The sequence below is a fragment of the Bifidobacterium sp. ESL0819 genome (assembly GCF_052606245.1).
Window position 1 is genome coordinate 1614803 of the sequence record NZ_CP199587.1, and the last position, 57671, is coordinate 1672473.

Below are 57671 nucleotides of genomic sequence, written 5' to 3' on the forward strand. Positions count from 1 at the left end.
GCGGACGGTCCCGTCAAAGAGCCAGGTGTCCTGCAGGACCATGCCGAAGTGGCTGCGCAGATCGTGGCGGGTCACCTTGGAGGTGTCCACGCCGTCGATGGTGATGCGTCCGCCCTGGATCTCGTAGAAACGCATGAGCAGGTTGACCAGGGTGGTCTTGCCTGCCCCGGTGGGACCGACAATGGCGATGGTCTGCCCGGGCTTGGCCTCGATGGACAGGTCCTTGATCAACGGCTCGGCCGGATCGTAGGAGAAGCGGACGTGGTCGAAGCGGACATGTCCCTCGACCTTGCCTTCGGTCTCCTGACCCAGATGGTCGGGATGTTCGATGTCCGGCACCTCCTCGGCCTCGTCCAGGAAGTCGAAGACCCTGCGGCAGGAGGCCAGGGAGGACTGGAGCATGGTGCCCATGGAAGCCAGCTGCCCGATTGGCTGTGAGGCCTGACGAGTGTACTGGGTGAAGGCCTGCAGGCCGCCCAGGCTCATGCTGCCGTTGAGCACGTGGATGCCGCCGATGATGACCACGATCACGAAGCTCAGGTTGCCGAAGAAGGTTGACATGGGCGTGACCAGGGCCGAGAAGAATGAGGCCTTGAAGCTGGCCTGGTAGAGCTCCTGGTTGCGCTCTTCGAACTCTTCCTCGGCCTTGCGTTGGTGTCCGAAGGCCCGGACCACCATATGGCCGGAGAACATCTCCTCCACATGGCTGTTGACCTGGCCGGTGCGGATCCACTGACGGGTGAACTGAGGCTGGGTCTTCTTGAGGATAATGCCCGCGCACAGGGCCATGACCGGGATGATGATGAAAGCGATCAGGGTCAGCAGAGGCGAGATGGTCAGCATCATGATGAAGGCGCCGATGATGGAGAAGACCGAGAAGAGCAGCTCGCCCAGGATCTGTTGCAGGGTGCCTGAGATGTTGTCGATGTCGTTGGTGGTCCGGCTCATGACCTCGCCGCGCGGGGTCCGGTCGAAGTACTGCAGGGGCAGCCGGTCCAGCTTGTCCTCGATCTGCCTGCGCATGGTGTAGACAGCGTCGGAGACCAGCCGGGTCATCAGGAAGTTCTGCACCAGCCTGACCAGGATAGAGATCAGGTAGATGCCGATGACGAACATGAGGATGGTGCCGAAGCGCCCCCAGTCGATGCCGACACCCACCTGGACGTTCATGGAGTCGATCATCCGGGCGAACTTGTCCTGCCCGCGGGATTGCAGATAGACGACCACAGCCTGCTTGGGAGTGCCTGGCTTGGCGCCCATCTTGACCAGCATGGACCCTAGCAGCCCCTCGAAGAGGACGTTGGTGGCCTCGCCCATGACCTTGGGGCCGATGACGATCATGGCCACGGCGGTCATGCCGGATAGGACCATGACGATGACCCTCCAGGGACTGGCCAGCAGATAATGGACCAGCCGGCCCACGGTGTGGCGACGGCCGCCCACGGCCTGCGAGCCTGTATTTGTGCTCAAGTTCTTAGCCATCTACTCGGCCCTCCCCTCGTCAATGCTGAGCTCTTCCACGTCGGGACCCTGCCCGCCCTGGGACTGGACGATCTCCTGATAAGTAGCGCAGTCCTCCATGAGCTGGTCGTGGGTGCCCCGGCCGACGATGCGGCCTCGGTCCAAAACAAGAATCTGGTCGGCCTGACGGATGGATGCCGCCCTCTGGGCCACGACGATTTGTGTGGCTTGGCGGGTGACTGGCACCAGGGCCTCATGCAGTGCGCGGTCGGTGGTCATATCCAGCGCGGAGAAGGAGTCGTCAAAGGTGTAGATGCGGGGGTTGCGCAGGATGGCCCTGGCCATGCAGAGCCGCTGCTTCTGCCCGCCGGAGAAGTTGGTGCCGCCCTCGGCCACACGAGCGTCCAGGCCCTCGGGAATCTCTCGCACGAAGTCCTCGGCCTGGGCGATGCGCAGGGCTTCCCAGATGCGGTCATCGCCGGCGTCGGGATCACCATAATGCATATTGTCGCGGATGGTGCCGGTGAAGAGTGTGGCTTTCTGCGGGACTGGCCCGAAGATCAGGGCCAGCTGGTCGGGGTCGTACTCGCGCACGTCATGGCCGTCCACGAGAACCTGGCCGTCGGTGACGTCGAACATGCGGTTGGCCAGTCGGATGATGGTGGACTTGCCTGATCCCGTTGCCCCGATGATGGCCGTAGTCGTCCCCGGACGTGCTGTGAAAGAGATATCCGAAAGGACCGGATCCTGGGCGCCCGGATAGCTGAAGTCCACATGCTTGAACTCCAGCAGGCCCTGAGGGTGTTCATTGCGGTAGGGATGCGCGGGAGCGGCGATCTCGCTAGTGGCCTCCAGGACCTCGTTGATCCTTCGAGCGGCCACAGCGGCCCTAGGCAGCATCACCGACATCATTGCAGCCATCATCAGGCCCGACAGGATGATCATCAGGTACTGAATGAAGGCCTGCAGGGCGCCTATCTGCATGGCTCCGGAGTCGATGCGGCGGCCGCCGAACCACATGATGGCCACGTTGGACATGTTCAGCAGGAACCACATGAGCGGCACCATCATGCTCATCAACCGACCGGTGGAGATCAGGACGCCGTATACGTCGCGGTTGGCCTTGTCGAAGCGAGACGCTTCGGTCTTCTCGCGGACGAAGGCACGGATGACACGCACCCCGGAGATCTGCTCACGGACCAGGCGGTTGACGGAATCCAGCATGTTCTGCAGTCGTGTGAACAGGGGTCCCATCCTGCCCATAAGCACCAATGCCACCAGGAGGATCAGTGGGACGATCACCGCTAGAGACCAGGTCAGGGGGCCATCCTGGCGCAAAGCGAGTATCAGTCCGCCGATCAGCATGACCGGAGCCTGCAGAATGATCATCAGGGTCTGCATGGTGGTCATCTGCATCTGCTGGACGTCGTTGGTGGTCCGGGTGATTAGGGAACCCGCCGAAAAGCGCTCAATCTCATTAAGGCTGAAACCTTCGACTGAGGCGAACAGATCCCGGCGCAGCTCGTAACCCATCCTCATGGCCAGCCGCGTGGCGCAGTATACAGCGACCACGTTGGCCACGATCTGGACGGCGGTGATCCCCATCATCTGCCAGCCGATCCTGTAGATGGCATCCTGGTCGCCTACAGCCACGCCCTTGTCGATGATGTCCGCCTGCAGGTTGGGCAGGTAAAGGTTCAAGGCCGTCTGCGCCACCTGAAAGAGCACCAGAACGGCCACCTGAACCCAGTACGGCCGCAAATAGCGGGTCCATATCTTGATCACGTCAACATCCTTCACGCATACGGGTCTGCCGCGGTCTCCGGACAGACAAACCACCACAGTCTATACCCGCGCCTTGGTAAACGAATTTGCTATTCCTTGAGCTGATACGGGCGTGTCAGAACGACGATGGCCAGTGGCGTTCAGACGGCGAAGGCACCCCAGCGTCCGTCGCGGTGAACCACAGTCAGGTCCAGACCGAAGAGCGCGCTCAAGCGTGGACCGGTCAGTCCTCCCTCCAGCGGACCCTGGTAGACGATAGTGCCAGGATCCGGATCGCCTGTATCTGCAGTGTCGACAGGACGTCGACCCATCATGGCTATCCGATCGAAGCCGAGGGGGATCTCCTCAAGCCGGTGGGTAACCAGGATGACCGTGCGGTCCCTGTCCTCCCTGCCGATGTCGCTTAAGGCTCTGAGCACCAGCTCCCGGCCGCCCAGGTCCAGACCGGTGGTCGGTTCGTCCAGGATAAGCAGGTCGGGATCGGCCATCAGGGCCCGGCATATCAGCACCCTGCCGCGCTCCCCCTCGGAGAGTCGGTACATGCGCTTGCCCTTGAGGTAGGCGATGCCGAACCGGTCCATCAGAGCCAGGGTGGCCTCCTCCTGATCAGGTGTGAAGGTCTCCCTCCAGCGTCCTGTGGTGTCGCTGAAGGCAGTGAGCACTACGTCGTAGGGATCCTCCTGGGGGCTGATGGTCTTGGCCAGGCCGGCCGATGCCAGCCCTATTCGATGCCGGTATGAGAAAACGTTCACCTTGCCCAGCCGATTGCCCAGGATCTCTACACTGCCAGTGCTGGGAAAGCCTCGTGTGCTCATCATGGCTACAAGGGTGGATTTGCCCACGCCGTTGGGCCCGAAAAGCACCCACTTCTGCCCGGAGCCCACCTCAAGGTTCACATCGTCGAGAATGACCCGGCCCTGCCTGCGGAATCCCACATGCTGCATGAGCACAGCCTGCTTTTCTGCCACGCTTTGGGTCATGCTCACAGAGCCGTTCCGTATGAGTCCAGACGGGAATTGTCCCGGTTGCCGCCGACTAGGAAGAGCCCCAGCACGCCCAGGCAGAAGACCGCCGCGATGGCGATGGTGGCCCAAATGGGAACATGGGGCAGCCACATGCAGACCAGGAAAGCCAGGCCGGAGCAGATGATCATGGCCCAGACCAGGATTCGCAGCCATTGACGCACGCCGCTAGGAGCTCTGAGCAGACGGGGATTGCGGTCGTTGGGGTCCACCGAGCCCTTCTGCACCAGGTTATCGGCGTGCCCAGTGGGCTTCCATTCAGCGCCCTGGCCGGCCTCCAGCCGACGGGAGCGCTCCTGCAAGGCCCGTTCGTCCATCACTCCGGCCCTGCCCTTGGCGGTCATCCTCCGGTCGTCGCTGCCGCCACGGCGGCTCCGCTTGGCCTGCGCCCTACGTTCAGCGCGGTTGGTCATATCCCACTGCCTCCATCCCTTCGATCGGCACCATACCTTTTCATATTAGCGTGGGCGCCGGTCGGCCGCTGGCAGGGTCATAGCGCGCTCATCGGCTCGGATGGGGGCGGGCAATTCGGTGGCGCCTGTCAGATACCGGTCAACTGCCGCAGCGCAGGAGCGACCCTCGGCCAGAGCCCAGACTACCAGGGACTGACCACGTCCGGCATCGCCGCACACGAAGATGCCGTCGCGGTCGGTCGCGTAGTCAGTATTCCGGGCCACATTGCCACGCCCGTCCAGCCCTACGCCGGTCTGTCCGGTCAGGGTGGCCGTCTCTGGATGCGCGAAGCCAATGCTGATCAGCACCAGGTCGGCAGGCAGGACCCGCTCGGTGTCAGGATGGAGAATGATTCGGTCTTGATCGTCACGACTGACGTCCACCACGCGAACGCCGCGCACCTGTCCTTCATGGTCCCGGTCGAAGCCGGTAGGGGCGCTGGTCTGGTTCAGGCTGATTCGGTCATCGACTTCGTCACCCAGATACTCCAGGCTGTCCACCCCATACTCGTAATGGCCGCCCTCCTCCATTGAGGAGGTGGGATTATAGAGCCGGGCGTAGGTTGGCCAGGGCCGGTTATCAGGCCTGGAAGAGGGTTCCCGGGGCCGGATCTGCAGGATGGTAACCGATTTGGCGCCCTCGCGAAGTGCCGTGCCCAGGCAGTCTGACCCAGTGTCGCCGCCGCCGATGATGATGACGTCCTTGCCAGCAGCATTGATGTTGTTGATGGGCTCACGGCCCATGAGCTTACGGGTGGGATCGGGCAGGAAGTCCATGGCGTAGTGGATCCCCTGCAAATCCCGTCCGGGCAGATCCACGCGCCGGGGTTCGGTGGAGCCGATGGCCACCACCAGGGCGTCATAACGGGACCGCAGCTGGTCCCATCCAAGGTCTCTGCCCACCTCGACACCCGTGCGGAATCGGGTCCCCTCGGCTTCCATCTGTTCCAGCCGGCGGTCCAACAGGGACTTCTCCAGCTTGAAGGCGGGAATGCCATAACGCAGGAGCCCACCTATGGCATCGGCGCGCTCGTAGACCACCACCGTGTGCCCAGCCCGGGTCAGCTGCTGGGCGCAGGCCAGCCCTGCAGGACCGGATCCGACCACAGCCACGGTCATGTCGGTCAGCCGTTGTGGCGGTCGAGGCTTGACCAGGCCCAGGGACCAGGCCTGGTCGATGATGGTCTGCTCGTCCAGCTTGATGGTAGTGGCCGGCTGATGGATGGAGAGCACGCAGGAGGACTCGCATGGAGCCGGGCAGATCCTTCCGGTGAACTCCGGAAAGTTGTTGGTCAGGCTCAGCCGTTCGTAGGCCTCCTCCCAGCGTCCCCGGGACAGCAGATCGTTGAACTCGGGGATCAGGTTGCCTAGAGGACAGCCGGTCATGCAGAAAGGGGTGCCGCAGTCCATGCAGCGGGCAGCCTGCTCGGCGGTCCAGGGCCCAGGGCCAGAGGACTGGTGTACGTCGCGCCAGTCCTTGAGACGTTCAGCGACCGGACGCTCGGCGAGTTCGTGCCTGGTGCGTACCTTGAGGAATCCCTTGGGATCGACCATGTCAGTGCGCTCCTTCCATGACCTGGGCGTAGGTGGTGTCCCAGACGCCGGGCTCGTTGAAGTCGACCTGCTCGCGTTCGGCCTCTTCCATGGCCTTCTTCATGGCCCGATAACGACGAGGGACCAGATGAGTGAACCGGGCAAGTGCGCTTGGCCAGTCCTCAAGCAGGGCAGCTGCCGCGGTTGAGCCGGTCAGTCGGACATGCTCGGCTACCAGTTCCTTAAGCATGGCCGCCTCGTCCTGATTGGGCTCCAGGGCCAGCAGAGAGCCGTCATTCCAGGCTTCAGGATTGAGTCGGGAGGTATCCATATCCAGCAGGTAGACGTCCCCTCCCGAGAAGCCTGCACCGAAGTTGCGCCCAGTGGGACCCAGAACAACCACCAGGCCGCCGGTCATATACTCGCAGCCGTGGTCGCCCAGGCCCTCTACCACGAAGCGGCCGCCCCCGTTGCGTACGGCAAAACGCTCCCCGGCCCGTCCAGCCACGAACATATCGCCCGAGGTGGCACCGAATCCTGCCACATTGCCGCAGATGACAGTCTTATGCGGGTCGAAGCGCACGCCTTGGGCAGCATGGAGAACCAGACGACCGCCGGATAATCCCTTGCCTGCATAGTCGTTGGCTTCGCCGACCACCTGAATGGTCTCGCCTTTGGGGATGAAGGCGCCCAGGGACTGTCCGGCAGAACCTGTCAGCGTGATGTCCACGGTGTTCGGCGGCAGGCCGGCTGCGCCGTATTTGCGAGTGATCCTGTAGCCCAGCATGGTGCCCACGCTCCGGTTGACGTTGCGCACGGTCGTCTTGATGGCTACCGGTCGGCCCTCATCCAAGGCATCAACAGCCTGATTGATCAGGTCCGCATCCAGGGACTTGTCTAGTTCGTGGTCCTGGTCTTGGGTATGGTGCAGTACGGTGCCGGGAGTGGGTCCCGGCTTGCGCAGGATGGCATCCAGGTCAATGCCCTGGCTCTTCCAGGTGTGCACGGAGGGGTCCCTGCGCAGGCACTCCACGTGGCCGACCGCTTCCTCCAGGCTGGCGAAGCCCAAGGATGCCAGGATCTCCCGCACCTGGCGGGCCATGAACATGAAGAAGTTGACCAGATCCTCGGGCCGACCGGTAAAGCGCGAGCGCAACTCCGGATCCTGGGTGGCTATGCCCTGAGGGCAAGTGTTCTTGTGGCAGGCCCGCATCATGACGCAGCCCTCAACCTGAAGTGCCGTAGTGGCGAAGCCGAACTCCTCAGCCCCCAAGAGGGCGGCTATGACCACGTCGCGGCCGGTCTTGAGCTCCCCGTCGCACTGGACGACGATTCGCGAGCGCAGGTCGTTCATGACCAAGGTCTGCTGGGTTTCAGCCAGGCCCAGTTCCCACGGGGTTCCTGCGTGCTTGATTGCATTGAGCGGGGCTGCTCCCGTTCCACCGTCCTGGCCGGAGATGAGGACCACGTCGGCATGGCATTTGGCCACGCCTGCGGCCACGGTTCCCACCCCGTGCTCGGAAACCAGCTTGACGTGGATGCGAGCCCGCGGGTTGGCCATCTTCAGGTCATGGATGAGCTGCTTCAGATCCTCGATGGAATAGATGTCATGGTGGGGCGGAGGCGATATGAGCTCGACTCCGGGTGTAGACCGTCTGACCTGGGCGATCCAGGGCGGGACCTTGGCGCCGGGAAGGTGCCCACCCTCGCCAGGCTTGGCTCCTTGAGCCAGCTTGATCTGTAGGTCGGTGGCCGAGACCAAGTAATCACTGGTCACCCCGAATCGGGCCGAGGCCACCTGCTTGATACGGCTGGTCCTGGCAGGATCTGCAATCCTATCCGGGGACTCGCCCCCCTCTCCCGAGTTGGACCTGGCTCCGAGCCGATTCATAGCCAAGGCCATGGTCTCATGGGCCTCCTGGGAGATGGACCCGTAACTCATGGCTCCGGTGGAGAAGCGAGTGACGATGGACTTGGCGGCCTCAACCTGATCCAGCGGAATAGGCGTCCTGTCGGAGTGCAGCTCCATAAGGCCTCGCAGGGTCATGCCGTTCTTGGCCGCTGCGTTCACATGGTCCGTATAGGCCCTGAAAAGTCCGTAGTCGCCACGCTTGGTGGACTGTTGGAGCAGAAAGATGGACTCGGGGTCATTAAGGTGATCCTCACCGGTGCGCCGCCAGTGATAGTTGCCTCCTGTCTCCAGATCATGCCCCGAGCCTGCGGTCCATTCAATGGGGTAAGCAACTCGATGGCGCTGGGCCACCTCGGCGGCGATCTCATCCAGTCCTATGCCGCCCACCAGGGAGGTGGTGCCGGTGAACCAGCGGTCGATGACCTCTTGGCTCAACCCTACGGCCTCGAAGAGCTGTGAGCCACGGTAGGACATAATCGTGCTGACGCCCATCTTGCTCATGATCTTCAGGACCCCGGTGCTCAGGGCCCGGACCAGATTGTCGGAGGCTTTCTGGGCATCGACGTGCAGGTCCCCGTGGTTAGCCAGATTCTCCACAGACTCAAGAGCCAGGTAGGGGTTAACGCAGGCTGCGCCGTAGGCAATCAGCAGGGCCACATGATGGACCTCACGCACGTCACCAGCTTCCACCGCCAGGGAAACCTGAGTGCGTGTGTGCCGACGCAGCAGGTGATGCTGGACGGCCCCGGTCAGTAGCAGGGAGGGTATGGGTCCCCAGATGTGGTTGGAGTCCCGGTCGGACAGAACAAGCACGTTGCAGCCCTCTTCGATGGCCTGATCCACCTCTCCTTCGATGGCTTCCAGACGCTCCTCAAGGGCCTTGCCCCCGCCGGCCACCTGGTAGAGGCCACGAATCAGACGGGGGCGGAAGCGGCCTTCCAGGATCGGAGCCCGGTCCAGACGCTTGATCTGAGCCATCTGGACGGAGTCCACCACAGGCAGGTCGATGTGAATCTTCCAAGCATGCTCCGGAATGTCCTCCAGAAGGTTGGGTTCAGGGCCGATGGCCGAGGCGATGCTGGTCACCAGTTCTTCGCGCTCCCAGTCCAAGGGCGGATTGGTGACCTGGGCGAATTTCTGGGTGAAGTAGTCGAAGAGCATGCGGGACCGGCGTGAGAGCACAGCGATGGGCGCATCATTGCCCATGGACCCGATCGGTTCACTGCCGGTTTCAGCCATGGGCCCCAGCAGCATGGTCAGATCCTCCCGTGTGTAGCCGAAGGCCTGCTGTCTGCGGTGAACCGAGATGCGCGAGTAGTTGACATGCTCGCGCTCGGGCAGGTCGTCCAGGCGGACGGTACGTTCGGAAACCCACTTCCTATAGGGGTGCAGACTGGCCAGCTGGTGCTTGATCTCGCTGTCAGGCACTATCCGTCCCTCTTCGGTGTCCGCCAGGAACATCCGTCCTGGCTCCAGTCTGCCCTTGGCGACGATGGACTCCTGGGGCGTATCCTCTAGAACGCCGGCCTCCGAGGCCAGGACCAGGTGGCCGTCATCGGTCAGCTGCCAGCGGCCTGGACGCAGGCCATTGCGGTCCAGCTGTGCGCCCACCAGGGTTCCGTCCGTGAAGACGATGGCCGCCGGACCGTCCCAAGGCTCGATCAGGGTGTCGTTGTACTGGTAGAAGGCCTTGAGGTCCGGGTCCATGTCCGGATCCTGCTGCCAGGCCGGAGGCATCATCATGGAGACGGCATGGGGCAAGGACCGTCCGGCCAGATGGAGCAGCTCCAGCGTCTCGTCGAAAGTGCCCGAGTCGGAAGCACCAGGGGTGTTGACCGGCAACAGCGGGGCCATGTCGCCGAGAAGCTCCGAGCTCAGCTTTCCCTCGCGAGCTGACATCCAGTTGCGGTTGCCCTCAATGGTGTTGATCTCCCCGTTGTGGGCGATCATCCTGAAGGGCTGGGCCAGGGGCCAGGAGGGGAAGGTGTTAGTCGAGAATCGTGAATGGACGATGGCCAGGCGGGCCTTCATGGCCGGATCGCTCAGATCAGGGAAGAAGCCCTGCAGCTGCTTGGTGGTCAGCATGCCCTTGTAGGTGATCGTACGGCAGGACAGGGATGCAAAGTAGACGCCCAATTCGTGCTCGGCCCGCTTGCGGACCCGGTAGCCCAGCCGCTCCAGCTTCAGCCCTCCGCGGCCATCCGGCCCGGCGTCGCACATGATGGGCATGAGGAACCGAGGCATAGAGGCCAGAGCCTGCAGACCCAGTCCGTCCGGGTTGGTGGGCACTGACCGCCAGGCCAGGACTCGCAGCCCCTCCTGACCCGCAATCGAGGCGATGGCCTCCTCCTGGCTGGCAGCCTGCGCCGGATCCCTATCAAGGAAGGCCATACCCGCCAGATAGCGACCGGCTTCTGGCAGATTCCGGCAGACACGGTTGCGCATGAACTCGTCAGGCATGGAGAGCATGATGCCGGCTCCGTCACCGGTATTCGGCTCTGCTCCCACAGCCCCGCGATGATCCAAATTGACCAGGACGCGGATGCCCTGCTCGACGATCAGTCTTTCATCTCGTCGATTGAGGGTGGCCACCATGCCAAAACCGCAGGCATCGTGTTCCGTGTCAGGGTCATAAAGCCCTTGGGGGCCATGGACATGCAGATCGAGAGGGGCTGTGAATGACACCGCAATCACCTCATTCGTGGACGCGGGCAGGGCCAACATGCTCCACCCTTGAAGAGCCTGGTCATTGGTGAATCAACAGAATAATCCATCCACAGGTGACATCTGTGTAACGTTCCGCAGTATTTAACGAATTCCGACAGCCTCCAGGACCTGATCGATGACCAGATCGTTGAGCAGACGGCCCCGGCGGGTCACTTGGATTCTGCTATCTACGGGCAGCAGGAGTCCCTGATCGGCCAGCTCTTTAAGAATTTTCTGGTCAGCCGGACGACCAGCCAGCCTGGTCAGCCTATCCAGCTGAAGACCTTCAGGAAGACGCAGGGCCAGCATGACCGTCTCCTCCAGGTCCTGCCTCCAACCCAGAAGCTCGGCATCCTGCCAGGGGACCCGTCCGGCATCCATGGCGGCGGCCCAGTCCCTAGGGTGGGCGATGTCCCAGGAACGAATAGCCCGGGCATGCCGCTCCCCCGGACCCGGTTCGGGCGAAAGCCACCAGCGCGCCCCAGGATCGACATCTTTCGCTGCTACTTTTCCTGTGGCCCTGAACCCAGGCGAAATGGACGGCATGGGCGTTTGCTCCCAGGCTTCTTCCACCTGTGCCATGCCTGTCTTCTGGGCCTCCAGACTCCGATAATGGGAATGGGCGCCGGGCCCTATGCCAGCCCAGTCCACGTTGTGCCAGTAACCCAGGTTGTGGCGGCTCTCCTGGCCGGGACGGGCCCAGTTGGAGATCTCATACCAGTACAGGCCCGCCTGGGAGAGCATGTCGTCGGCCATCTCGTATTTGGCAGCCTCGTCATCGTCATCGGGGGCGGGCAGTTGACCCTGGCGTACGGCGCGGCCCATCTTGGTGGCGGGTTCAAGGGTCAGGGCATAGGCGGAGACATGGTCCACCCCAAGGTCCAGGGCCGCCTGCAGGCTGGCTCGCCAATCCTCAAGCCTCTCCCCTGGCGTACCGTAAATCAGATCCACGCTGGCTCTGAGACCCAAGTCCTTGGCAGCGGCCACATTAGTAGTCACATTAGCCGGGGTATGGGTGCGGTCCAAGGTGGACAGGACGCTGGGCACCGCTGACTGCATGCCGAAGGAGACGCGGTTGATGCCACCTTGGAGCAATTGCTCCAGGTAGGCCCGATCCACGGTGTCGGGGTTGGCTTCGGTGGTGACCTCGGCCTCGGGGGAAAGCCCCCAGAGATCGGCTACAGCCTCGACCATGCGCACCAGATCCTGGGCGGGCAGAATAGTCGGGGTGCCTCCGCCGAAGAAGATAGTGGACACGGGCGGCTCTATCAGCCCTCGGGAGGTCTGCCAGTCCCGAACCATACGCATCTCCTGGATGGCCAGGTCGGCGTAGTGCTCCCGGCTGGCGCCCCCGCCCAGGTCGCTGGCCGTATAGGTGTTGAAGTCGCAGTAGCCGCAGCGGCGCATGCAGAAGGGTACATGGATGTAGACCTGGTAGGATCCCACCCGTTCAGCCCTCCTTCCTGGCGGCGGCCCGGATCTTGTCCTTGGTGTCCCGATCCTGGGCCTGGCCCGTGCTCAGGGCAGCGATGAAGGCCTCCTGTGGCACTTCGACGCGACCCAGCATCTTCATGCGCTTCTTGCCGGCCTTCTGCTTCTCCAGCAGCTTGCGCTTGCGGGTGATGTCGCCCCCGTAGCACTTGGCCAGCACGTCCTTGCGCAAGGCGCTGATGGTCTCCCGGGCGATGATCCGGGACCCTATGGCCGCCTGGATGGGGATCTCGAACTGCTGGCGCGGAATCAGCTTGCGCAGCTTCTTGGTCATCATCACCCCGTAGGCATAGGCTTTGTCCTTGTGGACGATAGCCGAGAAGGCATCGATCTTCTCCCCCTGGATAAGAATGTCCACCTTGACCAAGTCAGCGGACTGGGTCCCGTCGGGCTGGTAGTCCAGGCTGGCGTAGCCCTTGGTCCGGCTCTTCAGCTGATCGAAGAAGTCGAAGACGATCTCAGCCAGGGGCATCCTGTAGTGCATCTCGACGCGCTCGGGGCTCAGGTACTCCATGGTCCCCATCTGTCCGCGATGGTCCTGGCAGAGCTCCATGACCGGTCCGATGAACTCCTTGGGAGTGATGATGTCGGCGCTGACCACCGGCTCAAGAATCTGACGAACCTTGCCATCGGGGAACTCGCTGGGGTTGGTCACCGTGTGCTCGCCGCCGTCCTCCATGGTCACCTGGTAGGTGACATTGGGGGCCGTGGCGATCAGGTCCATGCCGAACTCCCTGCTCAGGCGCTCGGTGACGATCTCCATGTGCAGCAGTCCCAGGAACCCGCAGCGGAAGCCGAAGCCCAGGGCCACCGAGGTCTCCGGCTCGTAAACCAGAGCGGCATCGTTGAGCTTGAGCTTGTCCAGGGCATCGCGCAGCTCAGGGAACTGGGCGTTGTCAATGGGGAAGAGCCCGGAATAGACCATGGGCTGGGGGTCCTGGTAGCCAGGCAAGGGCTCCTTGGCCGGATTGGCCTCAGTGGTGACCGTGTCACCCACCTTGGACTGGCTGACATCCTTGACGCCCGTGATCACGTAGCCGACCTCACCGGCACCAAGGGCCTTGGTGGGGGTCATGTCCGGGCTGATCACGCCCAGCTCGATAGGGTCGTGCACGGTCCCCCGGCCCATCATGCGAATCTTCTGGCGCTCCTTGAGCTCGCCGTCCACCATCCTGATGTAGGTGACGATTCCCCGGTAGGAGTCGTAGACCGAATCGAAGATCAGGGCCCGAGCCGAGGCCTTGGGGTCTCCCTTGGGAGCCGGTATCTGGTCCACGATACGATCCACCAGCTCACGGACTCCCTGGCCGGTCTTGCCTGACACTCGCAGCACATCATCCGCGGAGCAGCCGATCAGGCTGGCGATCTCTTCGGCATGCTTGTCCGGCTCAGCCGAAGGCAGGTCGATCTTGTTGAGGACGGGGATGATGGTCAGGTCATCCTCCAGGGCCATGTAGAGGTTGGAGAGGGTCTGCGCTTCGATGCCCTGGGTGGCGTCCACCAGCAGAACCGCCCCCTCGCAGGCTTCCAAGGCCCGGGAGACTTCGTAAGTGAAGTCCACATGGCCGGGGGTGTCAATCATGCCCAGGGTGTATTCGACACCGTCCTTGATCCAGGGCAGCCGAACGGCCTGGGACTTGATGGTGATGCCGCGCTCCTGCTCGATGTCCATCCTGTCCAGGAACCGGTCGTGCATCTCGCGCTTGGGCACGATCCCGCTCAACTGTAGGATCCGGTCGGCCACCGTGGATTTGCCGTGATCGATGTGGGCGATGATGCAGAAGTTGCGGATCAGCGATTGGTCGGTGAATCCTGGTTGGTTCATGGCGTCCTGCACCGGTCTGCTCTCCTCACGTACGTCTGGTCTAACGATTCTAGACGATGCCCTGGGCCGAAGCGCCCGCCTCTGGCGGATTCTTCTCCCGGTCGAGTGCTACTATGGTGGGTTGTCTGTACAGATACATTCATCGTTTGGAGCAACATTGGCAAACATCAAGTCGCAGAAGAAGCGGGTCATCACCAACGAAAAGGCGCACCTGCGCAACAAGGAGGTCAAGAGCGCGATCAAGACCTCCGTGCGTTCCGTGCGCAAGGCCGTAGATGCAGGTGACAAGGAGGCCGCTCAGGCTGCCTACCAAGTGGCTGCCCGTCGTCTGGACAAGGCCGCAGGCAAGGGTGTGATCCACCGCAACCAGGCTGCCAACCGCAAATCCGGTCTGGCCAGCGCCGTTAACGCCCTCTGAGTCGGATGCCCCATGGGGGCCGGTGATCCAAGCGCTTGGATCACCGGCCCTTTTTGGTATCCGACTCCCCTGCTGGGTCCTCGTCGGTGTGCTTGATGGTGACGCTGATGTTCGACCGGCCACGCATCAGATGACGGATAGCCCTGGCCAGCTGGGCATCGCTGAGCGGCAGCCGAGCCAAGCGGCGATCAACCGCCCCAGGCACCAGGATGTCGAATTTCACCGAGATGATGCGCAGGACGACCACCAGGGCCACAATGGCCAGGTCCAAGGCCATGTCGACCCGAACCGGATAGAACCCGTGCTGTTGGGCGCGCGTGGAGGCCAATGTCAGCAGACAGCCGATCAGGGAAGGCAGGGCATACCAGTGCTGGTCCTGAATGACCGCAGGCACCTGGTTGAGAAGGATATCTCGCAGCAGGCCCCCGACCAGGGCCGTGGCCATGCCCATGAAGATGGCCGTCATGCCCCCGGTTCCGCTCATCAGCGCCTTGGAGGTCCCGTTGACCGCGAAGGATCCCAAAGCCATGGCATCGGTGACCAGCATAGACCAGGTCATCCTGCTGATTTCAGGATGGGCGACAGCCACTACCAGGCCCGAAGCCAGCGTGACAATGACCGAGCCCTTGTCGGTGATGCCGCTAGGCGGCACCTGGCCCAGCAGAACATCGCGGACCACACCGCCTCCCAGAGCGCTGATCCAGGAGACGAGCAGGATGGCGATGATGTCGTAGCCCTTGCGCACAGCAGCCAGGCCACCCGAAAGTCCGCAGCTGAAGATGCCAAGGTACTCGATGACCATGAAGATCAGATTCCCCTCCAAGGCGGTCTTCATCCCCTGCTTCTCCTCCCGGAATCGTCTCGCACTCAAGTCTGTTCATAGATTAGCCAACCCCGTAGTTGAACAGGCCGGTCATGTGCCCAAGGCCACAAATATGAATGAAAGCGGCTCAGGGCGAGTACCGCCCGAAGCCGCCTTCGTTGTGAGACCTGTCAGACAGGAATGAGGTCAGCGCTCAGCAGACCTTCCACATCCAGTCGTGCGGGTCTTCGATCTCGCCCAGCTGGATGCCCAAGAGCTCGTTGCGCAGGTCCATGGTGACCTTGCCTGAACCGCCGTCCGCCACCTGAACGTCGAAGTTCTCGGACTTGAAACGCCCGATGGGAGTGATGATGGCGGCGGTTCCGCAGGCGAACACCTCGGTGACCTCGCCCGAACGGATATCGTCCAGCAGCGTATCCAGACGGATCATGGTCTCCACCACATCCCTACCGTGGTCCTGAGCCAAAGCGATCAGGGAGTTGCGGGTGACGCCCGGCAGAATGGTTCCGGTCAGGCTAGGGGTCTCCAAGTGCCCGTCCTTGTGGACGGTGAACATGTTCATGCCGCCCAGCTCCTCCAGGTAGGTCTTGGTGGCAGCATCGACGAAGCAAACCTGCTCGCAGCCATGCTCGGCCCCACGGTTCTCGCCAAGCAGGGAGGCCGCATAGTTGCCGCCGCACTTGGCGAATCCGGTGCCACCGGGGCCGGTGCGGAACCACTTGTCCTCCACCCAGATGCTGACCGGCTTGACGCCGCCGGCGAAGTAGGGTCCCGAGGGCGACGCGATGACGCAATAGTCCACCGCATGCGGGGCGCGCACGCCCAGGAAGGGCTCAGATGCGAACATGTAAGGACGCATATAGAGCGTGTACTCGCGCCGCTTGGGCACCCAGGCAGCGTCACGACGAACCAGGGCTGCGACCGACCCTAGGAAGTCCTTCGGATCAAGCGGGGGCAGGGCCAGGCGCTTGGCTGAGTTGTAGAAGCGCTGAGCATTGGCATCGGGACGGAAGAGCCAGATGGAGCCGTCTTCATGGTAGTAGGCCTTGAGTCCCTCAAAGGCCTCCTGGGCGTAGTGAAGCACCGAGGCTCCCGGATCCAGACTGAGCGGTCCATAGGGCTCAACCCTGCGATCCTTCCAGCCGTCATCCGAAGTCCATGCCATATGGGTCATGTTGTCTGAGAAGAGCTGACCGAATGCAGGCTTGTCGATCAGCCGGGCACGCTCCTCGTCAGAGGCGGGATGATCGTTGGGAATGACCTTGAAAGCGTCCGCCAACTCATTGAGTGCCTTCGGGTCATGATGTGATTGCTCTGCCATTATCTACCACTTCTTCTTGCTACTGTATTTGGTTGCTCGGGTGCGATGCTTGTGGCGATGCCCGGTACCCGAACTATCGCATAGGCAGGCCTTGACCTGTTCAGCGGATTTCGCATAGTGACCGACTTAGACAAAAAGGCCACAGGATCGTGATGATCCCATGGCCTTCGCAGATCGAACCTCCGGGTTCACTCGCTCTGGTCGTCGGCCTCCGGAGCAGCTTCCGCATCGGTCTGTTCGGTTTCCTCGGCGGGGGTCTCCAGGCTCTCCTCCTTGGGGATCTCGACAGAGACGATGGAGTCCTCCATGTCGTCGATGATCAACTCGGAGCCCTCGGGCAGCTTGATGTCCTTGGCCAGAATCTTGTCGCCCTCGGACAGGCCTTCGACACTGATATCGATGCGCTCGGGCAGGTTGGACACATCGGCCCGGACCTGCAGGTTCTGGGTGTCGATCAGGGCCACGGCAGCACCCTTGGTCTCGCCGCTGACGAAGACAGGCACTTCCACGGTGACCTTCTCTCCGGCGCGAACCTCATAGAAGTCGATGTGCTCCACCTGGCGCTTGACCGGGTTGCGCTGCACATCCTTGACCACGGCCGTCTTGGTCTGCCCGCCAAAGCTAATGGAGAAGAGAGCGTTGGCACGACGCAGGGCCAGCGTGGTCTCGCGCATGGGCAGCTTGATGTAGTCTGGCTGGGCGCCGCCAGCGTATATGGTGGCGGGGATCTGCTGGGCCACGCGCATGCGGCGTGCCGCCCCCTTGCCGAATTGGTCGCGGACTTCGCCCTCGAGCTTAATGGTGTTAGCCATGCTGGCTTCCTTTCTTGAGTGGTACCTACAAGACCGACCTGGGCCGGTCCTGGCGCATCGCCGCGTCGGATTCCGGACCGCCCAAAAGGAAAGGCCGCCGATGATCCAGCCGAGTCGATAACGGAGACCGTGAAGGCCTCCCTCGCCAAAGCAACGTGCCTACTTTAGCACCGGGACCGTCCTTCTCCAAGTAGGCGGCTATTCTGGACATATCCCGCGATTATTGAAGGAGACAACGTGTCGTTACTAGCATCGGTCAAATCTTTTGTGGCACACCAGGTGGGTCATGGGGAGGGACCGACTGGCGAGGAGAATGCAGATCCGTCACAGGGCGCGCCCCGGACCGCCGAGGAGTCTCTCGCTCTGCCCAACACGCATTTCTGGTCGGCCGACTACGCGACCACCACGCGCATGGATCCGACATCCGGTCTGCTATCGGCCACTACTGCCGGCATGGGACCGGTGCCTGACGAGATGACTGTCTACGACATCTACGCCGACCGAGCCCGTCGCACCCCAGACCAGCCGGTCCTGCACTTCATGGAGAACGGGAGCTGGACTTACCGTACCGGCCGAGAGATTCTGCATGACATCAGGACCACCGCCAAGGGCTTCATGCACTACGGGCTACAGAAGGGCGATGCAGTCGCCTTCATGTGCAGGACCAGCTACGAGTGGGACATCGTGGACGCCGCCGTACTATCCATCGGCGGGGTCATCGCCACCATCTACGACACCGATTCAGCTGAGCAGATACGATTCATCGTCAACAACTCCGATGCCAGGCTGCTGGTGGTGCAGACCAGCGAGATGCGGGCCAAGGCCGAGGGAGCAGACAAGGAGTGCCCAACCCTGGAGCGCATCGCCTGTCTGGAATCCGGGGCTCTGCAGGAGCTTCAGGCTTACGGAGAATCGGTCAGCGATGCCGAGCTCGACGAGCGGATCAACTCCATTCGCAAGACCGACCTCTGCTCCATCGTTTACACCTCCGGTTCCACAGCAGCGCCCAAGGGCGTGGAGATGACTCATGAGCATTATTGTCAACTGGCCAGAAACCTGAACGCCTTCATCCCCAATCTGACCCATGACCCAAATGGATCCATCCTGCTCTTCCTGCCCCAGGCCCACACCTTTGCTCGGGCTATCAGCTACGGGGTCGTGTACGGGACTATGCACGTATACATCTCCTCCGGACTGGCCACTCTGCTGTCCGACCTGCAGGAGTCCAAGCCTACGGTCATCATCGGCGTGCCCAGGGTATTCGAAAAGGTCTACAACGCCGCTTCCCAGAAGGCTGGTCACGGCATCAAGGGCAGAATCTTCAACGGTGCCGCCAAAGCAGCACGCACCTACATGGAGGACATCTCCCGTCAGGGCTGGCCGACCAGGCGCAGCGCCCTGCGGCGTGCTCTCTACGACCCGCTGGTGTACTCTTCTCTGCGTCAGGTCCTGGGCGGGAGGGCCAAGTGGATCGTCTCCGGAGGCGCTCCCCTGGACCCGGAGCTGCTGGGGTTCTTCCGCGGCTCCAATGTTCCGGTCTATGAGGGCTACGGTCTGACCGAGACTACCGCACCCTGCGCATTCAACCCTCTTGGTACCCCCTACCACAGAGGCTCAGTGGGCATCCCCTTCCCGGGATTCACTATCCGCATCGCCTCAGACGGCGAGGTGCAGATCAAGGGAATCTGCGTATTCCACCGGTACCACAAGAACGATGAGGCTACCCGTGATTCCTTCACCGAGGACGGCTGGTACGCCACAGGCGACCTGGGACGGCTATCCCGTGACGGATTCCTCTTCCTGACCGGGCGCAAGAAGGACCTGATCATCACGGCTGGCGGCAAGAACGTCTCCCCAAGGCCCATTGAGGAGGTCATCGAGCGTTCCGAGATCGTCTCCCAGGCCCTGGTTCTGGGTGACAAGCGCCCCTTCATTTCGGCTCTGGTCACCCTCAACGAGTCCGCCCTGCGACCCTGGCTGGCCTCCAAGGGGCTGGATCGCAACATGTCCCTGCAGGAGGCGGCGCAGAACGCCGTGGTACGGGCCGAGGTCCAGGAATATGTGGACCGGGCCAACGAGGGCGTCTCCCGGGCCGAGTCGGTGCGCAAATTCATCATTCTGCCCGAGGAGTTCACCCAGGACAATGGGCTGATGACACCTTCCATGAAGGTGATCCGGCCCAAGGTCATCGAGCGCTACGCCGACCTGCTGAATACTCGAATGTACACGGCCAAGCGCACACCGACACCTCGCCGCTGAGCAAGATCAGAACCCCAGGCGCTCCAGCTGCCTGGGGTCGGTCTGCCAGTTGCGAGCCACTTTGACGTGCAGATCCAACCGGACCTTGCGGCCCATGGTCCGGTTGACGGCGGTGCGCAGCTTCTTCTTCACCCGCACCAGATGTTCAGCCCCGCGCCCGATGACGATAGGTTTTTGGGAGTCGCGCTCTACATAAATGCTTATATGAATCGTGTCCTGCCCGCCCTCTGGATCCGGGTCGATGGACTCCACGCGAACAGCCAGGGAGTGCGGCAGCTCGTCATCAAGCTCCTCCAGGTAGGCTCCTCGGACCATTTCGGCGATCATATCCTCGGGACGCTCCTCAGTCAGCTGGTCGTCAGGGTAGAGCTGAGGGCCCTCAGGCATAGCGTCGATCAGCACCTGTGCCACCTCGTCCACGTTGTCGGACTCCAAGGCACTGACCGGAACGATCTGCGAGAAATCAGCAAAGGCGCTGATCTCCAGGAGCTTGTCCACCAGCCGGCCCTTGTTCAGCTGGTCAATCTTGGTCACTACGGCAATAAGCGGCCTCCGCCAAAGCCACTTGCCATCCTTGTCCTTGAGGGCGAATTCGGAGCGCAGTCGGCTAAGAATGCGACGATCGCCTGGGCCGATGGCCTGGTCGGCCGGCAGCAAAAAGGCAATGGCATCCACGTCCGACAGGGAGGATTCCACCACGTCGTTGAGCCGCTGACCCAACAGGGTACGCGGACGGTGAATGCCTGGCGTATCCACCAGGACCACCTGAGCCTCGGGACGGGTCATGATTCCTCGGATGGCCTTGCGGGTAGTCTCCGGCCTTGAGGAAGCAATGGCAATGGGCCTGCCCACCAGAGCGTTCATGAGCGTGGACTTGCCCACATTGGGTCGGCCCACTACCGCCACGAACCCCGATCGATGGACCGGCGCCTTGGCCCCGCTCTGTTCTTCCTCGGTCATGAATTCTCCTGACTGTCCTGCACGGGTTGATCCCCGTCGGCTTTCTCGCCTTCTTGCTCCGCACCGTCCTCCAGAGCGATGCTGGATCCATTGGCTGGCTCTACCACAATAGTGGCAATCTTCTTGCGGCGGCCCACGGCTTCGCCAGCGGTCAGCCTGATTCCGCGCGTCACCGCCGATGAGCCAGAGACGGGCACTGAGCCAAGCAGCTTGGTCAGCAGACCATAGACCGTATCCACATCATCCTCGTCAATGGTGATCTCGTAGAGCTCCTCCAAGTCGGCAATGGGCGTGCGGACCGGCAGCTGCCAGGTGTGCGTACCGATCTGCTTGGGTTCATCATGCTGGACCCGGTCGTGCTCATCCTCCAGCTCGCCCACAATCTGCTCAATGGCATCTTCAATGGTGACCAGGCCAGCGATGCCTCCATACTCGTCCACAACCACGGCCAAGTGGTGGCGGGAGCGCTGCATGTAGTGAAAGAGATCGTCCACTGGCTTGGATTCTGGAACCAGAACAGGCCGACGGATAATGGAAGCGACTGATCTGTCGCCTCTGTGGTTGAAGGCTATGGCACGGACAACATCCTTCAAGTAGACGATGCCAACCAGATCATCCACGTCGTCCCCAATGGCGGGAATGCGGGAGAATCCCGATCTAGAGAAGAGCTTCAGGGCCGAATCCAGACTGGCGTCCTTGGAGATGCAGATCATGTCGGTGCGGGGAACCATGATTTCGCGTGTCAGCGTGGTCGACAGGGTCAACACGTTCTTCAGCATCTCAGAGATCTCGGGATCGAAAGCGCCGGCCTCCACCAGTTGATCGACCATGGCTCGACCCTGCTCGATCTGGATCTTCTCCAGCTCCTCGTCGTCGGAAAGGTCGCCGCGATGGTTTTTGCGGGAACGGGCTTCAGCCTGCCGCCGACGCTTGAAAGGTGTAAGGAGAACAGCCAGCCCGACCAGGCGAACGTGCTTGAGCAATGCTTCCATGGGCTGACGTGAACGGCCACGAGGACCCAGGGTGACGGAGACCGCAGCCACCAGGATGGCCATGGCGACCCCGCACAGCAGCTGCTCCCAGAGAAATAGACCGCCAAGAGCAGCCATGCAGGCCACCAGGACGCCGACCATGATGTCGCAGATGATGCGCACAAAGGCGCAGGCACTTCCCGTCACTTGCCGCTGGGAGATCAGACTCTGGGCTCGATGAATCCGATCGATCCGCTTCATTCTGGAGAACTGGCTGAGCTCCTGGTCGGTCTGCAGACCCAAAATCAAATTGTTGAGACTGGATCGGGTCACACGATTGAGCGCCCCTTGAGCCTCGGCCAGTGCAAGGGAGAGAACGACCAAAGCGATGGCGACTAGAGCCAAAACCACTATTGCGGCAATTGCCTGCTCACTCATGGGATCCGCCTTTCTGGTGGGCATCACGACCGAACCGCTCATAGATCTCCAGAGCATTGACGGCCCCGGCCGGCAGACCGGCATCCGCGATGGGTCCCTGACGCAAAGCGAGGAAGGTCAGCAGCAGCTGACGTTGCAGACCGAACATCTGCGCCTCCTGCTCCTTGCCGACGTGGTCATACCCCAGCAAGTGCAGCGTCCCATGGATGGCGAGCAGCAGCATCTCTTCCATGGTGGAATGGCCTGCCGCCAGGGCCTGTTGAGCCGCCACCCAGGGACAGATGACTATATCCCCTAGGATGCCCTCCTGCCGATGGTCCTCGTCGCCTGGGCGCAGCTCGTCCATGGGAAAGCTCATGACATCGGTTGGGCCCGCCAGGTTCATCCAGCGCTCGTGCAGCACCGCCATGGGCTCGGGATCGTTGAAGAGGATTGTCATGTCGGACTGGGTGCTCACACGCATCTGATCCAGTACCCATACCCCCAGGTCGGAGAAGGTCTTGGCGTCAATCAGCCACTGGGTCTCGTTGGTCACTTCTACGCTCATGCCTGCCCCCGTCCCCGGCTGCGGGCCTGATCGGAGCGGTCGTAGGCCCGGACAATCTGCCCGACCAGCCTATTGCGTACCACGTCAGCCGCCTGTAGATGTACGAAGGCGATATCGTCGATGCCATGCAGAATCTCTTCTATGGTGGCCAGACCCGATGCGGGTCCGCCCAGATCCACCTGGGTGACATCGCCGGTGATGACCATTTTGGTGTTGAAGCCCAAGCGGGTCAGGAACATCTTCATCTGCCTGCGAGTGGTGTTCTGGGCCTCATCCAGAATGACGAAGGCATCGTTCAGCGTGCGCCCGCGCATATAAGCAAGCGGGGCCACTTCGATAGTCTCATCGGCCAGTAGACGATGAAGACGCGTGGCCCCCAGCATATCGGCAAGGGCATCGTAGAGGGGTCGCAGGTAGGGATCAACCTTCTCATTAAGCGTGCCAGGCAGGAATCCCAGGCTCTCCCCTGCCTCCACGGCCGGCCTGGTCAGAATTATGCGCCCGGTGCGCCCAGCCCGGAATTCCTGAACGGCCTTGGCTACCGCAAGATAGGTCTTGCCGGTGCCGGCTGGGCCGATGCCGAAAGTGATGGTATGCGTTTCGATGGCGGCCACGTAGGCTGACTGGCCAGCGGTCTTGGGCCTGATCGGACCCTTGGCGGCCTGGGTCAAGGGACGGCGACGAACTGCAGAGCTTGCTATCTTACGGGACTGGTCGGCATCTTCAAGGGGGCTGCCCCCCTCCGGTTCTGCAATATCTGCCCTCCGATAATTGCGGTCTACGTGAGTATGGTCTGTCGTATTGCGGTCCCGGATTTTGCAGTCTGCAAAGGTTTGATCTGCGGTATTGCTGTCTGTAATTTTCTGCTCTTCTGCCGAATCGGCATCGGCGGACTCCACCGGATGTGAACCATTGTTAGCGTCTGCGGTCCCTAGACGGCGGTGGTCCAGTATTCGCCCCACCTGATCGGCATCCACAGGGACTTGGTCGGCGGTCTGCATGAGTTCTGACAGCAGGTCCCTGATCTGTGCCGCCTGGACATCGCCCTGCCGATCCTGGGCCCGCAGCATGATCCGGTTGCCCCGAACCAGAATGGACACGGCCGGAAAGGCACGCTCGATCCTGTCGATGACTGCATCCTCCGGCCCCAGCACCTGAACCGGGTCGATCCCCTCCGGAATCTCCAAGGTTCGCGTAGTTACCGCCACGGATTCCCTTCCTGCACGATGACGATGGTGAATGCGGGCCTCACTCGGGAAGCACCTGTCCGGTCAGAACGTGGGCGTGGACGTGGAAGACCGACTGGCCGGCATCCTCTCCCGTATTGAAGATCAACCGGTAGGCTCCATGGAAGTCCTGGTCGGCGATTCGCTGCGCCACCTGGACTATGCGGGCCAGGGTATCGGGATCCGCCTTGGCCAGTTCGGCCACCGATCCGTAGTGGTGGCGCGGGACGATCAGGACGTGGACGGCTGCCTTGGGGTTGGCATCCTTGAAAGCGTAGACGGTCTCATCCTCATAGACTTTTTCGCTGGGAACCTCTCCCGCCACGATTCTGCAGAAAATGCAGTCCTCCTGTCGATCGTCATCGCTCATAGCCACTCCTTACCGTTTGCTGACAATGCTGTTTTCCATTTTATGGTCGAGGACGTATATTGCGATCTACTTCATGCGCTGGGCTCAGGGGCTTCTGAATGCCAGCGGCCCATCATATCCGCCAGCAGAGTCAGGGCCACAGGTCCAGCCAGAGCCGCCCTGAGTATGTTGCCTCCCAGCCTTACCGGCAGGGCCCCCTGCCTCATCATGGCCTGGACCTCCTGATCGGCAATCCCACCCTCGGGACCCACAACCACAGCAACTGACGAGCCATCTGGCAGCTCGCCAACACGTTTACGGACCGCATCCCACCCAAGGTCGGCATCCTGGTGCAGAACCAGCACTAGATTTCCCTGATTGGTTGCCATCCGGCACCAAGCGGCTAGACCATGGCTGTCTACCTTGCCCAGTAGTCGAGGACGGTAGGCCCTCCGGCTTTGCTCAGTGGCTGCGTCCAAGGTGGCCTGCCAGTGGCGGTCGTTGCGACCAGTCCGCCATTTGGCAATGGATCGAGCAGCCTGCCAGGGCATGACCTGATCGACCCCGATCTGGGTGGCCATGTCGATGGCCTGCTCGTCCCTGCCGCCCTTGGCCAGAGCCTGAACAAGAACCAGTCCCTTCTCTGGAAGTGCCTGGCGGCCCACAGCGATGACCTCCACCAAACCGGTCGAAGCATCCCTGACCAAGGCACTGATCCGCAGTCCGTTTCCGTCCGAAAGATCCAGCTGATCCCCGTTCTGCAGCCTCATGGAGCCCAGAGCGTGGCGACGAATATGCTCGGGCAGGGTCAGACGCCAGCCAGTGTGAAGCTCGTCGCTGGCCAGTGGGGAATCATCGTGGTCGGGATCCAGCAGAAAGAGGGGTGCAGTCATGGTGACAGGCTACAGCCCGCTGCCGAAAAGCGCTCTCCCACGACGACACGCACCCCCCAATCGCCCAGTGCGCGATGCCGCCTGAGATGCTATGATTGTCTGCGTTGCGATTACGCACCTGTCCGGGTGGCGGAATGGTAGACGCGCTAGCTTGAGGTGCTAGTGCCTATATATATACAGGCGTACGGGTTCAACTCCCGTTCCGGACACTCAGCTTCTCATCAATGGGGCCACCTCGATTCTCATGTTTCGTATTTATTGAAAATTAGCGTTGAATATTTCATCCACGGATTCATGTATGGCTCGTGCCGTTGCTTTTTTGATTAATGCAACTGATGAGTACAGCTCATTTTGACTTATTATCAGTGTTCTTGAGTGAAAATCACACATGCCCGGTTTTCGGTTGCGCCGCCTATGCTGTTGACAGAACACGGGTCCCTCAAAGGCCCAAGAACCAGAAGAAGGAGCTACAGGCGTGCTCAGAGTGAGAATCGACTCCATCGAGGACGACAGAATCGAGGCCTTCACCAGGCTGACAGAGCCACAGCTGCGCAATCGTCTGGAACCCGCCAAGGGCCTGTTCATCGCCGAATCCCCCAAGGTTATCGCCCGTGCTCTGGATGCTGGGGTAGAACCTATCTCTTTCCTGGTGGAGGAACCATGGCTGGAGGGAATGCGTTCCATGTTCGATCAGGTGGACGCAACCTTCGGACCTAACGTCCCCGTCTATGTGGCCAGCCCTGCACAGCTCAAAACGATCACTGGCTACCGGCTCCATCGAGGCGCGCTGGCCGCCATGAGACGCTGGCCTCTGCCCACTGTTGAGCAGATTTGCCGATCAGCAAAGCGAGTAGCCGTCATGGAGAATATTGTTGATCACACCAACATCGGTGCCCTGATGCGTTCAGCTGCCGCCCTGCAGGTGGATGCCATCCTAGTCACGCCATCCTGCTCTGATCCTCTGTACCGCAGAGCTGCAAGAGTCTCCATGGGCACGGTCTTTCAGGTTCCATGGACCAGGATCGGCGGCGATGATATCCACGCCTGGCCCGACCAGGGCATGCGCCAACTGCAGGATCTGGGCTTCACGACGGCGGCTATGGCCCTGAACCGGGATGCCATCAGCCTGGATGAGCTGGCGGAGCGTCTAGGTCCCGGACCCAACCGGATCGATCGTCTGGCTCTGATATTCGGTACGGAAGGTGATGGACTGAGTCACAGGACCATCGCCAGTGCGAACCTCACTGTACGCATTCCCATGAGCCACGACGTAGACAGCCTGAACGTGGCCGCGTCAAGCGCTGTAGCCTTCTATGCGACCAGACCCAAGCGCGCTGGCTGAACCTTGCCAGAGCTGGTCCAGCCAGTTATTTGAACAAGCCAGTCAACCGATCAAGCCAGGAACTGAGTCCTCTGCTCAGCAGCAGAGTCCTGCGGCCCTCCGTCGCTTCATTCCATGGCCGAGTACTTAATATCGGGCAATCAATTAACATCAGGCAATCTTCAGCATCAGGAAACCACGGAAAGTCGGACGATACCGAGGCAATCAGCTCTCTTGGGAGACGGCCTGCGGATCCTCATGAATGTAGTCGTCCGGGTCGATGGTCCCCCGCCAGCGGCCGATGGCCTTGAGACCGTGGTACATAACCAGCGTAGCCACAGAGCCAATGGCGATACCGTTGAAGCTGACCCCGGCCACCGCGAAGGTGAAGTCAGCGATGCCCACGATCATGACGACGGCGCCCACGGTCATGTTGACGGACTTGCCGAAGTCCACCTTGTTCTCCACCCAGATGCGGATGCCCAGCATGCCGATCATGCCATAGAGCATGGTGGTGACCCCGCCCAGAACGCCAGTGGGAATGGTATTGATGATGGCCCCGAACTTGGGGCAGAGGGAGAGCAGGAAGGCGAAGATTGCAGCACACCAATAGGCGGCCGTGGAGTAGACCTTGGTGGCGGCCATAACGCCTATGTTCTCAGCATAGGTGGTAGTGCCCGAGCCTCCGCCCAAACCGGCCAGAGTGGTACCCAGCCCGTCGGCCATCAGGGCTGTGCCGATCTGATCGTCATAATCGCGGCCGGTCATCAGAGCCACCGACTTGACATGTCCGATGTTCTCCGCCACCAGGACCAGCACCACGGGGATGAACATGGCCAGGACGGAGGGGTCGGCCTGAGGAGTCTGGAAGTGAGGCAGACCGAACCAGGCGGCCTTTTCCACAGCCGCGAAGTCGACCTGACCCTGTGTGACCGCGAAGCAATACCCGACGATGACGCCCAAGAGAATGTTGAGTCGGCCAATCAGTCCCTTGAAGAGGACTGCTATCAGCATGACGGCCACCAGGGTTACCAAGGCGGTCAGCGGAGCGGATTTGAAATTCTTCCAGGCCGAAGGGGCCAAATTGAAGCCGATGATGGCCACGATGGCGCCATTGACCACAGGGGGCATAATCATATCGATCCAGCGCGAACCGGCAAAGTGGACGATCAGGCCGATCAGGAAGAGCAGAGCGCCGGTGACCATGATCCCGAAGGAGGCCACAGCCAGACCCTTGTGAGCGGTGGTCACCGCCAGGACCGGCGCTATAAAACCAAAGGAGCTGCCCAGGTAGGAGGGCAGGCGATTGCGGTTGATCAGCAGGAAGAGGGCCGTAGACATGGCCGTGAAGAAGAGGGTTGTAGAGGGGTCGAATCCGGTCAGAATAGGAACCAGGAAGGTGGAGCCGAACATGGCGATGACATGCTGGGCGCCGATGCCAGCCGTACGTGGCCATGTGAGTCGCTCATCGGGTTCCACCACTTCGCCCGGAGCCAATGTCTTCCCGTCTCCGTGCAGTTTCCAGCCCATGGACAATGCCATTTCACTGTGCTTTCTCTCATGCGCCGTGCCGGTCACGGCGGACCGGAAACATCAGTATATTCGCATGGGAGGACCCGAGTCGGCCTGCCGGACGGGTATCCTCACTGATACGTGGGCATGTTCTCGAAGTTGAAGCCGATGGCGGCCAACTGCTCACGACCTTCTGGGGTGATCATGTCAAGGGTCCAGCGCGGCGACCAGGTCCAATCGATGCGAAACTCTTCCACCAGGCCCGCAAGGACGCTGGCGCACTGATCCTCGATCAGGTCAGTCAGGGGGCAGGCCGGCGTGGTCAGGGTCATGGTGATGATGGCCCTTCCCAGTTCGTCGATTTCTATGCCGTAGACCAGCCCCAGGTCAACTACGTCAATGCCTAGCTCAGGGTCGATGACCTGGTGCAGAGCCTCCTTGACATCTTCAGCAGTGGCCCGGCCGATGTCGTCAACAGCCTTCAAAGGAATGGCTTCCTCAGCAGCGGCCTCAGCATCAGCGGCATTCTGGTTCGTAGTCTTGGCGCTGTTGCCGGCCGGCGCACTGGTCGAGGATTGGTCGCTTGAGACCCGGTCCGCTGACGCGCCATCAGGGGAAGCTCCTGATGTAACTGCTTCTGCACTCTGATCATCAGACTGTGTCAAATTGGACTCCTTGTCCGCCTGACTATCGACCTGGCGCATGGAACTACCTTCTGCCGACTTCAAAACCGTTTCAGCACCCAAAGGATTGCTGGCCAGCGCCTGTGCCGTACCCGGATCGCTGATGGCTCTGCCCACCGAGGCCAGGATGGAGTCCTGGGGTTCGGGCACCAGATTCGTATTGCCGTTCATGCCTGCTCCTCCTTCGCACCTTCGTCGCCCTCTTGCCCAGCCGACAGGGCTTGGGCCACGGAGGCCTTCATACCCTCCCAACCCAGCAGAGCGCACTTGATTCGCATGGGATACTTGGACACGCCTTGGAAGACCATGGCATCGCCAAGGACATCCTGAGTCTGCTCGTCCTCAAGTCCAGCTCCGCGTGATTCCATGAGCTTGCGGAAATCGGCAGCCAGGTCCATGGCATGATCGACGGCCTGCCCCTGGACCAGATCCACCATGATGGACAGGCTGGCCTGGCTGATGGAACAGCCCGAACCCTGCCAGACGATTCGCTGGATGAGGTCGGGACCGCCCTGCTCGCCAGGCGCTACCTCCACATGGATGGTGGCCTGATCCCCGCAGGTGGGGTTGAACTGATGGGACTCGGCAGCCAGACAGGCCTCGTGCTCCACCCGGATGGTCACGCCGTCGCCATCCGGGTCTTCCCCCGCATCAGACTGATCCCCTACACGCCCGTGAGGATTTCGTGCTGCGTCCAGGATTACCTCCTGGTACATCTGCTCCAGTTCCTCGTCGTCCATACCGAAATCCGCCATGTCCTTAAACTTACCAGTACGTCTTGGTCAAAACCGTCTATGCGCTGCCGGTGAAGGCCTTCAGGCCACTCGGAAGAAGCTGCGGACACCGGAGACGGCATCCAGCAGGGCATCCGTATCGGCAACAGTATTGTAAACGCCCGTTGAGGCCCGGTTGGATGCCATCAGGCCAAAGTGGCGGTGCACCGGCTGAGCGCAGTGATGTCCCACGCGGATAGCAATACCGCGTGAATCCACATACTGGCCTACGTCGTGAGGATGGACTCCCTGAACGTCGAAAGCAACCGTACCGATCCGGCCCTCTGGCGTGGTCGGCCCTAGAATTCGCACACCCTCCAAATCACCCAGTCGCAACAGACCAGCGGTGATGGTCCTCTCGTGTTCAGCCACGTTATCCATGCCCAAATCCATCAGCCAATCGGCGGCTACTCCGGCGCCGATCATCTGTGCCACCGGCTGTGTTCCAGCCTCGAACCGGGCCGGAGGATCCATGTAGCTGGCTGGACGGTCCAGATAGGCCAGCTCCACCATGGATCCGCCGAATGATGCCGGAGGCAGGGCTTCCAGGAGTTCACGACGCCCGTAGAGGAAGCCTACGCCGGTGGGGCCATACATCTTGTGAGCGCTCCAAGCAGCGAAGTCCACATCCATGGCATGCAGATCCACAGGCAGATGAGGCACCGACTGGCAAACGTCCAGCACTACCAGGGCGCCCACCTGGTGGGCACGGCGGACGATGGGCTTAATGTCGGTGATGGCGCCGGTCACATTGCTGACGTGGGTGACGGCGACCACCTTGGTCCGCTCAGTAATGACTTGGTCGGCAGTATCGGCCAGGACGCGGCCCTCCGAATCCAGATCGAAGTACTTGAGGACTGCTCCGGTCCGGTAGCACAGCTCTTGGAAGGACAGGAGGACCGAGTGGTGCTCAGCCTTGGTGACCACGACCTCATCCCCCGGCTTCAGAGCGAAACGACGTGCCGCCTTGCCTCCGCGACCTAGGCTGGCGTTGCTGAAGGCGGTGGCCAGCAGGTTCAGAGCGGCCGTGGCACCGGCGGTGACCACAATCTCCTCGCCGCCCTCCTGCCCCTCTGCCCCGACCAGGGTGGCCACGCGGGAGCGAGCATGCTCAAAGGCCATGGTGCTGCGGGCGGCCAGCTCATGGGCGCCCCGGTGTACCCCGGCGTTGTCCCTCAAGTAGAAATCCCGAACGGCATCGATGACCGCCAGAGGCTTCTGAGCTGTTGCGGCCGAATCCAGATAGACCAAGGGGTGACCATGCACCTGCTGGTCCAGAATCGGAAACTGCTGACGAATACTGTCATCGATGACCATTGCGGACCTCTTCTCTTATCCTCAGGCCAGAGCCGATTCCGAGTCGGCGCCCTCGGGCAAGTACTGGTCGTACCCGGTATCCTCCAGGGTGTCGGCCAGCTCAGGGCCACCGGTCTTCACAAAACGGCCGTCGGCGAAGACATGGACGATGTCAGGCTTGATGTACTTGAGGATCCTGGTGTAGTGGGTGACCATGAGCACACCCATGCCCGTGCTCTCCTTGGCCCTGTTGACTCCTTCGGAAACGATGCGCAGGGCGTCCACGTCCAGACCGGAGTCGGTTTCGTCCAGGACAGCGAACTTGGGCTTGAGCAGCTCCAGCTGCAGAACTTCGGCCCGCTTCTTCTCACCGCCTGAGAAGCCCTCATTGACCGAGCGCTGGGCGAACTTGGGATCCATGCGCAGCCGCTTCATGGCATCATTCAGATCCTTGGTCCACTGGCGGATGGCCGGAGCCTTGCCGTCGACCTCAGTCTTGGCAGTACGCAGGAAGTTGGTCATGGATACGCCGGGCACCTCGACCGGGTACTGCATGGCCAGGAAGAGCCCGGCCTTGGCCCGCTCGTCCGGGGTCATCTTAAGCAGGTCCTGCCCATCCAGCAAAGCCTGGCCCGAGTCCACCTCATACTTGGGATGACCAGCCAGGGTGTAAGCTAGCGTGGACTTGCCCGACCCGTTGGGCCCCATGATGGCATGGGTCTCGCCAGAGTGAACGGTCAGCGTGGCCCCCTTGAGGATCTGCTTGCGACCCTCCTTGGTCTCCACCGAGACGTGCAGATCCTTGATTTCCAATGTGGACATGTCAGTTCTCCTCCAAAACGTGCTGCATCTCTTGATCCTCGCCGGCCGCCAGCCTGCGGTCGATGACCCCCATCAGGTGCCCGGAGACGCTGGGGACGTCAATCTCCTCCACCAGTTCGCCGAAGAAGCCTCGAACCACCAGCTTGCGGGCCTCCTGCTCCGGGATGCCACGGGACTGCAGGTAGAAGAGCTCCTCATCGTCAAAGCGTCCGACCGAACTGGCATGGCCGGCCCCGATGATGTCGCCGTTCTCGATCTCCAGGTTGGGCTCGGAATCGGCAATGGCCCCCGGGGTGAGCACCAGATTCCGGTTGAGCTCATAGGAGTCGGTTCCAGGCGCCGTGGGCTGAATGAGCGCGTTGCCCACCCATGTCGTGTGCGCGCCGATTCCGTCCAGGGCCCCCTTGTAGACCACACGGGACTTGCAGTTGGGGTGGTTGTGGACCACCATGGTCCGGTGCTCCATGTGCTGGCCGGGATCGACAAAGTAGATGCCCAGCATGTTCAGGTCGCCCTGCTCGCCGCCGAAGTCCTGATCCATGCGCAGCCGCACAACGTCTCCGCCTAAACTGACGACGGAGTGACGCAGGGAGGCCTCGGCACCCAGGTGAATGCGGTGGTTGCCGATATGCTTGCTGCCCTTGTCCCATTCTTGAATAAAGGTGGTCGACATCTGCGAATTGTCGCCAATATCGATTTCAACCCCTTCTGCAAGGCGTGCCTGGCCCTGGTGCTCAACCACCAGATCAGCCTTGGTGCCCGCCTCTGCCTTGATGACCAGGTGGAAGGCATCAAGTTCAGGACCGCCGCCATTGACACGGACCAGCACAGGCTGATCCAGAGTGCCTTTGAGATTGACTACAGTCGCCTGCTTGCCGCTCGCCCACTCCACGGCAGCCGCTCGATCGCTGGGCTTGAGGACAGTGCCGCAGGGAGCCTGGTCCATAGGAATCTGGCTGAAGCTGACCTGCTCTGCTGGCGGTTCGGACCCGTCGATCATGGTGACCGAAACCTTGGTCAGACCGCTGGGCTTGAAAACGGTGAAGAACTCCTCCATCCGGTCGATGGGGGTGAATCGCCAGTCATCCTGCTTGTGCGTGGGCATGGGGAAGTCGTCGGGATTGAAGGATCGGGGCTCCTTGTCGGCGCTGGACGGCATGGTGGCCGGGAATGCATACGGATCTTCGGGATCCGCGTGCGGAATGGTTATTTCGCTCTTCTGTGACATCAGCCTACCGAACCCTCCATCTGCAATTCGACCAAGCGGTTGAGTTCCAACGCGTACTCCATAGGCAGCTGCCGGGAGATGGGCTCCACGAACCCGCGCACAATCATGCCCATGGCTTCCTTCTCCTCCAGACCACGGCTCATCAGATAGAAGAGCTGGTCTTCGGAGACCTTGGAGACGGTGGCTTCGTGAGCCATCGAAACGTCGTCCTCGCGAACGTCCACATGAGGATAGGTGTCGGAGCGGGAGTAGTCGTCCACCAGCAGGGCATCGCAGACAACCGAGGAAGAGGACTTCTCGGCGCCCTTGATGATCTTGACCAGGCCTCGGTATGCGGCCCTTCCCCCATTGCGGGAGATGGACTTGGAGACGATGGTGGAGGAGGTGTGAGGTGCCAGATGGATCATCTTGGCTCCCGTGTCCTGGTACTGTCCCTTGCCGGCAAAGCCCAGGGAAAGAGTCTCGGCCTTGGCGTAAGGCTCGGCCAGGATGCAGGCCGGGTACTTCATGGTGGCCTTGGACCCGATGTTGCCGTCAACCCACTCCATGGTCCCGCCCTCGCGTACATAGGCACGCTGGGTGACCAGGTTGTAGACGTTGTTGGACCAGTTCTGCACCGTGGTGTAGCGCACGCGGGCGTGGGGCTCGACCACGATCTCCACATTGGCCGCATGCAGGGAGTCAGTGGAGTAGATGGGGGCCGTGCAGCCCTCCACATAGTGGACGTACGAGCCCTCGTCGGCGATGATCAGCGTGCGCTCGAACTGCCCCATGTTAGGCGTGTTGATGCGGAAATAGGCCTGCAGAGGGATATCCACATGGACACCCTTGGGCACATAGACGAAGGAGCCGCCCGACCAGGCCGCTGTGTTCAGGGCAGCGAACTTGTTGTCGTCCGGAGGAATAACGGTGGCGAAGTACTTACGGAAGAGGTCTGGGTACTCTTTCAGGGCTGTGTCCGTATCCAGAAAGATGACTCCCTGCTTGCGCAGGTCTTCACGAATGGAGTTGTAAATGACCTCGGACTCATACTGAGCGGCCACGCCGGAGACCAGCCGCTTCTTCTCGGCCTCGGGAATACCCAGCCTGTCGTAGGTGGTGCGGATGTCGTCGGGCAGATCCTTCCAGTCCTTGGCCTGCTCCTTCAAGGGCTTGACATAGTACTTGAAGTCGTCGGCATCAAACCCGCTTAAATCCACGCCCCACTTGGGCATGGGCTTTTCCATGAAGGCCCGATAGCCCTTAAGCCGCATCTGCAGCATCCAGTCAGGCTCGCCCTTGTCGGCCGAGATGGCCCTAACCACGTCCTCATCGATGCCCTTGTGGGCATCGCGCCCAGCGTCATCGGAATCATGCCAGCCATAGGTATAGTCGCCGAACTCGGAGATGATCTGGTCGTCCTGTTTGATTTTTTCTTCGTTGACGCGGGAGCGGTCGGCCACGTACTGGCTCATTTCCACATCCCGCGATGTGTCTGTCCGCTGCGAGGTGCTATCCACGAGCTGAGACCTCCTAACACACGCACGGCCGCCATATGCGGCCGATCACACCATTACAGGATAACCGGGACAGTAGTGAACCGCCAGAGCCTGGCTTACGCTCTCTAAGGAATTCAGCCAGTCCTCTTAACAGCAGCGCCGAGACGGACAATCGCCCGCTTCCCTATAAGAGGGAAACGGGCGATCATAGCGAACGTTTTTGAAAACGAATTGACCTCAGGCCGCCTCCTGGCCTCCATGCTCCAGGCTGGCCTTGACCAGGCCGGCGAAGAGAGGATGCGGCTTGGTGGGCCGGGACTTGAACTCCGGGTGGGCCTGGGTGCCCACATAGAAGGGGTGCTGGTCCTGGGAAAGCTCCACGAACTCGGTCAGCTGCCCGTCCGGGCTAGTGCCCGAAATGTGCAGACCGGCCTTGTCCAGCCGCTCCTTGTAGGCCACGTTGACCTCGTAACGGTGGCGGTGGCGCTCGGAGATCTCAGTAGAGCCGTAGAGCCGGGCTACCAGGGAGTCAGGCTTGAGCACTGCAGGGTAGGCACCCAGGCGCATGGTGTGACCCATGTCACCATGGCCGGCCACAATGTCCTTCTGCTCCTCCATGGTGGCAATGACCGGGTTTTCACAGTCAGGCTCGAACTCCGAGGAGTTGGCATCCTCCAGCCCCAGAACGTGGCGGGCGAATTCGATGACCATGGACTGCAGACCCAGGCAGAGTCCCAGTGCGGGCAAGCCGGTCTCGCGGGCGTAGCGCAGGGCGCCGATCTTGCCTTCGATGCCACGGATGCCGAAGCCACCGGGGACCACGATGCCGTCGACATCCTCCAAGGCCCTGCGGGCGCCGTCCATGGTCTCGCAGGTGTCGGCAGCAACCAGCTTGACCTGCACTTGCGACCGATTGCCGAAGCCGCCGGCCTTCAAAGCCTCGATGACCGACAGGTAGGCATCAGGCAGGTCGATGTACTTGCCCACGATGGCAATAGCCACCTTGGTACGGGGATTGTGGACTCTGTCGAGCAGGTCCTCCCACTCGTTCCAGTCCACATCGTGGAAGGGCAGACCCAGCTTGCGCACCACATAGGCGTCCAGACCCTCCTTGTAGAGGATCTTGGGCACGTCGTAGATGCTGGGCGCATCCACGCAGTTGACCACACCCTCGGCATCCACGTCGCACATCAGGGAGATCTTGTCCTTGATGGCCTGGTTGAGCGGCCGGTCCGAGCGCAGCACCAGGGCATCGGGGGCAATGCCCAGCTGGCGCAAGGCCATGACCGAGTGCTGGGTGGGCTTGGTCTTGAGCTCGTGTGCGGCGGCCACGTAGGGAACCAGGGAGACATGGACGAACATGCAGTTGTCCGGGCCTATGTCCCGCCGAACCTCGCGGGCGGCCTCCATGAAGGGCTGGGACTCGATATCGCCCACAGTCCCACCGATTTCGGTGATGATCACATCCACGTCGTCGCCGGCCTGGGCCCGCATACGACTCTTGATCTCGTTGGTCACGTGAGGAATGACCTGGACGCACTGGCCCAGGTACTCCCCCGCACGCTCCTTGCGCAGAACGGACTGGTAGATCTGGCCGGTGGTCACGTTGGCCTTCTGGGAGAGGAAGACGTCGGTGAAACGCTCATAGTGGCCGATGTCCAGATCGGTTTCGGCCCCATCCTCGGTCACGTAGACCTCGCCGTGCTGGAAGGGGTTCATGGTTCCCGGATCGACGTTGATGTAGGGATCCAGCTTCTGTTGAAGAACGCGAATCCCGCGGCTTCTCAGCAGTCGGCCCAGAGAGGATGCCGTCAGTCCCTTGCCCAATGAAGAGACCACGCCGCCGGTGACGAAAATGTGTTTGGTGATATGCCCTTGCGAATTTCCATGTTCTCTGACCATGGAACTTCAGCCTATCAGACGGGAGCGACCAGAAACCGACCAACACTCGAGGGGGCGGACGGATTCAGACTCGCTTGAGATGTAGGTGTTCAGCCAGGTAGCGGCCGGTCACCGAATCCGGGTTACGAGCTACGGATTCAGGGTCGCCCTGTGCCACGATTCTTCCGCCTCGATCGCCGCCGCCCGGGCCCATATCGACCACATGGTCGGCGTTGGCGATCATGTCCAGATCATGTTCGATGAAGACCACAGTAGCCCCTTTGCTGACCAGGCGCTCCAGCACTCCGATCAGGACGCGCACATCCAAGGGGTGCAAGCCGGTGGTGGGCTCGTCCAGAACGAACATGGAGCCACTCTGTGTGCGGCCCAGCTCGTTGGAAAGCTTCAGCCGCTGGGCCTCCCCGCCTGAAAGGGAGGGAGTGTCCTCCCCCAGGGTCAGGTAGTCCAATCCCAGATCCTTCAAGGTCTGCAGGCCTCTGCGGATGGCCGTGTACTCGCGGCTCTGTGCGAAGACTTCCAAGGCCCGGCCCACCTCCATGGCCAGCAGATCAGGCAGGCTCAGCGGCTCCGGGTGGGACGGCGTGGACAGTCGGTAATGCTCGGCCTCCGGACGGTACCGTCGACCATGGCAGCTGGGACAGGTGATGGGGATGTCGGGCAGGAACTGCACATCCAGGCTGATTTGGCCTGTACCGTCGCACTGGGAGCAGCGCAGGGATCCGGTGTTGTAGGAGAAAGCCGAGATTCCCAGCTTGTCCTTTTCCGCTCGTTCAGTGGCCGCGAAGAGACGGCGCAACCGGTCCATCAGCCCCGAGTAGGTGGCCACCGTGGAGCGCACATTGATGCCAATGGGCGAGGAGTCCACCAGGCGAACCCTGTCGATGCCCGCCGAATCCAGGCTGTGTACGTGCTTGGGCATTGGATTGCCCTGAATACAGGTCTGGAGGGCCGGAACCAGAGACTCCAGGATCATAGTGGTCTTGCCGGAACCGGATACCCCGGTCACAGCCGTCATGCAGCCACGAGGAATGGCCAGATCCAGCGGGCGGACCGTGTGAATGGGTCCTGCCTGCATACGGATCCATTCATTCTCGGCAGGCAAGGGATGCCGGTCCCGCGTCAGAACAGGCTCATGTCCATCCAGAAAACCAGCGATGCGCGAGTCCGGATCGGCGGCGATCCGCTCAGGAGCTCCCTGTGCCAGGATCCTGCCGCCGCGTTCCCCTGCTCCGGGGCCCATTTCGATAAGATCGTCGGCTGATGCCAAAACCTTGACGTCATGGTCGACAAAGACCACGGAATTGCCGTCGGCCAACAGATCGCGCATGACCCCTATCAGCCCCTCCAGGTTTGCCGGATGCAGGCCAGTTGAGGGCTCATCCAGCACATAGAGCACGCCGGTGGTCTCATTGCGTACAGCCCTGGCCAGCTGGGCCCGCTGCCGCTCGCCTGTGGAAAGAGATGCGCTGGAACGGTCCAGGGTCAGATAGCTCAGTCCCAGCTGTATCAGACGCCTGCCCATCTCTGCCAGAGTCCTGCATAAGGCTGAGGCCATGGGCTGCAAAGCTTCAGGCAATGTGGGCGGCAGCTTTCGTCCCCAGTCCAGCACGCGATCCAGGGGCCAGGAGGTGACCTTGGCCAGGTTGTCCCCGTTGATCTCAGGCAGGCGCGCCCGCTGGTTGAGCCGTGTGCCCTTGCAATCAGGACAGGTCCTTTCGGTCAGGAACTTGGCAACTTTGGCTAGGCGTTTGTCATCGTTGGCCCTTTTGAGCTCCTCGGTCACAGTCAGGCGGGCATTGCGGAATGTGAAGTCCAGCTCGTGGACCCCCTTGACCGAGGTGATGGTGATGTGCTTCTTCTCGGCCGGCCCTTCGAAGACGATCTTCCGTTCCCTATCAGTCAAGTCCCGCCAAGGCACATCGGTGCGGACTCCGAACTCGCGCACGATGTCGGGCTGAACGTTGAAGCCGAAGGTCCGCCACGGCACCACTGCCCCCTGATCGATAGTCAGGCTGTCATCGGGGACCAGGGTGGCATCGTCCACCTCACGCACGGTTCCGGTTCCCTGGCAGGTGGGGCAGGCTCCCAGAGAGTTGAAGGCAAGCTCCTCGGCGCTGGGAGGCACCACCTTTGCTCCGCAGATCGGGCAGGTGATGGGCATCTCGGCAGCCACAGCCAGGGTAGGCTCCTGGCGATGGCCATTGGGACAGACATGGCTGGACAGCCGGGAGAACATCAGCCGGAGCACATTGAGCAGCTCAGTGGCGGTGCCGAAGGTGGAACGCATGCCGCCAACGCCCGGCCGTTGACGCAGAGCCAAGGCTGGCGGCAGGAAGCGTACCGAGTCCACCTGAGGACGCTGAACCTGAGTCATCCGCCTCCTGGTGTAGGTAGACAAGGATTCCAGGTAACGGCGGGAACCTTCTGCATAAAGGACTCCCAGAGCCAAGGAGGATTTTCCGGAGCCCGAGACCCCAGCGATCCCAACCAGGCGATTCAGGGGGATATCTACATTCAGATCGCGCAGGTTGTGAACCCTGGCCCCGCGGACAAGGATAGCCGTGGGCGGTGCGAAGAGTTTTTTACTGGTCTCTCCGCTGTCGCTCATGCGGACTCCAGCAGATGGGCTACTGCTTCCAAGGCCAGCCGGTATCCGTAGAAGCCCATGCCGGTGATGGTGCCGGTAGCCACTGGCGAGATGACGCTGCGCCGACGGAAGGCCTCTCTGGATGAGGGATTGGAAATATGGACCTCCATCAGCGGCAGCCCTGCCTGTGTGACCTGAACGGCAGCATCGGCAAGCCCATAACTGTAGTGAGTGAAGGCAGCCGGGTTGAGCACCACTGCGCTGCCCTGGTCCACGGCCTGGTGCATCCAACGGATGACCTGGCCCTCGTCGTCCGATTGCAGCACCTGAGCATCCAAGCCCAACTGCAGACCCCAATGTTCGCAGTCCCGGGCGAGAGTCGCCAGATCCTGACGGCCATAGACATCAGGATCGCGCACGCCCAGCCGACCCAGGTTGGGTCCGTTGACCACCAGAACCTTCTGCCTGCCCTTGTCGGCATCCGCCATCTGTCATTCCTCCTTGCGTATGGCCTGGAAGGCCTCCTTGAGCGCCGAGACCGGCGGATCGTCCAGGTGGGTGGGTTTGCCCAACCCATCAAGAATGATAAACCGCAACTTGTTGCCTCGGGCCTTTTTGTCCCGATGCATAAGAGCCAGCACCTGGTCGAAATCTCCCCCATCCCACCATGTCCTAAGGCCCAGAGAAGAGAGAAGCTGCCGATGATAGTCGACCGCCTCCTGATCCAGATGGCCGGTGATCCTTGCCAGCTCGGCTGCGAAGACCATGCCCACGGATACGGCCTGGCCATGCCGCCAAGTGAAGTGTTCGATCTTCTCGATGGCGTGGCCCAAGGTGTGGCCGTAGTTGAGAAACTCCCGCAAGCCGGACTCCTTGAGATCCACCGAAACGTGCCGGGCCTTGACTTCGACGGTGCGTTCGATAAGATCCTGGACCACCGTGCCCAGCCACTGGTCTGGCTCCTCTCCATCGAAGGCACGCAGGGAGTCGGCCCGCTCCTCCAGTTCACGCAGAATACCGCCATCCATGATGAAACCGGACTTGGCCACCTCGCCCAAGCCCTCTACAAAGATATCGTTGGGCAGGGTACGCAGGGTGCGCAGATCTGCGAGGACGCCGACAGGGGTATAGAAGCTGCCGACCAGATTCTTGCCCTGCTCCAGGTTGATGCCGGTTTTGCCTCCGGTGGACGCATCGACCATGGCCAGCAGGGAGGTAGGGCAGTTCACATAGTGAATGCCCCGCATCCAGGTAGCGGCAATGAACCCGGCCTGATCAGTAGCTGCTCCCCCGCCCAGGCCTACGACTGCATCGGAACGGGTAAAGCCTTCAGTAGACAGGCGCTCCCAAATGCTCTGACTGACCTGGATGGTCTTACCGGCCTCCGCGTCGGGAATGGTCAGATCCAACACCTGGTAACCAGCCTGGCGCAGCAGGGCCCGGGCATGGTCGGAATGCCGCTGAACCGGCTGGGTGTGAATCAGGGCCACCCTCATAGTCTGGTCTCCAAGCAACTCATGCAGTCGCCCGGTCACCCCTGCGCCGATCCTCACATCGTATGGGTCAGGCCCGCTGACGTGAACCACCCGCTCAGTCAAGGCATCGGCCAATCGTCTGGCCAGGGCATGAGGGGTGGTGTTCCTGGATTTTAGGGTAATAGTTGCTAGATCCTGGTAGACGCTGCGACGTTCACGATAGAGAGCCATCCAGCGTTCTGACGCACCACCGCGAAGGAGTGGACGATGATCCGACCGAGCCGCTCGGCTGATCCCCTCCTCCGGGTCGATCTGCAAGTAGACTACAGCGCCACCTGCCCGCCGATAATCCTGCAGTGCTTGGAAGACCTCGATGCTCATGGGAGCACCACCTCCCAAGGACAGGATGCCACCGGAAAAGTCCTTCAGCAGCTCGAGGACCGCTCGGGTTTCCATATCTCGGAAAGCCTGTTCGCCCCGGGTGTCGAAGATCTCGCTGACTGATCGGCCTGCCTCTTTCTCAACGCACTGGTCCGTATCCCTAAAAGGCGCCTTGATCAGGGCGGCTGTCTCCCTGCCCAGACGGGTCTTGCCTGCACCGGGCATGCCGATGACGACGGCCTTGGGCATGCTGCTGCTTTCAATCATGCGATCCGCCCCTCACCGCAGATGCTCAGGCCAGGACTGGAGGTAGGCTTGGGCGTTGCGTTGAACTTCGTCGAGCGAGTCGCCGCCGAACTTTTCCAAGGCGAAGCGCGCCAGGGTCAGGTTCATCATGGCTTCACCAATCACTGCGGCGGCAGGAACGGCAGTCACGTCTGAGCGCTGATGGATAGCCTGGGCAGGCAGACCGGTGGCCACATCCACTGTGCGCAGGGCCCGAGGGACCGAGGAGATGGGCTTCATGGCGGCTCTTACCCTGATCGGCTGGCCGTTGGACATGCCGCCTTCCAGGCCGCCTGCGTGATTGCTGAGCCTGCGGATCGTACCGTCCAGGCCCGGCTCCATCTCATCATGGGCCTGTGAGCCAGGACGATCAGCCTCGCTGAATCCGTCGCCGATCTCCACACCCTTGATGGCCTGAATGCTCATGAAGGCACTGGCCAGGGCAGCATCCAGACGTCGGTCATCCTCCACATACGTGCCGAGACCTGCAGGCACACCATAAGCGATGACCTCGAAGACGCCTCCGGCGGTGTCTCCGTCCTTCTTGATCTGGTCGATCCTGGCCATCATCCGCTTCTCGGCATCCTTGTCCAGGGTCCTGACCGGCGAGGCATCCAGGGCGGCTCCATCCTCAGGGCCAGGCACGACTTCATGCCCCTCCAGGCCGATCCCGGCTATGGAGACGACATGGGAGACGGTTCGTATGCCCAGAGCCTGCTGCAGAAAGTCAGCAGCCACTGATCCTAAGGCCACCCTGGATGCGGTCTCCCTGGCCGAGGAACGCTCAAGGACCGGACGCGCATCCGTAAACCCATACTTGCGCATACCAGTCAGATCAGCGTGGCCGGGCCTGGGCCTGGTAAGGGGGGCGTTGCGACCAGTCGTCGGAGGCTCCTGATCGGCAGGCAGCTCTTCCACGCTCATGATTCGCTCCCATTTGGGCCACTCCGTGTTGCCGATCTCCATGGCCACCGGCGAGCCGAGCGTCCGCCCATGCCTGACCCCAGTCAGCAGTCGCACACGATCCTGCTCAAAACCCATCCTGGCCCCACGACCATAGCCCAGTCGACGGCGGGCCAGAGCCGATTCAATATCCTTTGTGGACACGGCGACCCCGGCGGGCAGGCCCTCCATCATAGCCACCAAAGCCTCTCCATGGGATTCCCCCGCCGTCTGCCAGCGCAACATATTCAAGCTCCTCGTTCGTTCCTCGTTTGCCAGGTTAGGGCTACCTGTGATTATCTTAGAAGATGGTCTACCTCATCCCAGTGCCGGGACTGCTGACCGCCCTCCTGTTGGCCCTGATTGACATCCGCTCCCGGCGAGTCCCTCGTCTTCTGGTGATCTTCGGACTGATGCTGCAGACCGTGACCCTGCTGGTCTTTTCGGTGATTCGGGCTCAACCAATATTGCTTGTGCAGTGCCTGCTGCTGACTCTGGCATCTGCAGGCCTTCAGCTCTTGCTGGCCCTGGTCCGACCTGGTGCCCTTGGTCTGGGCGACGTGACGGCCACAGGTCTGATAGCTCTGAGCCTATCCGTTCTTGGATGGACAACCATCCTGATCTGGTGGTTCATGATGGGGCTACTGGGGCTGATTGCCCTCGCCTTGCTCTGGTTGGCTCGTCGCCGCGCATCTGCAAGAACAAGCAGCCCTCTCACGCTGGCCTACGTCCCGGTCATCCTCGCCGGGGCAGTAGCGGCCTTGATCGTTGACGCCGTCTAAGACCCGCCCGACGCCTGACCGACAAGGAGATTCATGAAGAGGCGCTATTGGCTCTGCTGGTTGTGCTGAGATTGCCACGCTTTGTATTCTTTGACATCGCGGTTGAATTGATCCTGATTGTCGCTAAATCTAGTCTCTCCGGTGTCCATGTTGACAGTTACGAAATAGAGCCAGTCGCCCGACTCAGGGTGCATGACCGCTTGGATGGCCTCATCGCCCGGGCTGCCGATTGGCCCTGGGGGCAGACCCTGGTGGACTCTGGTGTTGTAAGGGTCGTTTGTGTTCTGCAGCATGGCATCGGTCAGCTTCAAGGCGGAGACATTGTTGGAGTAAGCCACAGTGCTGTCCATGCCCAGGGGCATTCCTTTGTCCAGTCGGTTGTGGATGACCTGGGCCACCTTGCTGTAGTATTCAGACTTGTTGACCTCGGCCTCAATGATGGAGGCCGTGTTGAGGATGTTCTGCCGATCCTGGCCTCCTGGCACGCCGAGCAGGTCCAGTCGCTCTATTCGCTTGGAGACAAGATCTGTCAATATGACCTTGGCTGACCCAGCCTTGCGCACGTCGTATTCGCCAGGCTGCAGCCACCCTTCGAAGTTACCCTGGGCCTCCTGGGGAAGGATGCCCTCACCCTTGGCCTGGATCAGGGCATCGAATTCGCTCTGTGGAACCCCGGAAAGCTGGACGGCCCTGGCGATCACATCGCGGACCCGCTCCCCGGCCCGCACCTGCAGGAAGCCTCCGGCCTTGTTCCGGTCGGTCAGAATGGCCACCACGTCAGAGGCCTTCATTCGCAGACGCAGATCGAAGGTGCCGGGCATCAACCTGGATTCGGACTGAGTGCTGGCAACGGCATGCAGGAAGGCCGCAGTGGACTTGACCACACCAGCCTTGACTAGATTGGCACCCACCTGATCAGCCCCCTGGCCGCTCTCTACCGTAAACTCCAAGGGCTGTCCACCGGGGCCTGGATAGTCAGGGGCGACCTCCTTGGTGGCTACGATCCTAGGGGTGCCATGACGCAACCCACCTACCAGAATCACCGTACAGGAAGCGGCCAGCACAACAGCCAAAGCGATGATCACCATCATGATCCGCTTGCGACGCTTGCGCCTTTCGCGTCTACGGCGCATCTCGCGCCGCGAATGAGGAGGACGCGGCGGTTTAGCGGAAACCAGGGGTTGCCCATCGTCCACCCACTGGATCTTGTCCTGGAAGAAGTCCTGCATGTCGTCGGCCAATTACCACTCCTTGTCGGCACGTTGATCGTCCAGGGCCGACTGCAACAGCACAACAGCGGACTGCTGATCGACTACGGGACGATGTCTTCGCCCATCCACGCGGGCATCATACAGCTGACGATGGGCGCTGACGGTCGTCAGCCGTTCGTCTCGCAATACTACACTGGGCACCTGCTCTGGGGCAACGTCAGCATCCTGTGCGGCCTCCTGAAGGCGGATAGTCAGGGCGCGCACCCAACGGAACGCCTTTTTGGCACTGCGACCAGTCTGACCGCTCAAGAGCAGAGGGTATCCGACTACGACTCTGGACACGCTTTTGTCCATAATCAGGTCCTCCACCTGGTCGAGGGCCTGAAAGTAGTCGCCTTGAACCCTGATGTTGCCTGCGGGAAATGCCAGGGTCAGCTCCGGGTCCGACAGGGCCAGGCCCACCCTGGCTTCGCCAAGGTCCACCCCCAGCCATACGGCTGTATGTGATCGCACAGGAAGCTCAGCCCTCTCGGACCTGATCACTCAGAGCTTTCAAGGACCGATCAATGGCCGAGGCATCCTGGCCCCCGCCCTGGGCAAAGTCAGGCTTTCCGCCGCCACCGCCGCCCAGAACCTTGGAGGCCGTCCTGACCAGGTCGCCAGCCCTGAAACCACGATCACGAGCTGCCTGGTTTGTGGCCACAAAGATCACAGGCTTGTCATCCTCGCTGACACCGGCCAGAGCGACCACGACCGGGTATTCCTCACCCATGCGGGCACGCAGGTCGGTCACCGTCTTGCGCAGTGCATCGACCGAGCCGAAATGCCCCATATTCCGAGAGGCGATCTTGACCTCGCCTGGGGCATGCAGGGCCTGATTGGCCAGTTCAGGCACAGCCTGGGCCATCTGCTGCTCATAGGTGGCCGCCAGTCGGCGGTCGGACTCCTTGAGCTTGGCCAGCAGGGCCGAAATCCTGGATTCAAGCTCGTCAGGGCGAGCGTTGAGCTTGTCGGAAAGCTGAGAGACCAGCGCATGCTCACGGGCGTTGTACTCGTAGGCCCCCTGGCCCACCACGGCATCCACACGACGAACACCAGTGCCCACCGAGGCTTCGGACATGATGGAGACCGCGCCGATCTTGCCCACGTGATCCACGTGGGTTCCTCCGCAGAGCTCTCGGCTCCAACCGTCTTCGCCGATGGAGACCACACGAACCACGTCCCCGTACTTCTCCCCGAACAGGTGCATGGCGCCCAGGGCGATGGCATCGTCGTACTTCATTTCCTGCGTGGTCACGGCCAGGTTGTCGCGCAACCGGTCATTGACACGGGCCTCCACCGCATCCATAGCCTGACGGCTGGGGGCCTGCGACCACTGGAAGTCGAAGCGCAGCCTGTTGGGCGCATCCTCGGAACCGCGCTGCGTGGCCTGGGGGCCCAGCTCCTCGCGCAGAGCCTTGTGTACCATGTGCGTGGCAGTGTGCGAGCGAGCAATAGCTCCGCGCCGGTTCCTGTCAATGGTGGCCGTGGCCGTAGCCTGCAAGGTCAGCGTTCCCTCGGTCAGCCGGCAGCGGTGGATGGTCAGTCCCTTGATGGGCTTCTGCACGTCATCTACCTCCAGGACGGCCCCATCGTCGGTCAATATCTCCCCTTGGTCGGCCAGCTGACCGCCGGCCTCTGCGTAGAAGGGCGTGCGATCCAAAATCACCTCAACCTGGGCAGGTGCCTTGGCAACCGGAACCGCCCCCTTGCCCTCCTGGATGATGCCCAGAACGGTCGACCGGCTGGAGAAGTCGGTGTAGCCCAGAAAGATCTGAGGCTCGTCCAGGCTCTTGCGCATATCATCGTAAACGCTCAGATCCACGTTGTGCCGCTTCTTCATGGCATCGGCGCGGGCCCTGGCCTTCTGCTCGTTCATGAGCTTTCGGAACTCGTCCTGGTCCACCTTGACGCCCTGCTCGGCGGCCATCTCCAGGGTCAGTTCGATGGGGAAGCCATACGTGTCGTGCAGTGTGAAGGCATCCTTGCCGGACACCTCAGGTTCGCCCTTCCCGCTCTTGGCCTTGCTTACAGCTGTGTCCAGAATGGTGGTTCCCTTGTCCAGTGTCCGGCGGAAGGCCAGCTCCTCGCCATAGGCCGATTCGGCCACCTCGGAGAAGGTGTTGTTCAGCTCAGGGTAACTGGGCGACATGGCCTCCTTGGAGACCGGGAAGAGCTGGGGCAGGACCTCCTGATCCACGCCCAGCATCTTCATGGAGCGAATCGTGCGGCGCAGAAGACGACGCAGCACATAGCCACGACCGACGTTGCTGGGGCGGACGCCGTCGCTCATGATCATCAGGGCCGAGCGGACATGGTCTGCCACCACACGGAAGCGCACGTCATCCTGGGCGTCATCGCCGTAGTGCCGTCCAGACAGGCTCTCGGCTGCCCAGATGACGGGGTAGACCTCGTCGGTCTCATAGATGTTCTGCTTGCCTTGGAGCAGGTAGGCCAGCCGCTCAAGTCCGGCACCGGTGTCGATGTTCTTGTGCTCCAGCTCGCCCACGATGTGCAGGTCGGTCTTAGAACGGACGTTGTCCACCTCGTAGTTCTCGAAGACCAGATCCCAGATTTCGATGTATCGGTTCTCGTCGGCCGAGGGACCGCCCTCCTTGCCGTATGCAGGCCCGCGGTCCACATAGATCTCGGAGCAGGGGCCTCCGGGGCCGGGGCCGCCAGTGGTCCAGAAGTTGTCCTCCATGCCCAGAATTTCCATGTGCTCGGGGTCGAAGCCCTCGTTCTTCCACAGGGAGCGAGCCTCGTCATCGTCGGTGTAGGTGGTGACCCAGATCGTTTCGGGGTCGAAGCCGTAGCCGCCCTGGTCCTGGGGCTTGGTCAGCAGGTCCCAGGCATAGTGGATGGCCTCCTCTTTGAAGTAGTCCCCAAATGAGAAATTGCCCAGCATCTGGAAGAAGGTGCCGTGACGTGTGGTCTTGCCCACCTCGTCGATGTCCAGGGTGCGCACGCACTTCTGGTTGCTGGCCATGCGGCTTTTGGGAGGGGTCTGCTCCCCCAGCAGGTAGGGGATGAAGGGGACCATGCCGGCGATGGTGAAGAGCGTGGTGGGATTGGGCGAGATCAAGGAGGCGGAGGGAACCACCAGATGATCCTTGCCTTGGAAATAATCGAGGAAACGCTTGGCGATTTCCGATGTGCGCATGCTGCTTTCGCTCCTTCAGACCCGGTGAACGCCGACGGGATACGGGCTGTCCAAATGACTCGGTTGTCCGAGGCGCGAACAAGTCGCCCGCGCTTCGGACTCATAGCTGAATATGCTGATTTTACACCGGCCAGGCCTCTTTGTACTGGCCTGTCCGCCCCAGGCTCAGCCCTGGAAACGGTCCAGATAGCGGCGGTCCAGCTCGTCCTGCCGCTGGTGCATTGTTTGGGTGAACTGGCGCACCAGGCCGGATAGGGTCCGGGAGGCTACCTGGTCCTGATCCTCGCCCAGCACGAATTCTCTCGCACGCTTGGGGGTATTGGCCCTCACATAGGCCTCGGCCTTGGTGACCAGGACCACGCCTGCTGTGACGCCCAGTCCCAGCCAGAAGATCCGTTTGAACATCAGCGGGTCCTCCCCTCGTTCCCTTGACCATCATTGGCCTTTTTCGCTGTTAAGGACTTGGATTCGGCGCGGTCGCGGCCTCCTGAAAGGAATGACGAGATCGTCTTGCGCATGGCATACAGGAAGGCTGCCACTTTGATGACCGGCTTGCCCAGCATTGATCCGTACAGGTCAGTCAGGGCACCTACGTTGCCTGCCGTCGTCGAAGCCGCTGCGGAGATGCGATTGACGTCAGTCAGGGTCTGGTTGAGCTGGGTGACCGTGCTGGCGGACTCGTCCAGAGTGGGCACAACATGTTCGCCCGTTTGCTTGATGGTCTGCGCCAGCTGATCGAAGAGCTTCCCCAGACGAATCAGGGGATAGATCAGAAACCCCGCCAGGATAGCGAAGGCAATGGCCGCTATCAGGCCGGCAATCTGTCCTACGTCCATCTGCTACCTCTCTTCCATTGGTACGATACTGGGGACTACGCTAGCACGCGCCATCTATCAGTCCAGGCCATGACCGGCCGGTTGACGCCGATTCAACGATTGAAGGACCGGACCTGCAGGGCGCGATCGAAGGGAGCATCCGTATCGAAGTCGAATATGGTGACGCTTCCGTTGCTAGGGCGGCTGCTGGTGTCGTAGCGTCCGCCGCCGAAGCGGTTGACCAAACTGAGCAGGGTGTTGCCGTGGGAGATCAGCAGGACGCGGTCATCATTCTTCAGGTCCGCGTTGGCTGCAATCAGAGAGAGTCCGCCTGCAATCCGCGTCCAGTACTCACTGTCAGACTCAGCATCTCCAAAGGGATCAGCCTGCTTGAGGAAGTCCCTGGTGGCAGCCAGACCGAACCGGTCCACAATCTGCTGGTAGGTGCCCGCTCCATGGGGAGCGCCTGCAGCCCACCAGGCCATGGCCATGTCCTGCCCCTCGAAGTAGCCGTAGAACTGCTCGCGGAAGTGACTGTCGCTGACCGGCTCCGGCTTCTTCTCCGACTGGTTCCGGGCCAGGATCCTGCGGACCGTCTCCTGAGCCCGAGTGGTATCCGAGCAGTAGGCGGCGGCAAAACTCAGCTGGCTGAGCTTGCGGCCTGCGCGATCAGCATCCTCCAGACCCGATGAGGTAAGCGGCGAGTTGGACCATCCCTGGAGACGGTTGTAGCGATTGAAATAAGTCTGCCCATGGCGGACAGCATATAGATGGAGCAGCATGCCTCTATTATCTCACCCCTGCCCCAGCAAGGGCGGCAGATCCTGACATGCAAAAGGCCCCGGACGAACCGGGGCCCCAAAGTCGCAGGCGGTCAGCGAGCGTAGAACTCGACCACGTACTGGATGTTGATCTGAACCGGAATCTCCTCCGGCTCGGGCTTGCGAACCAGGCTGGCCTTCAGGGAAGCCAGGTCCACGTCCAGGTAGCCGGGAACCGCGGGCAGCACATCCCGGTGGACGCCTTCGGCGGCGATCTGGAAAGGCACCATGGTCTGGCTCTTGGGCTTGACCTGGATGGTCTGGCCGGGCTTGACCCTGTAGGATGGCCGGTCCACGATGTTGCCGTCGACCAGGATATGGCGGTGGACCACGTACTGACGGGCCTGGGCGGTGGTGCGGGCGATGCCGGCGCGCAGAACCAGGTTGTCCAGGCGGCACTCCAGCTCGCGGAGCATGGCGGCACCGGTCTGGCCGGACTCGTGGGTGCCCCGCTCATAGGCGGCGCGCAGCTGCTTCTCGGAAACGCCGTACTGAGCGCGCAGCCTTTGCTTCTCGCGCAGACGGACGGCGTAATCGGACTCGGTGCGACGGCGGCTGCGTCCGTGCTCGCCGGGGCCATAGGGGCGCTTCTCGAACAAGCGCTGGGCCTTGGGAGTCAGGGCAATGCCCAGGGCGCGCGACAGGCGGACCTGGCGACGCGCACGCTGAATGTTAGTCATTGATGCAATCCTTACTTGCTTCTGTCGTTATCTGAACGAAGACGGCCAAAACCGTCGAGTCAGGCCTCTCCAATGCTTCACCGTGCCATGCACGAACGGCCTTGCGACCGCCGACCCATTGATGGGCTGAGACTCCAGATAGATTCGCGCACAAATACGCAAACCAAGTATTTATTAAACCACATATACCCGACCTGCAAGTACAAGTATGTTATGGTATATTCATACCAACGGTCGGTATGATATTGAGGCAAGAATGGCAGACTCACCCAACCGATCAACGACGACCCATCTCCGCGATCTGCAAGGAAGGCGAACATGGCCCGCAATACACACCCCGAGCTGACGCTGGAGCGAATCATCAAAGCCGCCACCGGGCTCTTCACCAGCCAAGGCTACGACAAGACCAGCATGCAGGACATCATCGATGCAACAGGAGGATTAAGCAAGGGAGCCGTCTACCATCACTTCCGGTCAAAGGAAGACCTCTTCGATGCTGTGGCCAATAGGTTGATGAAGACCATAAGCGAGACGATCAACAGGACCCAAACCCCATCGGGACAAGGCACGGCTTTGGAGCAGCTGCAGTCGCTCTTCTCCCCTGAGCGAGCACGAAAGAGACTGGAGGCTGCGGATCTGATGTTCCGTAAATTCAACCCAAAGGCCAATCCCAAGATGCTCGGCATGGAATTCACCGCCTTGGTGGATGAGCGGGACGACTTTGTCGACCTATTCAAACAGGGCAATCAGGACGGTTCACTGCATGTAGACCATGTCGAACAAACCGCCGAGGTTTTCCGCCTGCTAGCCAACATGTGGCTGCTGCCCTTCTTTCGCCGGGGCACGCAGGCGGAGCTGCGCGCCAGAGCCGCTTGCTTTTTCTCGATCATGCAGGGCCTGGGCATCCCCCTGCAAGACCAGGGATTCTCCGACCTGCTGGTCTCCTTCGACACCAATGCCAAGGACAACAACAAGGAAAAGACTGAAAGCGAAGGCAGTATATGAACCCGCCTGCTCACGACCAGGCCTCAAGCAGGGGCCACTCCAGGAACAAGGGCCTGCTGACACTGCCATTCATTGCTCTTTTGACGACTGAGATTCTCTCCAATCTAGGGCAAACATGCTTGGTCTTCGCCCTTCCGCTTCACCTGCTCAACATCTCAGGATCGGCATCCCTCTATGGCATGGCATCCGCTCTGGCTGTCCTTCCATCCATTCTCCTGACACCCCTGGGCGGAGCTCTGGCCGACCGCCTGCACAAGCAGTCCACCATGGCGGTGCTGGACATTCTGACAGCACTGACCGCCTTCTTGTACATCCTGATAAGCCACAAGATCGACCCAGTTTTTTTGACCGTGGCCTGCATGATGCTGATCAATGCCTACAGAGCCTGTTACAGCCCAACGGTGCAGGCAGCTCTTCACTGTCTGGTGGACAGAAAAGATCTGACCCGTGCATCAGCCCTGGTTTCCCAGGCGATCTCCTTGGTAGGAATGATCGGACCAGTATTGGCCGGCATGGTCATGGGATTCTTCGGAATCATGCAAGTGGTCGGGGTTGCCGCCTCGGTCTGTCTCCTTTCTGCCGTCTGGATCAGAATCGCCGTCAGGATTCCCGAACCATCACGGGGCCCCTCACAAGGCCCAAGAGCACTGGTGAGCCATCTGGCCGCGGACACCAAAGCAGCGGCACAATTCCTGATTAGGCATACCAATCTCAAAGTGGTCATAGGACTCAGCCTGGCGGCCAACTTGATCTTTGCCTCCTACATCAACGTGGCCCTACCTTATATGGTCACGCGCACGCTGGGTCTGAGCAATGCCATGCAGGGGCTGGCCGAAGGAATACTGGCCTGCGGAAGCCTGCTTGGAGCCATCCTGGTGTCCCTCCGTCCAGGCTGGTTCTATCTGCAACGGATACCCATGCTGCTCTCGGGCAGCGCCCTGGCACTTCTGCCAATTGCGGCAGGACTGCTATTGCATTCGCCTACATATGTCCTCTTCGCCCTGGTAGCTGGATGCATGGCTCTGGCTGCGGGAATGGTGCAGACGGTCAACATCACTTCCCTGTCCTATGAGCAGATTCATACCCCTGCAATGCTGATAGGCAAAGTAATAGGGCTGACCAACAGTCTATGCATGTGCGCGATTCCGCTGGGACAGGCTGCCTTCGGTCCTCTGATCGATCACTGCCACATGCCCCTGATCATCACCGGGGTGGTCATAGTGACGCTGATGACATGTCTGATTGCCAAGCTGGCCATGAAGCCGGACGAATAACTGGCATGGTGGATGCCCTTTGAATGCCGCACCGACGTTGAGCGACATCGACGCAAAAGCATCTTAATAAGGCTGACGGGCTTTACTCTGCTGAGGGCACTGTATTGCATATCTTCTGCGTGAAGGCTTCGCGGCGTTCAGCTGTATCAACTTTCGAGTCGATACAGCCCAGAATGCTTGCCCCAGTGAATTTAACGCCACAGAATTTTAGGATGGAATGCTTCCATCGGGTCACGGTGGAACCATACATCTTGGATACGAAGGCCGGCCCATGGCTGCTGCTGATAATTTGCGCCGTCTTGCCTTTGAGCAGCCCCCGCGAGTTAAGTCTGCTCTCATATCGGTAGGCAAATTGTGGCGTGAGCACCCTATCAAGCCAGCCCTTGAGAATGGCCGGTTCATCTGCCCGCCAAATGGGGAAGACAAAGACCGGATGATCGGCTCGGGCCGGCCATGCTTTGATAACGCTTAGGCGCTGATTCGTCCTCCATGCGCTTGGCGTAGCCATAGTGCAGCACCAGGTCGAAGCCTTCCTGGCTGAGGTCGATCATTTCGACCGTGCGGCCCTTACGTCGGGCAGCTTGTGCATAAGCCTGGGCGTCGGTATGGCTGAAACTGCCTTCATAGGGTGATCCTTGAATAACGAGCATATTCATATCATTCACTTATTCAATCGTGCTGCATTGGTTTTGGCGCTATCAAAGCTTCAGATAGCTTTATTATCCAAAATATTTTTATATTCGGTAGATTACCGAAAACAAAACCGTTAACAGATTAGACAGCGAGAGGTCGGCCTGCAGATGATATGAATGCAGGAAAGCTATTCGATCATACTGGGGTCGGAACTGACAGGAGCGACCAGGGTGGCCCGGGTGCGCGTCAGACGTGAGAACATGAGACCAGCACAGGCATAGGCCAGAGCGAACAAGGCAACCACCGTCAGCGGAAGACCCCAAGAAGCCAGGGCTGCTGCGTTTGAATCCATAATTGATTGAACAGCGGTGTTGTACCACCAGCCTGGGGTCAGTTTGCCGATGGTCTGCATGACCGGAGGCAGAGGGCCGCCGGAACTTGACCCGGAAGTGAACATAACCACTAGGCCAAAGGTGACTCCCACGGAGTTTATGAGAGAAGAGGAGGGGTTGAACTGAGCAAGCATGAATCCAAATGATGCCGCAGAAACAGCGAATATCAGCATAGCGCCAAAGCTCAGCAGCACCCTCCCCCAGCCCAGTGAAGCCAAGGACACCCCTGATGCCGCCATGCTGAAGACAACAAGTGACGCATAGTATGTCCAGGAAACGGCTGCCAGGATGAGGGCTGCCATGAGCTCCTGCCCATTCAGACTGCTTGATCGCATTGGAGAGGCAAGCAGGCGTCGATGCCGATCAGGAGAACTGAAGGCTCCGAAGAGCGTGGCAACACAGACCGTCAGTGCCGTCATCAAGGGAAAGGCAGCCAGGCCGACTGTCATGGCGAAGCCTTTCAACAGGGCTCCATCGTCATCCTTTGGGCTGGCATGGATGCCCACATGTGGCTGGTTGCTGACATAGTGGGCTACTACATAGGCTGCCGCATCCTTTACCGCTGCGGATGAATGCCAATCCATCGAACCGTTTTGGCCAAGACCTGTCAGCAAAGCTGTACGAAAAGCATCAAAATAACTATCCACCTGCAATTGTGCCAGACTGCCACGGCTGGAGTTATAGGAGGCAGCCGTTTCAACTTTAGGGAAACCATGCGTCTTATCGCCGCTGTGAACGTGGGCAGCAGCGTCTTCAAGCGCCTCAAGGAACCGTTGGCCATATCCGGCTGGGATGATAACAGTCAAATCACTTTTGCCAGATACATTGGCATCCTGCAGGGCCTGAGGCTTATCTTCGACTGTCACCAATTGAGCCGACCTGCCCAGATACCGCTCCAAACCCTGGCCCAGCTCGCAACCAACCTGGCTACCGCAGTCCCGGTTGATGACCGCTATCTTCGCACGTGCGGGTTCAAAGCGCCCAACCGAGCTTGAGGCATTGGCCCGTACCGCAGCCTGCATATTCGTGGAGCCGACGACAATCATGATCAGGCTCATGCCCGCCAAATACAGGAGGAGATAGAACTTATGCGCCCAGATGACCCGCAGTGCTGTTTTACAAGTATTCATACCGTTGTTTCCTTAGGAGCAGACCACAGGCGGTCAGGAAGATGGCGGCCATAATGGCCAGGATGCCGCAAGTGCGGGCGAAGGGTGCCAGGCTGTCGTAGTAGACGATGTCGTAGAAGAGGTTGGAGACCTGTTTTACTGGGTTGATCATGTGGAGGATAGGAGCATGCTCCTGTATGGCATTGTTGAGGTCCATAGTCATGCTGCCGTAGAGGCCGATAAAGGTACTCAGGGTGCAGTCGATGCCTATGACCAGGCCAACCTTCGTTTCGGTGGGGAGTTTAGGAATCGCGCCCATCATAGAGCCGAAGGCGGTAGCCATAAAGGTGCCCACGGCGATGGCTATGAGTGCTATCGGGTCACGACCACCTGTTTGCACGCCGCAGACTGTGCGGACGAAGACGTAGGCGACCAGGAGGCTGACTGCTGAGATGAGCCAGGAGGCCAGGAAGGCGCCCGCTGCCTGCCGCCACTTAGGGCTGGGAGAACTGGCCCTTCGGGCTCCCAGGGCTGAAAGGTTGGGCTGAGTCCTGGCAATCATCTCAGCTGCGGTGCTGGCTCCGATAAGGCAGGCCATAGCAAGCAAGGCGAAGAAGTAGGGCGCAGTCATCGAAGGACGGATGTGCGTCAGGCGGATTTGCTTGGTGTAGGCCTGTTTGCCGGATTGCAGCAGAATTTGGTTGCCTGGCGAGGCAATGGCTGCCCTTGCGGAGTTCGCCTGGTTGAAGCTGCTCAGCGAGGCGGAAAGAATGGAGACCGCTATGCCTTCGGAGGCGGTTGCATCGGATTGGATGTTGGCGGCTTCGCGGTCAGACAGGACCATGTTGATTAATCCGTCAGAACCCGCGTACAGGTAGCCGATATCCTTCCGGGTATCCAGACGCGTGTTCGCTTCGCCCCTGGAAGGCACTATCGTCGGGATAAGCAGCTGAGTGCCGTCGGATCCTGCCTTGGGTTTCTCCGAGAGTGATGAAACCAGCTCGTCAGCGCCTGGGCTGGCTTTCCAGCTAGCGTCCGAGACTATGGAGAAATGTTGTGCCTCGGCAGTGTAGCTGTCTTGCAGGTTGCCCATGATGCCCAGCACCAGAGCGGCCAGAATGACTGGAAAGGCCAGGACCCAGAAGAGGGAGGAGGTGTTGCGTATCGAGGTCTTGACGTTGATCAGGAATGAGTTCCACATAAATAAAGCGCTCCTTACGGCAATTGAGCCTAGGGACCGCGCTCAGTCGCGCAGTTCCTTGCCGGTCAGTTCCAGGAACACGTCGTTGAGGGATGGCGGGCGGCTGGTCAGGTGGCCGTAGCTGGTCCGGGTGGATTCCAGGACCGTCAGCACATCCTGCAGGTTGTGTTCGCCCTGCCGGCAATGGATGACCAGTTCCTTGCCGTCATAGTCGACGGACTGAGCCAGAGTCAGGGCACGGATCCTGGCCAGTGTGGACTCCTGCAGATCCAGAGTCTCAACGGTGATCTGCTCGCCGGCCTCTACCATGCCCTTGAGCTCCTCAGCGGTGCCCAGGGCAATTTGACGACCATGGTCCATGATCATGATCCGCGTACAGATCTGCTCCACCTCCTCCATGTAATGGCTGGTGTAGACCACGGTGGCTCCCTGGGCATTCAGCCGTTCGATGCCCTCCAGGATGGCATTGCGGCTCTGGGGGTCAACGGCGACGGTGGGTTCGTCGAAGAAGATGAGGTCAGGCTGGTGGGCGATGCCGCAAGCAATGTTGAGCCTGCGCAGCAGACCGCCTGACAGTTTGCCGGGACGGAACTTGCGGAAGTCGCCCAGCCCCACGAAGTCGATGGCTTGCTCGACCAAGTCCTTGCGGTCGGTCTTCCTAGGCACATAGAGGGAGCAAAAATAGTCGATGTTCTCCTGCACGCTTAGTTCATTGAAGACAGCCACATTCTGTGGAACCACCCCGATATGACTTTTAAGATCGTAGGAGGTCGGGGTCATCTCCTGCCCGAAAATCCGAACCGTCCCCGATTCAAAGCTGAGCAGGGCCAGTATGCAGTTGATGGCGGTTGATTTTCCTGAGCCATTGGGGCCGAGCAGTCCGAAAACCTCGCCTTGATTGACTTCCATATCGAAGTGGTCCAAGGCCACCATGTCACCGTAGCGCTTCACCAGTGCGCCGACCTTCAAGGCAGGCTCTTGCTCACGTGAACTGTTCATGACTCCATCATCCCAGCTAGGACTGGCCCAACACCATGACAGTCGTCATCAATATTGTGGATGCACAAATCAGAACTATGACATTTGTCATGGGTGCCACTGCCTGCGGATAGGCGCAGGAACGGGTAGTCCGCCAATTACTATTAGCAACAGTAAGAGCAGCGGGGCAAGGAGACATTCATGGGCAGGATTGCTGGCTGGCTGGTCCTGCTTGGTCTGGGGACCTTATGCGGATCATGGTATGGTTCAGGGGTTTCAGGAACCCTGATCGCCGGCCTCTTGGCCTCAGTAGCCGCAGGAGCCCTGTGCGAATGGATGCTGCCAGCGCCAGGTTCCATGTGGGGTGGCGCTCTGGTGTCGCTTTTGGCAACGTTCATACCGGACTGGCTTTTCTTTTTCCCGGCCCTGGCCTTTGAGGCGGGAGTTGGATTCGGAGTCATGGTCCCGGCAACCGGATCAGCCGGCATGAAAGACTCTCGGGCCATGGCAGTCATTCTTCCAAGAAAGAAGAACCATGAGCCGGCCTGGCCCATGGTGCTCTTGGCCCTGCTGCCGGCATTCTTTTGGCTGATACCTGCCGTCACCGACCTTGTATTGGTCAGAGGCCTCACCCGACGCTTTGCCCTGCTGGCTTTGCTGACATCAGCACTGGCGCATGGCGGCGGACTCGCATGCGCCCGCCTGGCGGAGGCTAAGGAGCGTGTATGGCAGATTGAAGACACCGAGCGCTACCGGATTCGCCAACTGTACAGCCGTATCAACGACCTGGACGAGGAGAGAGCCCAGGCGACCCGGATGGCGCACTTAGCCGAGCGGACCAGGATCGCCCGAGATATTCATGACAATGTGGGCCACCAGCTCACCCGTGCCATCATGCAGATCCAGGCTGGCCGGGTGGTTGCGCAGAGCAAAGGCGATCAGAGTACCGAGCAGATACTGGGTGATGTCGGCAAGACCTTGGACGAGGCCATGACCACAATACGTCGTTCGGTGCATGACTTGGAGGATGAGGGCACCGACTTCGCATCCCAAATGGAGGATGCCGGCTCCGAGGCTTCTATGGGGCAGCTGCAGGTCGATCTGAACAACGGCATTGAGGCAGCACCTGCACCCGTGTGTCGCTGTTTGGCCACCATTATTCGCGAGGCCCTTACCAATACGGTCCGCCATTCTTCAGCTCGGTCAGCACAGATTATTCTGCGTGACCTCCCGGCCTTCTGGCAATTGGTCGTGCAGGATGACGGCGGAATTCAGCAAGCGCAGCCCCACAGCTCGCACTTAACACCAAGCAATGAACGTAAGCATGGGTCAGAGCTCCGACGAGGCATGGGGCTGGCCGACATGGAGGCCAGGGCCAGGGCTTTGGGAGGCACAGCCAACAGCGGCCCCAACCAGCAAGGATGGAAGGTCTTCGTATCCTTGCCCAAGGAACCCTGGTCAGACCACAGCGCAGCTGAGCATGTAAAGAATGGGCAGGTCATGGCATGAAAGTCGCTATCGCTGATGACGATCCGATCGTCTGCTCGTCCCTGTCAACGATTCTGACCGCAACCGGCGCTGCAGACGTGCTCTGGACCGCCAATGACGGCCAGTCAGCCTTGGATTGTTTTCAGGCTCCCGGCGGGAGGCCTGACGTGCTGCTGCTCGATGTACAGATG

49 protein-coding genes and 1 tRNA gene (2 of these 50 running past the window's edge) are annotated in these 57671 nt (G+C 60.8%); 9 read left to right on the plus strand and 41 right to left on the minus strand.

The window, feature by feature from the left end; all coding sequences use genetic code 11:
- The 8 genes from ACUIAD_RS06810 to lepA form a co-directional block, all read right to left on the minus strand.
- A protein-coding gene (locus ACUIAD_RS06810) for an ABC transporter ATP-binding protein (RefSeq protein WP_445343137.1) crosses the window boundary here: on the minus strand, nucleotides 1-1470 show its 5' portion. Its footprint begins 465 nt before the window's first position; only the first 1470 of its 1935 coding nucleotides appear in the window; its start codon is at nucleotides 1468-1470; its stop codon lies off the left edge, out of view.
- Between the two features lie 12 nt (nucleotides 1471-1482).
- The gene (locus tag ACUIAD_RS06815) at nucleotides 1483-3246 is read right to left on the minus strand and encodes an ABC transporter ATP-binding protein (RefSeq protein WP_110452129.1); all 1764 of its coding nucleotides are present in this window, start codon (nucleotides 3244-3246) and stop codon (nucleotides 1483-1485) included.
- 140 nt (nucleotides 3247-3386) lie between these two features.
- On the minus strand, nucleotides 3387-4226 hold the full coding sequence (locus ACUIAD_RS06820; RefSeq protein ID WP_110452130.1) for an ABC transporter ATP-binding protein: 840 nt from the start codon (nucleotides 4224-4226) through the stop codon (nucleotides 3387-3389).
- Nucleotides 4227-4228: 2 nt separating this feature from the next.
- The gene (locus ACUIAD_RS06825; protein WP_110452131.1) at nucleotides 4229-4681 is read right to left on the minus strand and encodes a tripartite tricarboxylate transporter TctB family protein; all 453 of its coding nucleotides are present in this window, start codon (nucleotides 4679-4681) and stop codon (nucleotides 4229-4231) included.
- A gap of 45 nt (nucleotides 4682-4726) precedes the next feature.
- Complete coding sequence (locus ACUIAD_RS06830) at nucleotides 4727-6274, minus strand: glutamate synthase subunit beta (RefSeq protein WP_445343138.1); 1548 nt, start codon at nucleotides 6272-6274, stop codon at nucleotides 4727-4729.
- A 1-nt stretch (nucleotide 6275) separates the two neighbouring features.
- Nucleotides 6276-10850, minus strand: a complete 4575-nt coding sequence (gene gltB / locus ACUIAD_RS06835) for a glutamate synthase large subunit (protein ID WP_445343139.1) — start codon at nucleotides 10848-10850, stop codon at nucleotides 6276-6278.
- A gap of 123 nt (nucleotides 10851-10973) precedes the next feature.
- Complete coding sequence (gene hemW / locus ACUIAD_RS06840; protein ID WP_445343140.1) at nucleotides 10974-12317, minus strand: radical SAM family heme chaperone HemW; 1344 nt, start codon at nucleotides 12315-12317, stop codon at nucleotides 10974-10976.
- A gap of 4 nt (nucleotides 12318-12321) precedes the next feature.
- Entirely contained in the window at nucleotides 12322-14187 is a 1866-nt protein-coding gene (gene lepA / locus ACUIAD_RS06845; RefSeq protein ID WP_445343141.1) for a translation elongation factor 4, read from the minus strand.
- Between the two features lie 157 nt (nucleotides 14188-14344).
- On the opposite strand from lepA, the gene rpsT reads away from it, so the two are divergent.
- Complete coding sequence (gene rpsT / locus ACUIAD_RS06850) at nucleotides 14345-14605, plus strand: 30S ribosomal protein S20 (protein WP_110452135.1); 261 nt, start codon at nucleotides 14345-14347, stop codon at nucleotides 14603-14605.
- A 40-nt stretch (nucleotides 14606-14645) separates the two neighbouring features.
- Here rpsT and ACUIAD_RS06855 read toward each other — a convergent pair whose 3' ends face one another.
- The 3 genes from ACUIAD_RS06855 to ACUIAD_RS06865 form a co-directional block, all read right to left on the minus strand.
- The gene (locus ACUIAD_RS06855; RefSeq protein WP_445343822.1) at nucleotides 14646-15440 is read right to left on the minus strand and encodes a trimeric intracellular cation channel family protein; all 795 of its coding nucleotides are present in this window, start codon (nucleotides 15438-15440) and stop codon (nucleotides 14646-14648) included.
- 181 nt (nucleotides 15441-15621) lie between these two features.
- On the minus strand, nucleotides 15622-16749 hold the full coding sequence (locus tag ACUIAD_RS06860) for a branched-chain amino acid aminotransferase (RefSeq protein ID WP_110452137.1): 1128 nt from the start codon (nucleotides 16747-16749) through the stop codon (nucleotides 15622-15624).
- A 188-nt stretch (nucleotides 16750-16937) separates the two neighbouring features.
- Entirely contained in the window at nucleotides 16938-17561 is a 624-nt protein-coding gene (locus ACUIAD_RS06865; protein WP_110452138.1) for a 50S ribosomal protein L25/general stress protein Ctc, read from the minus strand.
- Between the two features lie 267 nt (nucleotides 17562-17828).
- Here ACUIAD_RS06865 and ACUIAD_RS06870 point away from each other — a divergent pair, with 267 nt between their 5' ends.
- Complete coding sequence (locus tag ACUIAD_RS06870; RefSeq protein ID WP_375315000.1) at nucleotides 17829-19820, plus strand: AMP-dependent synthetase/ligase; 1992 nt, start codon at nucleotides 17829-17831, stop codon at nucleotides 19818-19820.
- A gap of 6 nt (nucleotides 19821-19826) precedes the next feature.
- Here the strand turns inward: ACUIAD_RS06870 and era are convergent, their stop codons facing one another.
- The 6 genes from era to ACUIAD_RS06900 form a co-directional block, all read right to left on the minus strand.
- On the minus strand, nucleotides 19827-20780 hold the full coding sequence (gene era, locus ACUIAD_RS06875) for a GTPase Era (protein WP_445343142.1): 954 nt from the start codon (nucleotides 20778-20780) through the stop codon (nucleotides 19827-19829).
- Nucleotides 20777-22189 carry a hemolysin family protein gene (locus ACUIAD_RS06880; protein WP_445343143.1) on the minus strand — a complete coding sequence of 471 codons (1413 nt, stop codon included), beginning with the start codon at nucleotides 22187-22189 and terminating at the stop codon, nucleotides 20777-20779. The genes era and ACUIAD_RS06880 overlap by 4 nt, the downstream gene beginning before the upstream one ends.
- Nucleotides 22182-22736, minus strand: coding sequence for an rRNA maturation RNase YbeY (ybeY, locus tag ACUIAD_RS06885; RefSeq protein ID WP_110452142.1), 555 nt, complete (start codon nucleotides 22734-22736; stop codon nucleotides 22182-22184). Before ybeY ends, ACUIAD_RS06880 begins: the two co-directional genes overlap by 8 nt.
- Nucleotides 22733-23944: a PhoH family protein gene (locus tag ACUIAD_RS06890; protein WP_445343144.1), complete on the minus strand. Its 1212-nt coding sequence runs from the start codon at nucleotides 23942-23944 to the stop codon at nucleotides 22733-22735. The genes ybeY and ACUIAD_RS06890 overlap by 4 nt, the downstream gene beginning before the upstream one ends.
- Nucleotides 23945-23984: 40 nt before the next feature.
- Complete coding sequence (locus ACUIAD_RS06895) at nucleotides 23985-24332, minus strand: histidine triad nucleotide-binding protein (protein WP_110452144.1); 348 nt, start codon at nucleotides 24330-24332, stop codon at nucleotides 23985-23987.
- Between the two features lie 71 nt (nucleotides 24333-24403).
- The gene (locus ACUIAD_RS06900; RefSeq protein ID WP_445343145.1) at nucleotides 24404-25204 is read right to left on the minus strand and encodes a 16S rRNA (uracil(1498)-N(3))-methyltransferase; all 801 of its coding nucleotides are present in this window, start codon (nucleotides 25202-25204) and stop codon (nucleotides 24404-24406) included.
- A 120-nt stretch (nucleotides 25205-25324) separates the two neighbouring features.
- Between ACUIAD_RS06900 and ACUIAD_RS06905 the strand changes: the two genes are divergently transcribed.
- Nucleotides 25325-25413 (plus strand) — tRNA-Leu (locus ACUIAD_RS06905).
- 266 nt (nucleotides 25414-25679) lie between these two features.
- Nucleotides 25680-26546, plus strand: a complete 867-nt coding sequence (locus ACUIAD_RS06910) for a TrmH family RNA methyltransferase (RefSeq protein ID WP_445343146.1) — start codon at nucleotides 25680-25682, stop codon at nucleotides 26544-26546.
- 204 nt (nucleotides 26547-26750) lie between these two features.
- Here ACUIAD_RS06910 and ACUIAD_RS06915 read toward each other — a convergent pair whose 3' ends face one another.
- The 12 genes from ACUIAD_RS06915 to aroC all read right to left on the minus strand — a co-directional run bounded on the left by ACUIAD_RS06915 (nucleotide 26751) and on the right by aroC (nucleotide 42135).
- Nucleotides 26751-28067 (minus strand): uracil-xanthine permease family protein, encoded by a 1317-nt coding sequence (locus ACUIAD_RS06915; RefSeq protein ID WP_110452147.1) that lies wholly within the window; start codon nucleotides 28065-28067, stop codon nucleotides 26751-26753.
- A gap of 101 nt (nucleotides 28068-28168) precedes the next feature.
- Nucleotides 28169-28891, minus strand: coding sequence for a metal-sulfur cluster assembly factor (locus ACUIAD_RS06920; protein WP_445343147.1), 723 nt, complete (start codon nucleotides 28889-28891; stop codon nucleotides 28169-28171).
- Nucleotides 28888-29475 (minus strand): Fe-S cluster assembly sulfur transfer protein SufU, encoded by a 588-nt coding sequence (sufU, locus tag ACUIAD_RS06925; protein ID WP_445343148.1) that lies wholly within the window; start codon nucleotides 29473-29475, stop codon nucleotides 28888-28890. The genes ACUIAD_RS06920 and sufU overlap by 4 nt, the downstream gene beginning before the upstream one ends.
- A 60-nt stretch (nucleotides 29476-29535) precedes the next feature.
- Nucleotides 29536-30810, minus strand: coding sequence for a SufS family cysteine desulfurase (locus ACUIAD_RS06930; protein ID WP_445343149.1), 1275 nt, complete (start codon nucleotides 30808-30810; stop codon nucleotides 29536-29538).
- A 21-nt stretch (nucleotides 30811-30831) separates the two neighbouring features.
- Nucleotides 30832-31611, minus strand: coding sequence for a Fe-S cluster assembly ATPase SufC (gene sufC / locus ACUIAD_RS06935; RefSeq protein ID WP_110452151.1), 780 nt, complete (start codon nucleotides 31609-31611; stop codon nucleotides 30832-30834).
- Nucleotide 31612: 1 nt separating this feature from the next.
- Nucleotides 31613-32839 (minus strand): Fe-S cluster assembly protein SufD, encoded by a 1227-nt coding sequence (gene sufD, locus ACUIAD_RS06940; RefSeq protein WP_445343150.1) that lies wholly within the window; start codon nucleotides 32837-32839, stop codon nucleotides 31613-31615.
- Entirely contained in the window at nucleotides 32839-34293 is a 1455-nt protein-coding gene (gene sufB, locus ACUIAD_RS06945) for a Fe-S cluster assembly protein SufB (protein WP_181414468.1), read from the minus strand. Before sufB ends, sufD begins: the two co-directional genes overlap by 1 nt.
- A 261-nt stretch (nucleotides 34294-34554) precedes the next feature.
- Nucleotides 34555-36219 carry a CTP synthase gene (locus tag ACUIAD_RS06950; protein WP_110452154.1) on the minus strand — a complete coding sequence of 555 codons (1665 nt, stop codon included), beginning with the start codon at nucleotides 36217-36219 and terminating at the stop codon, nucleotides 34555-34557.
- 64 nt (nucleotides 36220-36283) lie between these two features.
- The gene (locus tag ACUIAD_RS06955) at nucleotides 36284-38827 is read right to left on the minus strand and encodes an excinuclease ABC subunit UvrA (protein WP_445343151.1); all 2544 of its coding nucleotides are present in this window, start codon (nucleotides 38825-38827) and stop codon (nucleotides 36284-36286) included.
- Nucleotides 38824-39294, minus strand: a complete 471-nt coding sequence (locus ACUIAD_RS06960) for a type II 3-dehydroquinate dehydratase (RefSeq protein WP_445343152.1) — start codon at nucleotides 39292-39294, stop codon at nucleotides 38824-38826. Before ACUIAD_RS06960 ends, ACUIAD_RS06955 begins: the two co-directional genes overlap by 4 nt.
- 3 nt (nucleotides 39295-39297) lie before the next feature.
- The gene (locus tag ACUIAD_RS06965) at nucleotides 39298-40929 is read right to left on the minus strand and encodes a bifunctional shikimate kinase/3-dehydroquinate synthase (RefSeq protein ID WP_445343153.1); all 1632 of its coding nucleotides are present in this window, start codon (nucleotides 40927-40929) and stop codon (nucleotides 39298-39300) included.
- 12 nt (nucleotides 40930-40941) lie between these two features.
- Nucleotides 40942-42135 carry a chorismate synthase gene (gene aroC / locus ACUIAD_RS06970; RefSeq protein WP_445343154.1) on the minus strand — a complete coding sequence of 398 codons (1194 nt, stop codon included), beginning with the start codon at nucleotides 42133-42135 and terminating at the stop codon, nucleotides 40942-40944.
- A 62-nt stretch (nucleotides 42136-42197) separates the two neighbouring features.
- Here aroC and ACUIAD_RS06975 point away from each other — a divergent pair, with 62 nt between their 5' ends.
- Nucleotides 42198-42671 carry a hypothetical protein gene (locus ACUIAD_RS06975; RefSeq protein WP_110452159.1) on the plus strand — a complete coding sequence of 158 codons (474 nt, stop codon included), beginning with the start codon at nucleotides 42198-42200 and terminating at the stop codon, nucleotides 42669-42671.
- 44 nt (nucleotides 42672-42715) lie between these two features.
- Here ACUIAD_RS06975 and mltG read toward each other — a convergent pair whose 3' ends face one another.
- The 7 genes from mltG to rpsD form a co-directional block, all read right to left on the minus strand.
- Nucleotides 42716-43912: an endolytic transglycosylase MltG gene (gene mltG, locus ACUIAD_RS06980; protein ID WP_445343155.1), complete on the minus strand. Its 1197-nt coding sequence runs from the start codon at nucleotides 43910-43912 to the stop codon at nucleotides 42716-42718.
- Complete coding sequence (gene ruvX / locus ACUIAD_RS06985; protein WP_445343156.1) at nucleotides 43913-44395, minus strand: Holliday junction resolvase RuvX; 483 nt, start codon at nucleotides 44393-44395, stop codon at nucleotides 43913-43915.
- Between the two features lie 7 nt (nucleotides 44396-44402).
- Nucleotides 44403-47084: an alanine--tRNA ligase gene (gene alaS, locus ACUIAD_RS06990; protein WP_445343157.1), complete on the minus strand. Its 2682-nt coding sequence runs from the start codon at nucleotides 47082-47084 to the stop codon at nucleotides 44403-44405.
- 165 nt (nucleotides 47085-47249) lie between these two features.
- Nucleotides 47250-47489, minus strand: a complete 240-nt coding sequence (locus tag ACUIAD_RS06995; RefSeq protein WP_445343158.1) for a hypothetical protein — start codon at nucleotides 47487-47489, stop codon at nucleotides 47250-47252.
- A complete protein-coding gene (locus ACUIAD_RS07000) occupies nucleotides 47489-47920 on the minus strand; it encodes a DUF948 domain-containing protein (protein WP_110452162.1) in 432 nt (143 codons plus the stop codon). Before ACUIAD_RS07000 ends, ACUIAD_RS06995 begins: the two co-directional genes overlap by 1 nt.
- A 92-nt stretch (nucleotides 47921-48012) precedes the next feature.
- Entirely contained in the window at nucleotides 48013-48681 is a 669-nt protein-coding gene (locus tag ACUIAD_RS07005) for a histidine phosphatase family protein (protein ID WP_445343159.1), read from the minus strand.
- 92 nt (nucleotides 48682-48773) lie between these two features.
- Nucleotides 48774-49400, minus strand: a complete 627-nt coding sequence (gene rpsD / locus ACUIAD_RS07010; RefSeq protein WP_015021916.1) for a 30S ribosomal protein S4 — start codon at nucleotides 49398-49400, stop codon at nucleotides 48774-48776.
- A gap of 318 nt (nucleotides 49401-49718) precedes the next feature.
- Here rpsD and ACUIAD_RS07015 point away from each other — a divergent pair, with 318 nt between their 5' ends.
- On the plus strand, nucleotides 49719-50405 hold the full coding sequence (locus ACUIAD_RS07015) for a TetR/AcrR family transcriptional regulator (RefSeq protein WP_445343160.1): 687 nt from the start codon (nucleotides 49719-49721) through the stop codon (nucleotides 50403-50405).
- Entirely contained in the window at nucleotides 50402-51679 is a 1278-nt protein-coding gene (locus ACUIAD_RS07020) for an MFS transporter (protein ID WP_445343161.1), read from the plus strand. Before ACUIAD_RS07015 ends, ACUIAD_RS07020 begins: the two co-directional genes overlap by 4 nt.
- 82 nt (nucleotides 51680-51761) lie before the next feature.
- Here the strand turns inward: ACUIAD_RS07020 and ACUIAD_RS07025 are convergent, their stop codons facing one another.
- From ACUIAD_RS07025 to ACUIAD_RS07045, 5 genes are all read right to left on the minus strand, one after another.
- Nucleotides 51762-52187 (minus strand): NAD(P)H-dependent oxidoreductase, encoded by a 426-nt coding sequence (locus tag ACUIAD_RS07025; RefSeq protein WP_445343162.1) that lies wholly within the window; start codon nucleotides 52185-52187, stop codon nucleotides 51762-51764.
- On the minus strand, nucleotides 52078-52335 hold the full coding sequence (locus ACUIAD_RS07030; protein ID WP_445343823.1) for an NAD(P)H-dependent oxidoreductase: 258 nt from the start codon (nucleotides 52333-52335) through the stop codon (nucleotides 52078-52080). The genes ACUIAD_RS07025 and ACUIAD_RS07030 overlap by 110 nt, the downstream gene beginning before the upstream one ends.
- Before the next feature lie 164 nt (nucleotides 52336-52499).
- Nucleotides 52500-53834: an ABC transporter permease gene (locus ACUIAD_RS07035; RefSeq protein WP_445343163.1), complete on the minus strand. Its 1335-nt coding sequence runs from the start codon at nucleotides 53832-53834 to the stop codon at nucleotides 52500-52502.
- Nucleotides 53821-55014, minus strand: coding sequence for an ABC transporter permease (locus ACUIAD_RS07040; RefSeq protein WP_445343164.1), 1194 nt, complete (start codon nucleotides 55012-55014; stop codon nucleotides 53821-53823). The genes ACUIAD_RS07035 and ACUIAD_RS07040 overlap by 14 nt, the downstream gene beginning before the upstream one ends.
- A 42-nt stretch (nucleotides 55015-55056) precedes the next feature.
- Nucleotides 55057-56013, minus strand: coding sequence for an ATP-binding cassette domain-containing protein (locus ACUIAD_RS07045; protein ID WP_445343165.1), 957 nt, complete (start codon nucleotides 56011-56013; stop codon nucleotides 55057-55059).
- 180 nt (nucleotides 56014-56193) lie between these two features.
- On the opposite strand from ACUIAD_RS07045, the gene ACUIAD_RS07050 reads away from it, so the two are divergent.
- Nucleotides 56194-57501, plus strand: a complete 1308-nt coding sequence (locus ACUIAD_RS07050) for a sensor histidine kinase (protein ID WP_445343166.1) — start codon at nucleotides 56194-56196, stop codon at nucleotides 57499-57501.
- Nucleotides 57498-57671, plus strand: partial view of a response regulator gene (locus ACUIAD_RS07055; protein ID WP_445343167.1) — the start only. 480 nt of this gene lie beyond the right edge of the window; the window shows 174 of its 654 coding nt (coding positions 1-174); it begins with the start codon at nucleotides 57498-57500; its stop codon lies off the right edge, out of view. The genes ACUIAD_RS07050 and ACUIAD_RS07055 overlap by 4 nt, the downstream gene beginning before the upstream one ends.

Excerpts from the sequence above, each read along its gene's own strand:
- ACUIAD_RS07050 (WP_445343166.1), top strand. The coding sequence starts at position 56,194 with ATGGGCAGGATTGCTGGCTGGCTGGTCCTGCTTGGTCTGGGGACCTTA.
- ACUIAD_RS06960 (WP_445343152.1), bottom strand. The coding sequence starts at position 39,294 with ATGGCGGATGCCGACAAGGGCAGGCAGAAGGTTCTGGTGGTCAACGGA.
- aroC (WP_445343154.1), bottom strand. The coding sequence starts at position 42,135 with ATGTTGCGCTGGCAGACGGCGGGGGAATCCCATGGAGAGGCTTTGGTG.
- ACUIAD_RS07020 (WP_445343161.1), top strand. The coding sequence starts at position 50,402 with ATGAACCCGCCTGCTCACGACCAGGCCTCAAGCAGGGGCCACTCCAGG.
- ACUIAD_RS06900 (WP_445343145.1), bottom strand. The coding sequence starts at position 25,204 with ATGACTGCACCCCTCTTTCTGCTGGATCCCGACCACGATGATTCCCCA.
- ACUIAD_RS06915 (WP_110452147.1), bottom strand. The coding sequence starts at position 28,067 with ATGGCATTGTCCATGGGCTGGAAACTGCACGGAGACGGGAAGACATTG.
- ACUIAD_RS06825 (WP_110452131.1), bottom strand. The coding sequence starts at position 4,681 with ATGACCAACCGCGCTGAACGTAGGGCGCAGGCCAAGCGGAGCCGCCGT.
- ACUIAD_RS06975 (WP_110452159.1), top strand. The coding sequence starts at position 42,198 with ATGGTCTACCTCATCCCAGTGCCGGGACTGCTGACCGCCCTCCTGTTG.
- ACUIAD_RS06895 (WP_110452144.1), bottom strand. The coding sequence starts at position 24,332 with ATGAGCGATGACGATCGACAGGAGGACTGCATTTTCTGCAGAATCGTG.
- ACUIAD_RS07000 (WP_110452162.1), bottom strand. The coding sequence starts at position 47,920 with ATGGACGTAGGACAGATTGCCGGCCTGATAGCGGCCATTGCCTTCGCT.
- ACUIAD_RS06950 (WP_110452154.1), bottom strand. The coding sequence starts at position 36,219 with ATGGTCAGAGAACATGGAAATTCGCAAGGGCATATCACCAAACACATT.
- sufU (WP_445343148.1), bottom strand. The coding sequence starts at position 29,475 with ATGGCGGATTTCGGTATGGACGACGAGGAACTGGAGCAGATGTACCAG.
- ACUIAD_RS06865 (WP_110452138.1), bottom strand. The coding sequence starts at position 17,561 with ATGGCTAACACCATTAAGCTCGAGGGCGAAGTCCGCGACCAATTCGGC.
- ACUIAD_RS06880 (WP_445343143.1), bottom strand. The coding sequence starts at position 22,189 with ATGAGTGAGCAGGCAATTGCCGCAATAGTGGTTTTGGCTCTAGTCGCC.
- ACUIAD_RS07040 (WP_445343164.1), bottom strand. The coding sequence starts at position 55,014 with ATGTGGAACTCATTCCTGATCAACGTCAAGACCTCGATACGCAACACC.
- ACUIAD_RS06920 (WP_445343147.1), bottom strand. The coding sequence starts at position 28,891 with ATGAACGGCAATACGAATCTGGTGCCCGAACCCCAGGACTCCATCCTG.
- ACUIAD_RS06820 (WP_110452130.1), bottom strand. The coding sequence starts at position 4,226 with ATGACCCAAAGCGTGGCAGAAAAGCAGGCTGTGCTCATGCAGCATGTG.
- era (WP_445343142.1), bottom strand. The coding sequence starts at position 20,780 with ATGACCGAGGAAGAACAGAGCGGGGCCAAGGCGCCGGTCCATCGATCG.
- alaS (WP_445343157.1), bottom strand. The coding sequence starts at position 47,084 with ATGCGCACATCGGAAATCGCCAAGCGTTTCCTCGATTATTTCCAAGGC.
- ACUIAD_RS06860 (WP_110452137.1), bottom strand. The coding sequence starts at position 16,749 with ATGGCAGAGCAATCACATCATGACCCGAAGGCACTCAATGAGTTGGCG.
- ACUIAD_RS07035 (WP_445343163.1), bottom strand. The coding sequence starts at position 53,834 with ATGAATACTTGTAAAACAGCACTGCGGGTCATCTGGGCGCATAAGTTC.
- sufC (WP_110452151.1), bottom strand. The coding sequence starts at position 31,611 with ATGTCCACATTGGAAATCAAGGATCTGCACGTCTCGGTGGAGACCAAG.
- lepA (WP_445343141.1), bottom strand. The coding sequence starts at position 14,187 with ATGAACCAACCAGGATTCACCGACCAATCGCTGATCCGCAACTTCTGC.
- sufD (WP_445343150.1), bottom strand. The coding sequence starts at position 32,839 with ATGTCACAGAAGAGCGAAATAACCATTCCGCACGCGGATCCCGAAGAT.
- ACUIAD_RS06965 (WP_445343153.1), bottom strand. The coding sequence starts at position 40,929 with ATGATTGAAAGCAGCAGCATGCCCAAGGCCGTCGTCATCGGCATGCCC.
- ACUIAD_RS06995 (WP_445343158.1), bottom strand. The coding sequence starts at position 47,489 with ATGTTCAAACGGATCTTCTGGCTGGGACTGGGCGTCACAGCAGGCGTG.
- rpsD (WP_015021916.1), bottom strand. The coding sequence starts at position 49,400 with ATGACTAACATTCAGCGTGCGCGTCGCCAGGTCCGCCTGTCGCGCGCC.
- ACUIAD_RS06830 (WP_445343138.1), bottom strand. The coding sequence starts at position 6,274 with ATGGTCGATCCCAAGGGATTCCTCAAGGTACGCACCAGGCACGAACTC.
- ACUIAD_RS07025 (WP_445343162.1), bottom strand. The coding sequence starts at position 52,187 with ATGGCTACGCCAAGCGCATGGAGGACGAATCAGCGCCTAAGCGTTATC.
- ACUIAD_RS06855 (WP_445343822.1), bottom strand. The coding sequence starts at position 15,440 with ATGAAGACCGCCTTGGAGGGGAATCTGATCTTCATGGTCATCGAGTAC.
- ACUIAD_RS07015 (WP_445343160.1), top strand. The coding sequence starts at position 49,719 with ATGGCCCGCAATACACACCCCGAGCTGACGCTGGAGCGAATCATCAAA.
- sufB (WP_181414468.1), bottom strand. The coding sequence starts at position 34,293 with ATGAGCCAGTACGTGGCCGACCGCTCCCGCGTCAACGAAGAAAAAATC.
- ybeY (WP_110452142.1), bottom strand. The coding sequence starts at position 22,736 with ATGAGCGTAGAAGTGACCAACGAGACCCAGTGGCTGATTGACGCCAAG.
- ACUIAD_RS07005 (WP_445343159.1), bottom strand. The coding sequence starts at position 48,681 with ATGCTGCTCCATCTATATGCTGTCCGCCATGGGCAGACTTATTTCAAT.
- ACUIAD_RS06930 (WP_445343149.1), bottom strand. The coding sequence starts at position 30,810 with ATGGTCATCGATGACAGTATTCGTCAGCAGTTTCCGATTCTGGACCAG.
- ACUIAD_RS06955 (WP_445343151.1), bottom strand. The coding sequence starts at position 38,827 with ATGAGCGACAGCGGAGAGACCAGTAAAAAACTCTTCGCACCGCCCACG.
- ACUIAD_RS07045 (WP_445343165.1), bottom strand. The coding sequence starts at position 56,013 with ATGAACAGTTCACGTGAGCAAGAGCCTGCCTTGAAGGTCGGCGCACTG.
- ACUIAD_RS07030 (WP_445343823.1), bottom strand. The coding sequence starts at position 52,335 with ATGAATATGCTCGTTATTCAAGGATCACCCTATGAAGGCAGTTTCAGC.